The sequence below is a fragment of the Streptomyces sp. NPDC046303 genome, from assembly GCF_055588085.1.
Genome location: NZ_JBVJFA010000008.1, coordinates 1 through 56,406 on the forward strand (window position 1 = coordinate 1; position 56,406 = coordinate 56,406).

General features: G+C 72.8%; 50 protein-coding genes, 2 tRNA genes and 1 riboswitch (1 of these 53 only partly in view). Of the genes, 19 read left to right on the forward strand and 33 right to left on the reverse strand.

All coding sequences use genetic code 11. The annotated features are described in order from the left end of the window. Positions 1–12: 12 nt before the first annotated feature. The 8 genes from ACZ6I1_RS10325 (at position 13) to ACZ6I1_RS10360 (ending at position 8,804) form a co-directional block, all read left to right on the forward strand. Positions 13–804 (forward strand): ABC transporter ATP-binding protein, encoded by a 792-nt coding sequence (locus ACZ6I1_RS10325; protein WP_469285852.1) that lies wholly within the window; start codon positions 13–15, stop codon positions 802–804. Then, on the forward strand, positions 791–1,675 hold the full coding sequence (locus ACZ6I1_RS10330; RefSeq protein WP_469285322.1) for an ABC transporter permease: 885 nt from the start codon (positions 791–793) through the stop codon (positions 1,673–1,675). Before ACZ6I1_RS10325 ends, ACZ6I1_RS10330 begins: the two co-directional genes overlap by 14 nt. 297 nt (positions 1,676–1,972) lie before the next feature. Further along, entirely contained in the window at positions 1,973–2,740 is a 768-nt protein-coding gene (locus ACZ6I1_RS10335; protein ID WP_469285324.1) for a GntR family transcriptional regulator, read from the forward strand. A 65-nt stretch (positions 2,741–2,805) separates the two neighbouring features. Continuing rightward, a complete protein-coding gene (locus tag ACZ6I1_RS10340; protein WP_125741086.1) occupies positions 2,806–3,033 on the forward strand; it encodes a 4Fe-4S dicluster domain-containing protein in 228 nt (75 codons plus the stop codon). Positions 3,034–3,047: 14 nt separating this feature from the next. Further along, the gene (locus tag ACZ6I1_RS10345) at positions 3,048–4,400 is read left to right on the forward strand and encodes an ABC transporter substrate-binding protein (protein ID WP_469285326.1); all 1,353 of its coding nucleotides are present in this window, start codon (positions 3,048–3,050) and stop codon (positions 4,398–4,400) included. Further along, the gene (locus ACZ6I1_RS10350) at positions 4,397–5,302 is read left to right on the forward strand and encodes an ABC transporter permease (protein ID WP_469285328.1); all 906 of its coding nucleotides are present in this window, start codon (positions 4,397–4,399) and stop codon (positions 5,300–5,302) included. The genes ACZ6I1_RS10345 and ACZ6I1_RS10350 overlap by 4 nt, the downstream gene beginning before the upstream one ends. Beyond that, positions 5,299–6,054 (forward strand): ABC transporter ATP-binding protein, encoded by a 756-nt coding sequence (locus ACZ6I1_RS10355; protein ID WP_469285330.1) that lies wholly within the window; start codon positions 5,299–5,301, stop codon positions 6,052–6,054. The genes ACZ6I1_RS10350 and ACZ6I1_RS10355 overlap by 4 nt, the downstream gene beginning before the upstream one ends. Positions 6,055–6,065: 11 nt before the next feature. Then, complete coding sequence (locus ACZ6I1_RS10360; RefSeq protein ID WP_469285332.1) at positions 6,066–8,804, forward strand: fumarate reductase/succinate dehydrogenase flavoprotein subunit; 2,739 nt, start codon at positions 6,066–6,068, stop codon at positions 8,802–8,804. A gap of 75 nt (positions 8,805–8,879) precedes the next feature. Here the strand turns inward: ACZ6I1_RS10360 and ACZ6I1_RS10365 are convergent, their stop codons facing one another. Both ACZ6I1_RS10365 and ACZ6I1_RS10370 read right to left on the reverse strand, forming a co-directional pair. After that, complete coding sequence (locus tag ACZ6I1_RS10365; protein WP_469285334.1) at positions 8,880–11,216, reverse strand: arylsulfatase; 2,337 nt, start codon at positions 11,214–11,216, stop codon at positions 8,880–8,882. Further along, a complete protein-coding gene (locus ACZ6I1_RS10370) occupies positions 11,213–11,761 on the reverse strand; it encodes a rhodanese-like domain-containing protein (protein WP_469285336.1) in 549 nt (182 codons plus the stop codon). The genes ACZ6I1_RS10365 and ACZ6I1_RS10370 overlap by 4 nt, the downstream gene beginning before the upstream one ends. Before the next feature lie 387 nt (positions 11,762–12,148). Here ACZ6I1_RS10370 and ACZ6I1_RS10375 point away from each other — a divergent pair, with 387 nt between their 5' ends. Beyond that, a complete protein-coding gene (locus ACZ6I1_RS10375; RefSeq protein ID WP_469285338.1) occupies positions 12,149–14,389 on the forward strand; it encodes a sulfatase-like hydrolase/transferase in 2,241 nt (746 codons plus the stop codon). Between the two features lie 41 nt (positions 14,390–14,430). On the opposite strand, the gene ACZ6I1_RS10380 is transcribed toward ACZ6I1_RS10375, so the two are convergent. Together ACZ6I1_RS10380 and ACZ6I1_RS10385 are read right to left on the reverse strand one after the other, a co-directional pair. Then, a complete protein-coding gene (locus ACZ6I1_RS10380; protein WP_469285340.1) occupies positions 14,431–15,336 on the reverse strand; it encodes a formylglycine-generating enzyme family protein in 906 nt (301 codons plus the stop codon). Between the two features lie 81 nt (positions 15,337–15,417). Then, the gene (locus ACZ6I1_RS10385) at positions 15,418–16,857 is read right to left on the reverse strand and encodes a sulfatase family protein (protein WP_469285342.1); all 1,440 of its coding nucleotides are present in this window, start codon (positions 16,855–16,857) and stop codon (positions 15,418–15,420) included. 571 nt (positions 16,858–17,428) lie between these two features. Here ACZ6I1_RS10385 and ACZ6I1_RS10390 point away from each other — a divergent pair. Beyond that, on the forward strand, positions 17,429–17,749 hold the full coding sequence (locus tag ACZ6I1_RS10390) for a hypothetical protein (RefSeq protein WP_469285343.1): 321 nt from the start codon (positions 17,429–17,431) through the stop codon (positions 17,747–17,749). A 28-nt stretch (positions 17,750–17,777) separates the two neighbouring features. Here ACZ6I1_RS10390 and ACZ6I1_RS10395 read toward each other — a convergent pair. Further along, positions 17,778–17,854: transfer RNA gene (locus tag ACZ6I1_RS10395), tRNA-Pro, on the reverse strand. Between the two features lie 147 nt (positions 17,855–18,001). Here ACZ6I1_RS10395 and ACZ6I1_RS10400 point away from each other — a divergent pair. The 4 genes from ACZ6I1_RS10400 (at position 18,002) to ACZ6I1_RS10415 (ending at position 21,173) form a co-directional block, all read left to right on the forward strand. Then, a complete protein-coding gene (locus ACZ6I1_RS10400; RefSeq protein ID WP_469285344.1) occupies positions 18,002–18,703 on the forward strand; it encodes a transketolase in 702 nt (233 codons plus the stop codon). A gap of 28 nt (positions 18,704–18,731) precedes the next feature. Further along, entirely contained in the window at positions 18,732–19,643 is a 912-nt protein-coding gene (locus ACZ6I1_RS10405; protein ID WP_469285346.1) for a transketolase family protein, read from the forward strand. 40 nt (positions 19,644–19,683) lie between these two features. Beyond that, entirely contained in the window at positions 19,684–21,066 is a 1,383-nt protein-coding gene (locus ACZ6I1_RS10410; protein WP_469285348.1) for a hypothetical protein, read from the forward strand. A gap of 33 nt (positions 21,067–21,099) precedes the next feature. Continuing rightward, positions 21,100–21,173: transfer RNA gene (locus ACZ6I1_RS10415), tRNA-OTHER, on the forward strand. 42 nt (positions 21,174–21,215) lie between these two features. Here the strand turns inward: ACZ6I1_RS10415 and ACZ6I1_RS10420 are convergent. From ACZ6I1_RS10420 to ACZ6I1_RS10460, 9 genes are all read right to left on the reverse strand, one after another. Further along, the gene (locus ACZ6I1_RS10420; RefSeq protein WP_469285351.1) at positions 21,216–21,587 is read right to left on the reverse strand and encodes an MmcQ/YjbR family DNA-binding protein; all 372 of its coding nucleotides are present in this window, start codon (positions 21,585–21,587) and stop codon (positions 21,216–21,218) included. Positions 21,588–21,715: 128 nt separating this feature from the next. After that, positions 21,716–22,267: a GAF domain-containing protein gene (locus ACZ6I1_RS10425; protein ID WP_469285353.1), complete on the reverse strand. Its 552-nt coding sequence runs from the start codon at positions 22,265–22,267 to the stop codon at positions 21,716–21,718. Then, positions 22,264–22,893 carry a GTP-binding protein gene (locus ACZ6I1_RS10430; protein WP_469285356.1) on the reverse strand — a complete coding sequence of 210 codons (630 nt, stop codon included), beginning with the start codon at positions 22,891–22,893 and terminating at the stop codon, positions 22,264–22,266. The genes ACZ6I1_RS10425 and ACZ6I1_RS10430 overlap by 4 nt, the downstream gene beginning before the upstream one ends. Then, complete coding sequence (locus tag ACZ6I1_RS10435; RefSeq protein WP_469285359.1) at positions 22,871–23,299, reverse strand: DUF742 domain-containing protein; 429 nt, start codon at positions 23,297–23,299, stop codon at positions 22,871–22,873. The genes ACZ6I1_RS10430 and ACZ6I1_RS10435 overlap by 23 nt, the downstream gene beginning before the upstream one ends. Beyond that, positions 23,296–23,730: a roadblock/LC7 domain-containing protein gene (locus ACZ6I1_RS10440; protein WP_469285854.1), complete on the reverse strand. Its 435-nt coding sequence runs from the start codon at positions 23,728–23,730 to the stop codon at positions 23,296–23,298. Before ACZ6I1_RS10440 ends, ACZ6I1_RS10435 begins: the two co-directional genes overlap by 4 nt. Before the next feature lie 35 nt (positions 23,731–23,765). Continuing rightward, a complete protein-coding gene (locus ACZ6I1_RS10445) occupies positions 23,766–26,081 on the reverse strand; it encodes a sensor histidine kinase (protein ID WP_469285361.1) in 2,316 nt (771 codons plus the stop codon). 300 nt (positions 26,082–26,381) lie between these two features. Continuing rightward, positions 26,382–27,590 (reverse strand): MBL fold metallo-hydrolase, encoded by a 1,209-nt coding sequence (locus ACZ6I1_RS10450; protein ID WP_469285363.1) that lies wholly within the window; start codon positions 27,588–27,590, stop codon positions 26,382–26,384. A 110-nt stretch (positions 27,591–27,700) separates the two neighbouring features. Next, a complete protein-coding gene (locus tag ACZ6I1_RS10455; RefSeq protein WP_469285365.1) occupies positions 27,701–28,486 on the reverse strand; it encodes an SGNH/GDSL hydrolase family protein in 786 nt (261 codons plus the stop codon). A 163-nt stretch (positions 28,487–28,649) separates the two neighbouring features. After that, the gene (locus ACZ6I1_RS10460) at positions 28,650–29,624 is read right to left on the reverse strand and encodes a M23 family metallopeptidase (protein ID WP_469285367.1); all 975 of its coding nucleotides are present in this window, start codon (positions 29,622–29,624) and stop codon (positions 28,650–28,652) included. 2 nt (positions 29,625–29,626) lie between these two features. Continuing rightward, a riboswitch (cyclic di-AMP (ydaO/yuaA leader) is annotated at positions 29,627–29,802 on the reverse strand. Between the two features lie 315 nt (positions 29,803–30,117). Here ACZ6I1_RS10460 and ACZ6I1_RS10465 point away from each other — a divergent pair. Then, the gene (locus tag ACZ6I1_RS10465) at positions 30,118–30,909 is read left to right on the forward strand and encodes a tyrosine-protein phosphatase (RefSeq protein ID WP_469285368.1); all 792 of its coding nucleotides are present in this window, start codon (positions 30,118–30,120) and stop codon (positions 30,907–30,909) included. A 91-nt stretch (positions 30,910–31,000) separates the two neighbouring features. Here ACZ6I1_RS10465 and ACZ6I1_RS10470 read toward each other — a convergent pair whose 3' ends face one another. The 15 genes from ACZ6I1_RS10470 to ACZ6I1_RS10540 all read right to left on the reverse strand — a co-directional run bounded on the left by ACZ6I1_RS10470 (position 31,001) and on the right by ACZ6I1_RS10540 (position 48,634). Continuing rightward, positions 31,001–32,419, reverse strand: coding sequence for an aspartate aminotransferase family protein (locus ACZ6I1_RS10470; protein WP_469285370.1), 1,419 nt, complete (start codon positions 32,417–32,419; stop codon positions 31,001–31,003). After that, complete coding sequence (gene hpnH, locus ACZ6I1_RS10475) at positions 32,416–33,456, reverse strand: adenosyl-hopene transferase HpnH (protein WP_469285373.1); 1,041 nt, start codon at positions 33,454–33,456, stop codon at positions 32,416–32,418. The genes ACZ6I1_RS10470 and hpnH overlap by 4 nt, the downstream gene beginning before the upstream one ends. A 5-nt stretch (positions 33,457–33,461) precedes the next feature. Further along, complete coding sequence (locus tag ACZ6I1_RS10480; protein WP_469285375.1) at positions 33,462–34,124, reverse strand: phosphorylase family protein; 663 nt, start codon at positions 34,122–34,124, stop codon at positions 33,462–33,464. Further along, positions 34,124–36,103, reverse strand: coding sequence for a squalene--hopene cyclase (gene shc / locus ACZ6I1_RS10485; protein WP_469285857.1), 1,980 nt, complete (start codon positions 36,101–36,103; stop codon positions 34,124–34,126). Before shc ends, ACZ6I1_RS10480 begins: the two co-directional genes overlap by 1 nt. 301 nt (positions 36,104–36,404) lie before the next feature. Then, positions 36,405–37,505, reverse strand: coding sequence for a polyprenyl synthetase family protein (locus tag ACZ6I1_RS10490; RefSeq protein WP_469285377.1), 1,101 nt, complete (start codon positions 37,503–37,505; stop codon positions 36,405–36,407). Positions 37,506–37,552: 47 nt separating this feature from the next. Next, positions 37,553–38,932, reverse strand: a complete 1,380-nt coding sequence (gene hpnE / locus ACZ6I1_RS10495; RefSeq protein ID WP_469285379.1) for a hydroxysqualene dehydroxylase HpnE — start codon at positions 38,930–38,932, stop codon at positions 37,553–37,555. A 358-nt stretch (positions 38,933–39,290) separates the two neighbouring features. Beyond that, on the reverse strand, positions 39,291–40,241 hold the full coding sequence (hpnD, locus tag ACZ6I1_RS10500) for a presqualene diphosphate synthase HpnD (RefSeq protein ID WP_469285381.1): 951 nt from the start codon (positions 40,239–40,241) through the stop codon (positions 39,291–39,293). Beyond that, positions 40,238–41,167, reverse strand: coding sequence for a squalene synthase HpnC (gene hpnC, locus ACZ6I1_RS10505; protein WP_469285383.1), 930 nt, complete (start codon positions 41,165–41,167; stop codon positions 40,238–40,240). The genes hpnD and hpnC overlap by 4 nt, the downstream gene beginning before the upstream one ends. Positions 41,168–41,605: 438 nt before the next feature. Beyond that, complete coding sequence (locus ACZ6I1_RS10510; protein WP_469285385.1) at positions 41,606–42,388, reverse strand: ABC transporter ATP-binding protein; 783 nt, start codon at positions 42,386–42,388, stop codon at positions 41,606–41,608. Beyond that, a complete protein-coding gene (locus ACZ6I1_RS10515; RefSeq protein WP_469285387.1) occupies positions 42,381–43,310 on the reverse strand; it encodes an ABC transporter permease in 930 nt (309 codons plus the stop codon). Before ACZ6I1_RS10515 ends, ACZ6I1_RS10510 begins: the two co-directional genes overlap by 8 nt. 94 nt (positions 43,311–43,404) lie before the next feature. Next, positions 43,405–44,286 carry a glycosyltransferase family 2 protein gene (locus ACZ6I1_RS10520; protein ID WP_469285858.1) on the reverse strand — a complete coding sequence of 294 codons (882 nt, stop codon included), beginning with the start codon at positions 44,284–44,286 and terminating at the stop codon, positions 43,405–43,407. Positions 44,287–44,294: 8 nt separating this feature from the next. Continuing rightward, positions 44,295–45,074, reverse strand: coding sequence for a CDP-alcohol phosphatidyltransferase family protein (locus ACZ6I1_RS10525; protein ID WP_469285391.1), 780 nt, complete (start codon positions 45,072–45,074; stop codon positions 44,295–44,297). Next, the gene (locus ACZ6I1_RS10530) at positions 45,052–46,113 is read right to left on the reverse strand and encodes an iron-containing alcohol dehydrogenase family protein (RefSeq protein WP_469285393.1); all 1,062 of its coding nucleotides are present in this window, start codon (positions 46,111–46,113) and stop codon (positions 45,052–45,054) included. Before ACZ6I1_RS10530 ends, ACZ6I1_RS10525 begins: the two co-directional genes overlap by 23 nt. Further along, positions 46,101–46,853 (reverse strand): phosphocholine cytidylyltransferase family protein, encoded by a 753-nt coding sequence (locus ACZ6I1_RS10535; protein WP_469285395.1) that lies wholly within the window; start codon positions 46,851–46,853, stop codon positions 46,101–46,103. Before ACZ6I1_RS10535 ends, ACZ6I1_RS10530 begins: the two co-directional genes overlap by 13 nt. Continuing rightward, on the reverse strand, positions 46,850–48,634 hold the full coding sequence (locus ACZ6I1_RS10540; protein WP_469285860.1) for a DUF5941 domain-containing protein: 1,785 nt from the start codon (positions 48,632–48,634) through the stop codon (positions 46,850–46,852). The genes ACZ6I1_RS10535 and ACZ6I1_RS10540 overlap by 4 nt, the downstream gene beginning before the upstream one ends. Before the next feature lie 385 nt (positions 48,635–49,019). Between ACZ6I1_RS10540 and ACZ6I1_RS10545 the strand changes: the two genes are divergently transcribed. Continuing rightward, positions 49,020–50,297 carry a GNAT family N-acetyltransferase gene (locus ACZ6I1_RS10545; protein WP_469285397.1) on the forward strand — a complete coding sequence of 426 codons (1,278 nt, stop codon included), beginning with the start codon at positions 49,020–49,022 and terminating at the stop codon, positions 50,295–50,297. 142 nt (positions 50,298–50,439) lie between these two features. Next, positions 50,440–51,039, forward strand: coding sequence for an isopentenyl-diphosphate Delta-isomerase (gene idi, locus ACZ6I1_RS10550; RefSeq protein ID WP_469285399.1), 600 nt, complete (start codon positions 50,440–50,442; stop codon positions 51,037–51,039). A gap of 39 nt (positions 51,040–51,078) precedes the next feature. On the opposite strand, the gene ACZ6I1_RS10555 is transcribed toward idi, so the two are convergent. Then, positions 51,079–51,585, reverse strand: a complete 507-nt coding sequence (locus ACZ6I1_RS10555; RefSeq protein ID WP_469285401.1) for an ATP-binding protein — start codon at positions 51,583–51,585, stop codon at positions 51,079–51,081. Positions 51,586–51,718: 133 nt separating this feature from the next. Next, entirely contained in the window at positions 51,719–52,426 is a 708-nt protein-coding gene (locus ACZ6I1_RS10560) for an HdeD family acid-resistance protein (RefSeq protein WP_469285403.1), read from the reverse strand. 78 nt (positions 52,427–52,504) lie between these two features. Between ACZ6I1_RS10560 and ACZ6I1_RS10565 the strand changes: the two genes are divergently transcribed. Next, a complete protein-coding gene (locus ACZ6I1_RS10565) occupies positions 52,505–53,269 on the forward strand; it encodes an enoyl-CoA hydratase/isomerase family protein (RefSeq protein WP_469285405.1) in 765 nt (254 codons plus the stop codon). Here the strand turns inward: ACZ6I1_RS10565 and ACZ6I1_RS10570 are convergent. Beyond that, positions 53,256–53,882 carry a DJ-1/PfpI family protein gene (locus ACZ6I1_RS10570; RefSeq protein ID WP_469285407.1) on the reverse strand — a complete coding sequence of 209 codons (627 nt, stop codon included), beginning with the start codon at positions 53,880–53,882 and terminating at the stop codon, positions 53,256–53,258. The two genes, ACZ6I1_RS10565 and ACZ6I1_RS10570, sit on opposite strands and share 14 nt — an antisense overlap. Positions 53,883–53,995: 113 nt before the next feature. Next, positions 53,996–54,952, reverse strand: a complete 957-nt coding sequence (locus ACZ6I1_RS10575) for a GlxA family transcriptional regulator (RefSeq protein ID WP_469285409.1) — start codon at positions 54,950–54,952, stop codon at positions 53,996–53,998. A gap of 103 nt (positions 54,953–55,055) precedes the next feature. On the opposite strand from ACZ6I1_RS10575, the gene ACZ6I1_RS10580 reads away from it, so the two are divergent. Beyond that, positions 55,056–56,406, forward strand: the 5' portion of a protein-coding gene (locus tag ACZ6I1_RS10580; RefSeq protein WP_469285411.1) for an ABC-F family ATP-binding cassette domain-containing protein. It continues 287 nt past the right edge of the window; only the first 1,351 of its 1,638 coding nucleotides appear in the window; it begins with the start codon at positions 55,056–55,058; its stop codon lies beyond the right edge, outside the window.

A 56,406-nucleotide genomic window follows, 5' to 3' on the forward strand; every position in this document is an offset into this window, starting at 1 on the left:
GAGGTGACGACCATGGCCACCACGCTTGCCAAGGCTGCCGAGGGCACCGTAGCGGAGCACACGCACGCCGCCCGCATCGAGCACGTCTCGAAGTCCTTCTCCGGCCCGGCCGGATCGCAGCTCGTCCTGGACGACATCAGCCTCGATGTCGCTCACGGAGAGTTCGTCACCATCCTGGGGGCCTCGGGGTGCGGCAAGTCCACCCTGCTCAACCTGGTCGCGGGCCTGGACAAGCCGTCCGCCGGGTCGATCGAGACCCCCGGCCGGCCGGCGCTCATGTTCCAGGAGCACGCCCTCTTCCCGTGGCTGACCGCGGGCAAGAACATCGAACTCGCCCTGCGGCTGCGCGGGGTACCCAAGGCCGACCGCCGCACGGAGGCCGAGAGGCTGCTGGAGCTGGTCCGGCTGGGAGGCGCGTACGGCAAGCGCGTCCACGAACTGTCCGGCGGCATGCGCCAGCGCGTCGCCCTGGCCCGGGCACTCGCCCAGGACAGCCAACTCCTGCTGATGGACGAACCGTTCGCCGCGCTCGACGCCATCACCCGGGACGTACTGCACGGCGAACTCGCCCGCATCTGGACGGAGACCAGCCTGTCGGTCCTGTTCGTCACACACAACGTGCGCGAGGCCGTGCGCCTCGCACAACGCGTGGTCCTGCTCTCCTCCCGCCCCGGCCGGGTCGCCAGGGAATGGACCGTGGACATCCCCCAGCCGCGCCGCATCGAGGACGCGGACGTGGCGGAACTGTCCCTCGAGATCACTGAACACCTGCGTGGGGAGATCCGCCGCCATGGCCAGCACTGACACCAAGGCGAAGCGGGACGACCTCGCGGGCCTGGAGGCCGGGCTCGACGCCCTCGACGCGGTCGAGATCCGCCGCACCCCGGTCCGGGAAGTCCTCGTCAAGAAGGTCCTTCCGCCGGTCCTGGCCGTCACCCTGGTGCTGGCCGTCTGGCAGGTCCTCGTCTCTGCTCGAATCACCGACGAGACCAAGCTCCCGTCTCTGTCCGCGGTGTGGGAGAGCCTGTCCGGCATGTGGGTGAATGGCACCTTGCTGGAGGTCATCTGGACCAGCGTGTCGCGCGGCCTGCTCGGCTTCCTCCTCGCCCTGGCCATCGGCACCCCGCTCGGACTGCTCGTCGCCCGGGTGAAGTTCGTCCGCGCCGCGATCGGCCCGATCCTCCAGGGCCTGCAGTCCCTGCCCTCGGTGGCCTGGGTGCCGCCGGCCGTCCTGTGGTTCGGCCTGAACGACGCGATGATGTACACGGTCATCCTGCTGGGCGCCGTCCCCTCCATCGCCAACGGCCTCGTCTCCGGCATCGACCAGATCCCGCCGCTGTACCTGCGGGCCGGGCGCACTCTGGGCGCCACCGGACTGGTGGGGGCCCGCCACATCGTCATGCCGGCCGCGCTGCCGGGCTACCTGGCCGGTCTGAAGCAGGGCTGGGCCTTCTCCTGGCGCTCGCTGATGGCCGCCGAGATCATCGCCAGCTCCCCCGACCTGGGCCTCGGGCTCGGCCAGTTGCTGGAGAACGGCCGCAACAACATCGACCTGCCGGGCGTGTTCCTCGCGATCATCCTGATCCTGGCGGTCGGCATCGCCATCGACCTGCTCATCTTCAGCCCGGTCGAGCGGTGGGTCCTGCGCAGCCGCGGCCTGCTGGTCAAGGACTGAACCAACGGATCGCTTTCCATACAGGATGCCGCGCCGCATCCCACCCCACGCCGGCACGCCCGGCACACAGCACCGCCGGCTCCGCAGAGGCTTCGCCCCCTGCGGGGCCGTTGCCGTTGAAGGGGATGGGCGTGCCGTTCGCATCGTGGTCACCGACTGGTCCACGTGGTGGTCGCCCGGTGGCGGATCTCGCCGACCGCCCCATGAAACCGCAGGTCAGAGCGGTGCCCACGGTCCATCAGGTGGCGCAATACTGCGGCAACACCATCGGTGCCGTGGGCCCAGTACGTTCCTTCCATGCCAGCCGAACCCGCCCCCGCCGCCCGACCGGTCGCCGCCGCGCGCCGCCGGCGGCTGCGTGCGGACCAGGCCCGGCAGCTCGCCGACCTGCTGCGCCACCAGATCCTGGCAGGCAACTTCCCGGGCGGTCTCCTGCCCCTCGAGGACGCCATCGCCGCCGACTACCGGGCCAGCCGCAACACCGTCCGGCAGGCACTGGACCTGCTGCGCGGCGAGCAGCTCGTCGAGCGGCAGCCGGGCGTCGGCACCGTCGTGGTGTGCGAGAAGTACCGGCACGGCCTGGACCGCCTCCAGGGGCTGGCCGAGACGCTGCACGAGCACGGCAGGGTCACCAACGAGGTCCGCACCGTGGGGCCGGTGACGGCCCCCGGTCCGGTGGCCCACCGGCTGGGCCTGCCCGAACACACCGAGGTGCTCTGTATCGAGCGGCTGCGCCGCCTGGGCGGACTGCCGCTGTCCCTCGACCTGTCCTACCTGCCCATGGACGTGGGCAGCGCACTGCTCGGCTGCGACCTGGAGAACACGGACGTGTTCCGGCTCCTGGAGTCACTGACCGGCGGACCGCTGGGCCATGCCGAGATCACCCTGGAGGCCGTCAACGCCGACGCGCACTCCGCCGCGGTGCTCGAGGCCCCACGCGGGGCCGCCGTACTGATGCTGGAACGGCTGACCCACCTGTCCGACGGGCGGCCGGTGGACCTGGAGTTCATCCGGTTCCGCGGCGACCGCATCACCATGAGCGGTGTGCTGCGCCGCTCCCTCTGAGCACCTGAGCACCTCCCTCCTTCCGTTCCTCCGTTCCCCGCCTTTCCGGGCCCTTGGAGCCAGCCATGCCTCTTGTTCCTCAGCGCGCCGACGTGCCCGTGACCATCGACGAATCCAAGTGCATCGACGGCTGCACGCTCTGTGTCGACATGTGTCCGCTCGACTCGCTCGCGATCCGCGAGGACAACGGCAAGGCGTACATGCACGTGGACGAGTGCTGGTACTGCGGCCCGTGCGCGGCCCGCTGCCCCACCGGTGCGGTCACCGTCAACATGCCCTACCTGCTCCGGTGAAAGGCCGAACTCCCATGAACAGCGCGAGACTCCACATGCGCCCCCTCCTCTCGCTCGCCGTGCTGCTCCCGCTGACCGCTGCCTGCGGCGCCTCGACCGGCGCCGACGGCGAGGCCGCCTCGAAGACGGTCACGGTGACGGTCGGCTACCAGTCGAAGACCATCAACACCGTGACCGCCGGCACCTTGCTGCGTTCCCTCGGCTACTTCGAGGAAGAGCTCAAGGCCCGGGGGAAGAAGGACGGCACCACCTACAAGGTCGAGTGGCAGGACTACGCGACCGGTGCCCCGATCACCGCTCAGATGACCGCCGGGAAGATCGACATCGGTTCGATGGGCGATTTCCCCCTGCTGATCAACGCGGCCCGCGGCAAGGAACTCAAGCAGCCGACCCGGCTGGTCGCGGTCACCGGCTACAACCTGCGGGGCGGGCTGAACACCGTGGTCACCGCTCCCGGCTCGCCCGTCCGGTCGCTGGCCGACCTGCGCGGCAAGCGGGTGTCCACCAGCGTGGGCTCGGCCGCCGACGGCACCCTGGTCCGGGCCCTCCAGCGAGCGGGAATCGACGCCGACAAGGACATCCAGAAGCTCAACCAGCAGCCCAGCGTGGGCGCGTCGGCCCTGGCCGCGGGCAGCGCCGACGCGCTCTCCCAGTTCGTCGCCTGGCCGGGCCAGCTGGCGTTCGAGGGGCGCGCCACGGCCCTCTACGACGGGGCGGAACTGAACCTGCCGACCTTCCACGGGGTCACGGTCCGGGAGAAGTTCGCCAAGGAACGGGCCGGGGTCCTCGACGACTTCCTCACGGCGCAGCGGCGGGCCACCGACCACCTGCGCGAGCAGCCGGTCGCGGCCGCCGAGTCGGTGGCCAAGGAGACCGGACTGCCGGCCGAAGTGGTCTACCTCTACAACGGCGCGAACGGCATCGCCACCTTCGACCCGGAGCTCCGTCCGGAGCTGATCGCCGCGCTGAAGGAGGACGTGCCGGTGCTCAAGTCGGCCGCACTGGTGGGCGACGTCGACGTGGATGCCTTCGTCGACCCGGCGCCTCTGAAGCGGGCCGTGCAGGCCCCGGCCTACCCGACGGCGGGCGCGGTCAAGCCCGAGCTGTGGCTGAAGGGCCAGTCCACCACCCGCACCTTCGACAGCCCCAAGGAGCTGCTGAAGGCGGCCAAGGACGCCGACGTACGCGCCGCGTACGTGCCGGACGCGCTGACCGGCACCCTTTGGTTCGCCGACAAGGCGGTGTGGGTGGCGGACGGCGCCGAGCTGAGCGCCTTCGTCACGCCGGCCAGTGCACAGCGGTACGTCGACGCTCATGCCGGGGCACGGATCATCCGCTACACGGACGCTGTGGGCCTCGCGTCATGACCGCGGGTCGCCGGCTGATCCGCGCCGCCTCGCTGGCCGCGGCCCTCGGGCTGTGGCAGCTGCTGACTTCCCTGGACGTCAACCTGTGGCTGCGGTTCGAGCAGTTCCCGACGGTCGGCGAGGTGGCCTCCGCCTTCACCGACCGCATCGGCACCGGCCCGTACTGGCAGGACCTGGGCCACAGCCTGCGCCGGATCGTGGTGGGCTTCCTGCTCGCCGCAGTGCTGGGGGTGGTGGCCGGCACGGCGATCGCCCGGTCCCGGTGGGCCGCCGACCTGCTGGGCCCCTTGGTGGAGGTGGTGCGGCCGGTGCCGGCCATCGCCCTGGTACCCGTCGCCATCCTGCTCCTGCCCACCAACGAGCAGGGCATCGTGTTCATCACCTTCGCCGCCGCCTTCTTCCCGGTGGTGGTGTCGACCCGGCACGCGGTCCGGGCGCTCACCCCCATCTGGGAGGAGGCCGTGCTCACCATGGGAGGCGGCCGGCTGCGGATGCTGTTCTCCGTGGTGCTGCCCGGCGCCCTGCCGGGCATCTTCGGCGGCCTCTCGGTGGGCATCGGCGTCTCGTGGATCTGCGTGATCTCCGCCGAAATGATCTCCGGCGAGTACGGAGTGGGCTACCGCACCTGGCAGGACTACACGGTCGTCGACTACCCGGGGGTCTTCGTCGGCATGGCCACCATCGGAGCCCTGGGATGGCTCACCTCGACCGCGGTGGAACTGCTGGGCCGCCGCGCCACCGCCTGGCTGCCCCGTCCGGCCGGGCGGGGAGCCGTCGGAGGAAGGCGTCATCCGGTGGCGTTCCGCAGCAGCGCTCGCGCCTCCGCTCACACCGGCGCCGAACCCGCCGCCACGGGCTCTGCGCCCCTCTCCCCCATCCCCCGGAAGGAGCCGGTCCCATGAGCACCGCGACCCTGCCCGCCGCGCCCCCGACGACCGGGGCCGCACTCGCCTTGCAGGACGTACGGCTCGGCCACACGGACGGCGCCGCCCTGCCGGGCACCGTCACCCTGCATATCGCACCGGGGGAACTGCTGGCCGTGGTCGGTCCGTCCGGCTGCGGGAAGTCCACCCTGCTGCGCACCCTCGCCGGGCTGCTGTCCCCCCTGGACGGACAGGTCACCCAGGACGGCGAAACGATCGCCCGGCCCGACGCCGACCGGGCGCTGGTCTTCCAGCACGACGCCCTGCTGCCCTGGCGCACCGTCCGCGCCAACGTGGAACTTCCCCTGGCGATCCGCCGGGTCCCCCGAGCCGAGCGGCGGCGGTCCGCGGCCGAATGGCTGGACCGCGTCGGTCTGGCCGAGCACGCCCACAAGCTGCCGCACCAGCTGTCCGGCGGCCAGCGCCAGCGCGTCCAGCTGGCCCGGGCCCTGGCCGGCCGGCCCCGCGTCGTCTTGATGGACGAGCCCTTCGGCGCGCTCGACGCGCACACCCGCGCCGGGATGCAGGACCTGCTGGTGGACATCCTGGCCGGCACGGGCGCGACCGTCGTCTTCGTCACCCACGAGGTGGACGAGGCCCTCCACCTCGGCGACCGGGTCGTGCTGCTGGGCACCGGCGAGGTGCTGGACGTACCGCACCCGCGCAAGCGCGGCGCGCAGCACGACCCCGACACCGCCGAACTGCGCCGCCACGTTCTCGAATCCCTCTGAAAGGCACCCCCGTGGACACCCTGGTGGACGCCCCCCTGGCCATCCCCGCCCTCGCCGACGCGGCAGAACTCTCCTGCGACGTCCTCGTCATCGGCGGCGGAACCGCCGGCACCATGGCCGCGCTGACCGCGGCCGAGCGCGGTGCGCAGGTGCTGCTGCTGGAGAAGGCGCACGTACGGCATTCCGGCGCGCTGGCGATGGGCATGGACGGCGTCAACAACGCGATCATCCCGGGCCGGGCCGACCCTGACGACTACGTCGCCGAGATCACGCGCGCCAACGACGGCATCGTGGACCAGTCCACGGTCCGGCAGACCGCGACCCGGGGCTTCGCGATGGTCCAGCGGCTGGAGTCGTACGGGGTGAAGTTCGAGAAGGACGAGCACGGCGAGTACGCGGTCCGCCAGGTCCACCGGTCGGGCTCGTACGTGCTGCCGATGCCGGAGGGGAAGGACGTCAAGAAGGTCCTCTACCGGCAGCTGCGACGACGCGAGATGCGCGAGCGGATCCGCATCGAGAACCGGGTCATGCCGGTCCGGGTGCTCACCCACCCGGACGACGGCCGGGCGATCGGCGCGGCCGGCTTCCACACCCGCACCGGCGAGTTCGTCACCGTCCGGGCGGGCGCGGTGATCCTGGCCACCGGGCCGTGCGGCCGGCTCGGACTGCCCGCCTCCGGCTACCTGTACGGGACGTACGAGAACCCCACCAACGCGGGCGACGGATACGCCATGGCCTACCACGCCGGAGCCGCGCTCACCGGCATCGAGTGCTTCCAGATCAACCCGCTGATCAAGGACTACAACGGGCCCGCCTGCGCGTATGTCGCCAACCCGTTCGGCGGGTACCAGGTGAACCGGCACGGCGAGCGGTTCGTGGAGTCGGACTACTGGTCGGGGCAGATGATGGCCGAGTTCGCCGCCGAGCTCGCCTCGGACCGCGCCCCGGTCTACCTCAAGCTCAGCCACCTGCCCGAGGAGACCATCGCCTCCGTCGAATCGATCCTGCACACGACGGAGCGGCCCACCCGCGGCACCTTCCACGAGGGTCGGGGCCACGACTACCGCACCCACGACATCGAGATGCACATCTCGGAGATCGGGTTGTGCGGCGGGCATTCCGCCTCCGGCGTGCGGGTGGACGCGCACGCCCGCACCACGGTGCCCCGCCTGTACGCGGCCGGTGACCTGGCCTGCGTGCCGCACAACTACATGATCGGCGCGTTCGTCTTCGGCGACCTGGCCGGCGAGGACGCCGCACAGTACCGGGCGTACGAGGGGGAGCTGCCGCAGCCCCAGCTGGCCGCCGCCCACGAGCTCGTCTACCGGCCGCTGCGCCATCCCGACGGGCCGCCGCAGCCGCAGGTGGAGTACAAGCTGCGTCGGTTCGTCAACGACTACGTGGCACCGCCGAAGACGGGCGCGAAGCTGTCCCTGGCGGTGGAGGCGTTCACCCGGATGTCCGAGGAGATCACCGGGATGGGGGCGCGCACTGCACACGAATTGATGCGGTGCGCCGAGGTGAGCTTCATCCGGGACTGCGCGGAGATGGCCGCCCGGTCCTCGCTGGCCCGCACCGAGTCCCGTTGGGGCCTCTACCACGAGCGGCTGGATCACACCGCGCGTGACGACGCCCGCTGGCTGCACCACCTCGACCTGCGCAAGTCGCCCACCGGCGCGATGGAGTTCACCGCGCGGCCCGTCGAACCGTACGCGGTCCCGGTGCCGGAGTTCACCCCGGAAGCGGGGCCGGAGCGCAGACTGGGCGAGGTCGCGCTGGTGCCGGTGGCCACGGCCGGACCGCGGGACGCCGCGCCTGCCGCCCGCCCGGCGGTACCCGCGGTGACGCCCGCCGAGGCTCCGGAGGTGTCCGCGCCCAGCCCTGCCCTTCTCCGCCTGCTCTCCCTCGCCGAGGAGTCCCCCGACCTGGACGCGCTCCGTCCCTACCTGGCGGACGCCGATCCCGCGGTGCGGGCAGCGGCCATCGCCGCCCTCGGCGAGACGCTTCCGGCCGACGCCGGCCCCGCGCTCGCCGCGCGCCTGCGGGACACCGCACCCCGGGTCCGGGCCGCTGCCGCGGCCACGCTGCGCGAGCTCGTCGAGGTCCTGCCCGCCGAACCGGAGCTGGGGGACGGACTGCGGGCGGCCCTGGGAGTCGATGACCCAGGCGTACGGGCCGCCGCTCTCGACGTGCTGCGGACGCTGCGGCTGGGCGACGCCGGGGTGTACGCCGCCGCGCTCTCCGACGTCGACATCGAGGTCCGCGCCACCGCCGTCCGCGCCCTGGTCTCGGTGGACGCGGTGCCGGAACTGGCGGTGGCCGCCACCGACCCGGCCCGTGAGGTCCGGGTCGCGGTGGCCCGCGGCCTCGCTGCCGTGCACGCTCCGGCGCCGGCTCCCCTCGACCCACTACTGGACGACCCCGACCCACTGGTCCGGGCCGCCGCGCTGGGCGCCCTGGCCGCAACCGGATGCCCGCCCGCGTACGCCGCTCGGGCCGCGGCGGCACTCGCCGACCCCGCCTGGCAGGTCCGGGCCGGCGCCGCAACCGCCCTGCGCTCGGCCCTGTCCGCCGAGGCGGTCCCCGCCCTCGCCAAGACCTTGGCCGATCCGAACGCGGATGTCCGCAAGGCCGCCGTCCTCTCGCTCCTCTCCCACCGCGCTGTCCCCGAAGCCCGCACTGCCCTCGCCGTGGCCACCACCGACCCCGACGCCGACATCCGCGCCTACGCGTCCCGAGCGGCCTCCTGACCATCCTGGGAACGCGGGCGGGCCGTCGCGCCCTTGCCGGCGCTGCCGAGGGCCAGCAGGATGCCGCCCAGCAGTTCATTCGAATGCGGCGGCCGCTTCGCGCAGCGCGCGGGCCACCAGCTCCGGGGCGTACGGTGCCTGCGCGCCGGGCGTGTACGTCACGGATCGCAGGCCGCCGGTGTAGCGGAAGCCCCGGTGGCGCTCGTACACCGGCCAGGAGACCGGCGACTTGCGGTCCACTCCCACGCTGATGCCCTGGAGCGGGGCCATCCCGATGAGCTGGTGCACGCTGCCGGCCAGTCGCCCCGTCTGCACTCCGTCGACCAGCAGCCGGAACTCCCAGCGCAGGCCCTCCGACGCGGTGGCCGACAGGGTGACGGTCCGTCGTCCGACGGGCAGCGGACCTGCGTCGGCCTCGTGCAGCCTGCCGTACTCGTTGTAGGCGAAGCGCAGCCGCCCGTCTTCGACGTACAGGCTGTAGCCGCCGCCCTGGTCGCCGTGCGACACCAGCACGCCCTGGTCGCCGGCGCCGTGCTCGTCGAGCGCGACCGAGATGTCGAAGGAGCGGAAGGAGATCAGCCGGGAGGACCGGTAGCGCTCCAGCTCGGGGGTGCCCGGCAGGAGCGTGAGGGGGCGGTGGAACCGCTCCTCGGCGGGGTGGCGCCGGGCGAGCGCCCCGCTGCCGTCGGAGAGGGGGAAGACGCCGTTGCGCCAGGCCGCCGCTTCCCAGGCCGCGGCCAGCTCCTTCACCACCTCCGGGTGGTCGGCGGCGACGTCGGTGGTCTCGGTCGGGTCGGTCGTCAGGTCGTACAGCGCCCATTCGCCGTCGTCGTACGGGGCGCCCGGCCGGTGCAGGGTGACCAGCTTCCAGCCGTCCCGGTAGTAGCTGCGGTTCCCGGACATCTCGCAGTACTGCTCGGTGTGCGCGCCCGGGGTCCTGGCGTCCCGCAGGACCGGGGTGAAGCTGACCCCGTCCAGCTCTTGCGCGGGGCGCGAACGCCACTGGTCGGGCCGCCGTACGCCTGCCAGGTCCAGGAGGGTGGGGGTGACGTCGGTGACGTACTGGTACTGGTGGCGGATGCCGGGGTCGTCAGGGCCGCGCCGCAGTCCGTCCGGCCAGGAGATGACGAACGGGACGCGCACCCCGCCCGCGTAGGTCTGGCCCTTGTACAGCCGGAACGGGGTGTTGGAGGCCATTCCCCAGCCGCGCGGGTAGTGCACCAGGCTCCGCGGGCCGCCGATGAGCTCGGTGTCCCGTGGGACGTCCGGGTCCCAGTCGTCGGGGACGGGCTGGTGGATGAAGCGGCTGAAGTAGCTGCGGGTGCCCTCGGCCCCGCCCTCGCCGGTGCCGCCGTTGTCGGAGGTGAAGACGATGACGGTGTTGTCGAGTTCTCCGAGGGCACGCAGGGTGTCGGTGAGCCGCCCGAGGTTCTGGTCGATGTTGTCGACCATCGCCGCGTACACCTCCATGTAGCGGGCGTAGCGTTGCCGCTGACCGGGCGTGAGCTCCTCCCAGGGGCCGACGTCGAAACCGGCCTCGGGGTTGCGGTCCGGGAGGGCGGTGCCTTCGGGGAACAGGCCGTCGGCGATCTGGCGGGCGAAGCGGGTGCCGCGCAGCGCGTCCCAGCCGCCGTCGTAGCGGCCGCGCTGCCGCTCGACGTCCTCGGGCTTGGCCTGGAGCGGACCGTGGACGGCGTTGTGCGCGAGGTAGAGGAAGAACGGCTTGTCGGGGTCGTGCGCGCGCAGCGACTTCACCATGGCGATGGCCTCGTCGGTGATGTCGTCGGTGTAGTAGTAGCCGTCGGGCAGTTCGTCGATGTCGAGTGGGCTGTTGTCGCGGACCAGTTGGTGGGGGTGGAACAGGCTGGTCAGGCCCTCCAGCACGCCGTAGTACCGGTCGAAGCCCTTCTGCAGCGGCCAGTTGCGCCGGTCGTCGGCGGCGTGGGAGGCGGAGTCTCGGGTCAGGTGCCATTTGCCGACCGCGTAGGTGGCGTATCCCGCGTCGTGCAGCACCTCGGCGAGGGTGGGGACGTCCTGGCCGATCTCCATGCCGTAACCGGGGAATCCGGGGTCGGAGTTGGCGACCGTCGAGTACCCGACGCGGTGCGGGTTGAGGCCCGTGAGCAGGGCCGCCCGGGCGGGGGAGCACAGCGGCATGGTGTGGTAGTTGGCCAGCCGCAGGCCGTTCGCGGCCAGCCCGTCGAGTACGGGGGTGGCGATCTCGGCGCCGAAGGGGCCGATGTCGCTGTAGCCCATGTCGTCGACGAGGACGACGACGATGTTCGGGGCGCCGCCGCCGGGCGTGCGCCGCGGCGGCCAGGCGGGTTCGGACTCGGCGAAGGTGCGGCCCACGTGGCCCGCGAACCCCTCGTAGGGGTCGCGGCGGTTCGGGGTACCGGCCGGCTCGGTCACGGGCGGGCCTCGCTGCCGCGGCGGTTGAACGGCAGTCGGCCGAGGACCACCGCCATACCGCAGGTGTCGGTGAGCGCGGAGAACACCAAGCCCGCGGCGATCGCCGCGGACAGCAGTTGGAAGGCCGGGTGCACGAACAGCCCGAGGAGCAGGCCGAGCAGCACGATGGCACCGGCGGTGAAGCGGACCTGGCGTTCCATGCCCCACACGGCCCGGGCCGGGCCGTCCGGGGCATGGAGGCCGTGGCCGGCGGCCGTCCAGGCGCTGATGCCGCCGGTGAGGCCGGCAGCGGGGACGCCGTGCGCGGCGAGGGCCGCCGCGGCCTTCCCTGAGCGGGCTCCGGAGGCGCACACCAGCAACAGGGCGCCCCGCTCGGCGGCCTGCCGGAGCTCGGGCAGGCTCCGCTCGATCCGGTCGAGGGGGACGTTGACGGAGTCCGGCAGATGACCGGAGGCGAATTCGCCGGGGGTCCGGACGTCAACGACGGTCAGCTGGGGCAGGCGGGCCTTCGCTTCGCCGACGCTGAGGGTGGGGGAAACGCTCATGGCGGAACCGGTCCTTGGCTGAGTCGGAACGGGCACGGCCCACGCGGTCCATGGGGCCCAGGCCGTGCCGGGGATGTTAGACACTTCCGGGCCGCCCGGACGGGAGGCCGCACGAGTGCCACGAGGTCGCCATGCAGCGGCAACAACCGGGGCTCGCCCGGACGTCTCCATGGGGCGTTCATCGTCGATGCGTGGGACACCAGCGGGGCACGGGGACGGTGGCGGGCGTCCGCCTCGACGACGGGTGCGCCGGCGGCGAGCGAAGTGAACGGCTCCGCGGCGCAGGGCGCCGACACATGTTCTTCATGCCCTGTGCATGGAACAGGTTCGCTTCGCCGACCCATGATCGGCTGGACACCCGCAGCCGCCATCGAGGAGCAGTCACCCATGCCCAGCCGCCGTACCTTCCTGGCCGGTTCCTCCGCCGTGCTCGGTTTGACCACCGTCACTTCCACCGTCGCCGGGTCGGAGCGGGCAGCGGCCTCGGTGGCGGTCCCGGAGGCGGAGGACGGCCAGGTCAGCAGGCCTCCGAACTTCGTCGTCGTCCTTGCGGACGACCTCGGCTACGGAGAACTCGGCGCCTACGGCCAGAAGCTGATCACCACTCCCCGCCTGGACCGGCTCGCCGCCGAGGGACTGCGCTTCACCGACGCATACTCCACCGCCGCCGTGTGCGCACCCTCCCGCTGCTCCCTGCTGACCGGACTGCACACCGGCCACGCCACGGTGCGCGCCAATCCCTCGTCCGGTGGCCAGGGGTCGCTCACCGCCGCCGACACCACCTTCGCCCAGGTGCTCCGGGCCCGCGGCTACCGGACGGCCCTGGTCGGCAAGTGGGGCTTCGGACCGGAGACGGCCGGCCAGGAGAGCCATCCGGCCGCCCGCGGCTTCGAGGAGTTCTACGGCTACATCACCCACGGCCACGCCCACGAGTACTACCCCGAGTACCTGTGGCACAACGACGCCAAGGAGCCCATCCCAGCCAACGCCGACGGCGCGAAGGCCTTGTACGCCCCCGACCTGCTGGAGCAGCACGCCCTGGAGTTCATCGACGCCCATGCCGACGAGCCGTTCCTGCTGCTGCTCACCCCGAACGTGCCGCACGCACCCAGCGACGCACCCGACACCAGCGCGTACGCCGACCGCGGCTGGACGGCCGCGAACGCGGGGCACGCGGCCCAGGTCAGCTCCTTCGACGCGCTCGTCGGCAAGGTGGTCGACCGGCTGCGCGCCCGCGGGCTGGAGCAGGACACCGTCGTCCTCGTCACCAGCGACAACGGTCCCCACGAGGAGGGCGGTGTCAACCCCGACCTGTTCGACGCCAACGGCCCGCTGCGCGGCTACAAGCGCAACCTCTACGAGGGCGGCGTACGGATCCCGCTCATCGCCTGGGGCCCCGGCCGCGTCAGGCAGGGCACCAGCGACCGTCCGACCCCGCTGACCGACGTGCTCCCCACCCTGGCCGAGCTCGGCGGCGCCCCCTCCCCCACCGACGTGGACGGCCTGTCCGCCGCTCCCCTGCTGGCCGGCAGCGCCGACTCGGCCCGCCACGGACACCTGTACTGGTTCCGCGACGAGTGGGGCGTCACCAGCCGGGCCAACGCGCAGGACAACAAACGCGCCACGTGGCTGGCCGAGGCGGTCCGCCGGGACCACTGGAAGGCCGTCCGCTTCGCCCCCGAGCGGGACCACAACCTCCCCGACGCCAAGTGGCAGGTGGAGCTGTACGACCTGGCCACCGATCCCGCCGAGACCCGTAACGTCATCGACAAGCACGCGGCGAAGGCCGGCGAACTCGTGGCGCTGATGCGCTCCTCCTGGAAGGACACCTATCCCCGCACACCGTTCGGCACCAGGCTGACCCTGCCCAGGCTGGCCGTCCCCGGTGAGGCGTTCACCGTGACCGCCACACTGGACAACGGGTCCGCACGGCCCTGGACCAACGCCGCGCTCGCCCTGAGCGCCCCCACCGGCTGGACCGTGACCCCCGCCTCCCCGACCACGGCGGACCAGCTCGCCGCCGGCGGTCGCCTCACCACCTCCTGGCAGGTGACCCCGCCCGCGAATGCCACCGCCGCGACCGCGTGGGCGTTCACCGCGGAAGGCACCGCCGCCACTGCGTCCGGGCCGGTCCACTACCCGGCTACGGGCACCGTCCCCACCCCGCCGGCCGCTCCCGTCCGCGACTCGTACCTCTCCGACCTCACCTGGATCAGCGCCACCAACGGCTGGGGGCCGGTGGAGCGCGACACCTCCAACGGCAAGAACGCCGCCGGCGACGGCCCGCTGATCTCCTTCGGCGGTACGACGTACCCCAAGGGCCTGGGCGTCCACGCGCCCAGCGACATCGCCTACCACCTCGGCGCCGCCGCCGTCCGGTTCACCTCTCTGGTCGGCATCGACGACTTCTCCGCCAAGCAGAGCAGCGCCGGTGCCACCCGGGCCAAGGTCTACGGCGACGACCGCCTGCTGCTGACCACCCCCACGCTCACCGCGGCCACCGGCCCGGTCCGCGTCGACCTGGACGTCCGCGGGGTGCGTGTGCTGCGCCTCGTGGTCGAGGACGCCGACAACCGCACGTCCTTCGACCACACCTCCTGGGCCCTGGCCCACGTCACAGTGGAGTGAACCCTCCAGCATGCGTCGGACGGTCGGACCGTCGGACCGGATCAGGCGGGGTCGGCGGCCACCCGGAACCCGATGTTGCCGGTCGAACTGTCGGGCGTATTGGAGCTGCGCGCGGCCACCCGGTAACGGTTGCAGTAGGAGTCGTGGCACAAGTACGAACCGCCGCGCATCGCCCGTGCGGTCTCCTCACCCGGTGTGAACCAGTCCGCGCACCACTCCCAGACGTTGCCGACGGTGTTGTAGAGCCCGAAGCCGTTGGGCCGGAACGACTTCACCGGCGCGGTGCCCGCGTACCCGTCGGCGGCGGTGTTGAGCACCGGGAAGTCGCCCTGCCAGATGTTGCACATGTGGCGGCCGTCGGGCATGAGCTCGTCTCCCCACGGGTAGCGGCGCTGCTCCAGGCCACCGCGTGCCGCGTACTCCCACTCGGTCTCGGTGGGCAGGCGGGTCCCGGACCAGTCGCAGTATGCCTGCGCGTCGTGCCAGGACACGTGGACGACGGGGTGGTTCTGCCGGTCGGTGACGTGCGAGCCGGGCCCTTCGGGGTGGCGCCAGCTGGCCCCTTCCACCGCCCGCCACCACGGGACGGCCGCCACGGGCGGGGAGACCGCGGCGACCTCCTCGGCGAGGAACGCCCCGAAGGTGAAGGAGAAGCCGAAGCGCTCGGCCTCGGTGGTGTGGCCGGTGGCCTTGACGAAGGTGGCGAACTGGGCGTTGGTCACGGCCGTGGCCGCGATACGGAAGGACTCCACGGCCACCTCGCGGACCGGCCCCTCGGCGTCCGCGGGGAAGCCCTCCGGGTCGTCCGTGCCCATGAGGAAGCTGCCGCCGGGCAGGCTGAGCAGCTGCCGGGCCACGCGGGAGGACAGGGGTGTGGGGGGCGGTGGGGCCAGGGTGAGCGTGGGGGCGTGGGCGTGGGCGTGGCCGGGGGTGCAGCATGCGGGCATGACGGCTCCGTCGGGACGGTGGGCGGCCGGGCGCCCCCGCCTCGCGGTACGGGCGCCCGGCCGGCGGTGCGGGTGTACGGGTCAGGCCACGCGGTCGGCGGCGAGCCGGGCGGCCAAGGCGGGGATGCCGAGGGCCTGCTCCTCGGCAGGGGTGGCCTGGTAGAGCTTGTTGGCCAGCTGGTACGGGTCGCCCGCCAGGTCGTAGTACTCGCGGAACTTCACCTGGCCGGTACCGGACACGGTGCCGTTCGCGTCGGTGGTCAGGTCGTAGTACTCGGTGTACTGCTTGTCCTTGGCCACGTACGAGGACCAGGTCGGTGCCCCGCCGGTGCCGGTGCCCTGCTTCCACCACTCCACCAGCAAGTGGTCGCGGCTGTAGGAGGAGAGCAGGGAGCGGCCGTCCTGGGGTGCGGCGGGGGTGATGCCCGCCGCGTCGAGGATGGTCGGCGCGATGTCGATGTTGGCGACGATCCGGTTGTCCTGGGTGCCGGCGCCGCGGCCGCCGGCCGGCCAGGAGAGGTAGAACGGCACCTCGTGCGCGGGGCGGTACGGCACCGACTTGGCGGTCCAGCCGTGGTCGCCCCAGCTGAAGCCGTTGTCGCCGATGTAGATGACGAGGGTGTTGTCGAGCTGGCCCAGGGCCTGGAGCTTGTCCTTGAAGGCCTGCACCGCGTCGTCGACGGAGAGCAGCGTGCGCAGTTGCTCGGCGCGGATGGCCTGGCCGTCGGCGAGGGTGCCGGTGGCGTTCCGGATGTACGCCGGTTTGTCGCTGCGGTCGTTCTCGGGGACCGACGGCCGGCCGTTCCAGTCCGGTACGGGGGTGCCCGCGTATGTCGCCTCGGGGGTTCGCGGGCCGTGGGAGGCGTAGGGGGTGACGTACGCGAACCAGGGCCTGGTGTCGGTGGCGGTCTTGTCGAGGAAGTTCAGGGTGCGGTTCTTGATGATGTTCGTGGTGTAGCCGTTGATCGTCTGGACGGTGCCGTTGACGTTCCACTGGGCGTCGACGTAGCCGGGCTGGAGGAGGGCGAACTCCTCGAAGTGCGGCGGGTTGTCCGCGAGGGTCCAGGAGTTGAGGTACTTCCCGAACAGGCCGGTGCGGTAGCCCGCCTGCTTGAGGTACTTCTGCACGGTGGTGCTCTGGTCGAGGGCGTGGGAGGCGCCGTTGTTGCGGACGCCGTGGTTGTGGGCGTGGCGACCGGAGAAGACGCTGGACCGGGACGGCGCGCACAGCGGGGTGGTGACGTGGCCGTTGGTGAACTTCACGCCCTGGTCGGCGAGCCAGGCGACGGTCTTGGGCAGGGCCCATTCCGTGTGCTTGGGCTGGTCGTCGGTGACGATCAGCAGGATGTTCGGGCGGCCGGCGGCAGCGGCGGGACCGGCTCCGGCGACCTGCGCGAGGGCGGGCACGGCGGTGGCGGCCGCCACGGCGGCGGCGCCGCCGAGAAAGCCGCGGCGGCTCACCGGGGATCGTCTGTTCTCGCTCTTCTCGCTGTGCTCGCTGTTCTCGCTCACGATGTCCATTCCTCCTGGGTGCGTCGGCGCAGGGAGGCACAGCAGGGCGGGCGGCCGGAAGCCGCCGACTGCGGTGCGGAAGGGGAAGAGACGGGAGTCAGGTTGGGGCGCCAGGTGGGGATCCCGTGGGGGGAAAGGCGCGTTCAGCGCGCCGGGGCGACCGTACACAGGGCGCTCGCCAGGCGCCCTTGGTCGACGTGGCGGCGCGCAGTGAGGATTCCTGCTGCCATGGCGATGAGACTAGGTGAACCGGAACCGCGGTTCCATGTACAGCAGATGAAATGGGAAGCGGGCCGTGGGGCGCCGGCACAGCCACGGTACCCACCCCTCCTTGCTCCACCGATAAACCAGTGCACCGATGCGCGTGGGCGAGCTGCTGGAAGCGATCTCGCGGCCGGCCGTCGGAGAGCAGGGGAAGCGACGACGGTCCACTTCAGCCTGCTCATCGCCGCCGTGCTCTACCTCCGCTGACCACGCCGCAAGACCATCAAGATCCGAACCATTCGTGGACCGGCACTGGGGAGGTGGTCCGGCATCCTGGTCACTGACAGCGAGCACGGCACCTGGATGTTCGTCGTCGATGTCCCCGCCCCGGGCCACCCCGTACCACGGTGCGCCGCGGCGGCCCCGGCAGGACGCGGCCGGGCAGGCCCCGAGCCGCTTCCTCGAGGGCGAGGCCGGCGGATACGAAGCGGACCCGAACCAGACCGTCGCCGCCCACCAGAACGCCTGGCTGGACGCCACCAGCCACCTCACCCCACAGGCAGCCCGCGAAGCCGTCGACACCATCGACCCCACGCTCACCGGAGCCGAGAAGGCAGCCATCCATCAACCGGACCACATGGCGTGGCTGCGCCCACCCCGGCTCCGGACGCACGAAAGGCCGCCTTCCCATTGCTGAGAAGACGGCCTCCGACCTGCATAAAGCATGGTCGGGACGACAGGATTTGAACCTGCGACCCCTTGACCCCCAGTCAAGTGCGCTACCAAGCTGCGCCACGTCCCGATGCGCGCTGACCTGGGGTTTCCCCTGGCTGGACGCGCACGAGAACAATACCGCACTTCGCCGGGTGGTCGCGCGCACCTTTCCGGTCCCCGATCCGGACCGGGATCTTCTTGACCTCGATCGCGCTTGAGGTTGCACGATCGATGCATGACGCAGGCAACCGCGGACGCTGAGTTCCGCTACGAGGATCTGGGCCGGCTGATCGGCCTCATGACCGGGGCCGAGAAGCACGGGCCCGCCGCCACCTCCACGCTCGACGTGCTGTGGGTGCTCTACGACCGGGTGCTGCGGGTGGCGCCCGCGACCGCCGGGGATGCCGGCCGGGACCGGTTCCTGCTGTCCAAGGGGCACGGGCCGATGGCGTACTACGCCGTGCTCGCCGCGAAGGGGTTCTTCCCCGTCGAGTGGCTGCCCGGTTTCGGGTCGTACGCGTCGCCGCTCGGGCACCACCCGGACCGCACCCTGATACCCGGCGTGGAGATCGGCAGCGGGTCGCTCGGGCACGGGCTGCCGCTCGCCGTGGGCAGCGCGCTGGGGCTGCGCGCCCAGGGGCTGGCCGAGCCGGCGGTGTGGGTGCTGATCGGGGATGCCGAGCTGGACGAGGGCAGCAACCACGAGGCGCTCGCGTACGCGGGCTCCGCCGGGCTGGAGAGGCTCCACACCGTGGTGATCGACAACGATTCCGCGACGCACGGCTGGCCCGGCGGGATCGCGGCCCGCTTCGAGGCCGCGGGCTGGTCCGCGGCCACCGTGGACGGCCGGGACCACGCCGCGCTGCACGCCGCCTTCACCGCGCCGCACCCCGGCCGGCCGCACGTCGTGGTCGCCCGTGTCGAGAAGAAGCAGTAGCAGAGGGACAAGGGGAGCCGAGATTCACATGGACACCATGAGGGAACGTTTCATCTCCGTCACGTCACGCCTGCTCGACGAGGACCCCCGGCTGGCCCTGGTGCTCGCCGAGATCAGCATGGACGGGTTCCTGCCCGCCCAGCGGCGCCACCCGGACCGGGTGATCAACGTCGGGATCCGGGAGCAGCTGCTCGTCGGCGTCGGCGGCGGCCTCGCGCTCACCGGCCTGCGGCCGGTCGTGCACACCTTCGCGAGTTTCCTCGTGGAGCGGCCGTTCGAGCAGGTCAAGCTGGACTTCGGGCACCAGGGCACGGGCGGCGTACTGGTCAGCGCGAGCGCCAGTTACGACTGGCCGTCCGGCGGGTTCACGCACATGGCGCCGGGTGACGTGGCGCTGCTGGACACCCTCGACGGCTGGACCGTCCACGTCCCCGGCCACCCCGACGAGGCGGAGGCGCTGCTGCGGCACGCCTACGCCGCCGGGGACGACAAGGTCTACGTCCGGCTCTCCCAGCAGTCGAACGCAGCCCCGCGCGCGGTCGAGGGCCTGCGGTTCCAGACCGTACGGGAGGGACGCGCGGGCGTGGTCCTCGCCGTGGGCCCGCTGCTCGACAACGCCCTGGCGGCGACCGAGGGCCTGGACCTGACCGTGCTGTACGCCCCCACCGTGCGCCCTTTCGACGACGCGAGCCTGCGCGAGGCCGCCCGGAGCGCTTCCACCGGGGACGTCGTCCTCGTCGAGCCCTACCTCGCCGGCACCTCCACGGCCGCCGCGAACGACGCCCTGGCCGACACCCCCCACCGGGTGCTGGGCCTGGGCGTGGGCCGCGCCGAGCTGCGCCGCTACGGCACGATCGACGAGCACACCGCGGCCCACGGCCTGGACCCGCGCTCCCTGCGCGAGCGCATCACCGGCTTCCTGCGGCCTCCGGTGCGATAACCGGTGGAACGCGGGCCGCCGCGGTGGCAGGCTCGCCCGCATGCCGCACGCCCAAGACCCCCGGGTCGGACAGATCCTGCGGGAGCTGCACGCCTCGCTCGGCCGGCGCAAGCGCCCCGAGGACATCGCGCACCTGGTCCAGGACCTGTTCGCCGCCCAGGGCACCGACCTGGACACCGCCACGCGGACAGCACTCGCCAAGGCGACCGCGACCTCCCTGCGCACGCTGTGGCACGGATACACCTCCATGCGGGAGGAGTTCGCCGCGCCCCGCGGGGCCCAGCGCCAACTGGCGCGCGCGAGCGCGCTGTTCCCGGCGGTACCCGCACTGCCGGACGAGGCGGGCGACGATCCGGAACGGATCGAGGCCGTGATCCGACTCGCCGGCGAGGAGATCCAACGCGCCTACGGGCAGAACGACTTCGGCCAGGACCGGCTCGACCGGGCCGAGCGGGCGGAGGCGGGGCTGGGTGAGATGTCCAAGCGCCAGTACAACAAGCGGTTCCGGCTGCTGGTGCGGATGGAGGCCAAGCTGGCCCGGCTGATGGCGGAGCAGCGCCGGCGCGAGGTCGTGCTCACCGGCAAGGGGGCCCTGGCCCACCGCATGCCGTACGAGGTCTTCGCCGCGGACCCCGGCACTGCCGCCTTCGTCGCCTACATGACCGCACGGGCACGGATGCGCAGCAGGTTCACCTTCGACGTGCAGCGCAGGCCGTACGACGAGGTGGCCGCGGCCCTGTTCGAGCGGTTGCGCGCGGCCCCCGAGTCCACCGCCTGGTACGCGATCGCCCATGTCCATCCGGTCGCGGAGGTGCTCGGCCACCTCGACGACCGGAGCCTCGGCCGGCTGCTGGTCCATTGGAACGGGGTGCTGCGCGAGGTGGCGGCCGTATTGGAAGACGCCTGGAACCGCTCGCCGCTGGAGCGCGGCACGATGATCGTGCGGCGCGGTAACGACTCCTCCACCTGGAACCAGGCCGCGCAGGCCTGGACCACGGCCCGCAACCACTGGTTCGCGCTGCTCACCGAGCTGGGCGAGGACGGCATCCTCGACCGCTACTGCCCCGGGAAGGTGCCGCGGCTGATGGCGGCGGACGTCGCCTACGGGCACCTTCGGCGGGGCCGCGGGCTGCACCCGGACACCTTCGTGTGGTCCGAGCTGCCGCTGCCCTGGGAGGTGCTCCGGGGCGAGGCCGAGTGCCCGCGGTCGCTGGTGGCGGCCGCGTGCGCCCGCCACCGGGTGGATCCGGTGGCCACCGGCTGGACGGCGGCCCGTCCGGCGGCTCGCGCCGTCGCCTTCAGCGCCACGCCGGAGCTGGTGCACGGGGTGGCCGTGGGCGACCCGCTGATGGCGAGCGCCCTGCGGTCGGCCGGGGTCTTCTCGGGCCGCGGCAAACGGGCCGTCGCCGAAGAATGGAGTTGACCGACCGGACCGGCTCCCGCGAGGATCGGACCCGGCGAGGAAGCTCTGTGGAGGAGCGCCCGGCTCGATTCTCCGGGTGGACGCAGGTTCGAATCCTGCCCTCGTCGTCACGTCTGCGGCGGCACGGTTTCCGTGCCGCCGCATCGCGCTCAGCCCCCGCCGCCGTCGCCCCCGAAGAGCTCTGGATGGGCCGCCGCCAGCCGTTTCGGGGCCGCCTGGAGCCAGGAGTCGATCAGGATCGAGCGCAGTTCCGCCTCGTCCTCCACCGCCTCCAGCCGGACCCGGAGCCAGGCGTAGTTGTCGTCGTGGCCCTCGCGCACGAAGAACTTCTCCGGCTCCGCCGCCATCAGCTCGGCCCGGTCCTCCTTGGGGCACTTGATCCCGATCGAGGCGTCGTCATCGGCCAGCGCGGCGAAGATCTTTCCGCCCACCCGGAAGGTCGGCATGCCCCAGGCCGGCTTCTCGCTGCTGTCCGGGAGCGAGAGAGCGATCGTACGGACGTCCTGCGCGCTGGTACCCATACCCCGACCGTAGACCCCGCCGCTGACATCCGCCCCGCCGCCGAGCCGTGCCCCGGGCTGAGCGCCCCACCGTGCCCCGCGCCGTACCCCGCGCCGCGCGTCGCGCCCGCGCCGAGCGCCGCGCCGCGCTACGCCGTCTGCCGCCGGTCCTCGCGCGCGTGGAGCAGCTCCACCAGCTCCGCCGCCAGCGACTTCACCGTGGCGAGGCCCTCCGTGCCCCACCGGCGCGGCACCACGTCCACCGCGCACACGGTGCCCAGGACGATTCCCCGCCGGTCCGTCAGCGGGGCGCCCACGTACGAGCGCACCCCGCTCTCGTCCACCACCGCGTTGCCCGCGAAGCGCGCGAAGTCCCGTACGTCCTCCAGCACCAGCGCCCGGCGCCGCACCACCACGTGCGGGCAGTAGCCGTGGTCGCGGGCCAGCACCCGCGCCGGGTAGTCGCTCGCCGGCGCCTCGGCGGCGTGGTGCAGCCCGGCGAAGAACTGCCGTTCCTCGCCGATGAAGTTGACCCCCGCGTACGGCGCGGCCAGCACGTCCGCGACCCGCCGGGCGAAGGCGTCCAGTTCGGCGTCGACCCGCTCGCCCAGGCCCAGCTCCCGCAGCCGTACGACGCGCGCGGGCGCGTCCCGGTCCACGGGCGTGAGCAGCAGGTGTCCGGTCGATTCGTAGTACGTCATGACGGTTCCCCCGACTCCGAAGACGAAGATCTGACGGTGGTTCCTGCGGCCGTGCACAGGAGATGGCGGACGAGGGCGGCCAGCGTCCCCGTCCCGGAGCTGGTCAGGCGCGCGTCGCACCGTACGACGGGCACCTCGGGCCCCAGCCCCACCGCTTCGCGGACCTCGTCGGGCCGGTAGCGGTGACCGCCGTCGAACTCGTTGACGGCGACGATGAAGCCGATCCCGCGCCGCTCGAAGAAGTCCACGGCGGGGAAGCAGTCGGCGAGGCGGCGGGTGTCGGCGAGCACCACCGCCCCGAGCGCGCCGGCGCACAACTCCTCCCACAGGAACCAGAAGCGGTGCTGTCCGGGCGTCCCGAAGAGGTAGAGCACGTGCCGCTGGTCGAGCGTGATGCGGCCGAAGTCCAGTGCGACGGTCGTCGTGTTCTTGGTCTCGACCCCGTCCAGCGGGTCCGCGGTCTCGCCGAGTCCGCTCAGCAGCTCCTCCGTGCTCAGCGGTTCGATCTCGCTCACCGCGCTCACGAAGGTGGTCTTGCCCGCCCCGAAACCGCCCGCGACGAGGATCTTCAGCGTCGCGGGCGCGGCCCCGGGGGCGGGCGCGTCACAAGCGTTTGTGGAGGCCATCGAGCACCGCCCGCAGCAGGGACTGGTCGTCGGCGGCGAAGGATCCGCCGCCCGGGAAGCGCGGGGCCTGCGCCATGACGGCCCCGTATTCCATCAGATCGGACAGGAGCACCTTCACCACCACCGCGGGCAGCCGCAGTTGCCCCGCGACCTCGGCGACCGTGACGGCCGCGGCGCCCGCGCACAGCCGGAGGGCGAGCGTGTGCTCCGCCCCCAGCGGTACGCGCGGCCGCACCCCGGTCGCGGTCATCAGCGAGAGCAGGTCGAGCGCGACACCGGGCCGGGTCCGCCCGCCGCTGGCGGTGTACGGGCGCATCACCCGGCCCGCCGAGTCGTCGAGCCACGGGGTGTCCCGCCCGGTGGCGCACGCCCCCTTCGCGGGTGCCCCCGTCGTGCGGGTCCTCATCGCTCCGGGTCGGCGACGGGCCGCCGCGGCGGGGCGGCCAGGTACGGTCGTACGCTCTTCACCAGCATCGCCATCTCGTAGCCGAGCACGCCGGCGTCGGCCTCCCGGTCGGCGAGGACGGCCAGGCAGGTGCCGGAGCCGGCGGCCGACACAAAGACGAGTGCGGTGTCGAGTTCGACGACGACCTGGCGGACCTCGGCGCCGTCGCCGAAGCGGGATCCGGCGCTGCGTCCCAGCGAATACAGCCCGGAGGCCAGCGCCGCCATGTGGTCGGCGCTGTCCGCGTCCAGGCCATGCACGCAGGTCACAAGGCCGTCGGCGGTGAGCAGTACGGCGCTGCGGGTGTACGGAACGCGCTGCACCAGGCCGCTGAGCAGCCAGTCGAGGTCCGAGAGCCGGCTGCCGGTCTTCGTCGCCACTTCGCCGCCCATGGGGGTGTGCTCCTTGCTGAGGTGAGGGGTCGGGGTCATACCTGGTTCTCCGACTGGGCGAGGCCGTAGCCCCGTTGGAAGGCGGCCATCAGGCCGGGGTCGTGTACGGGCGGCTCGGGATCCGCGGCCCGCCGCGGGGCGGGTGCCTCCCGCAGCTGGGGCGCGAGATGCTGCTGAGCCCGCCGCCGGGGCAGCGGTGGCCGCCGTTCCGCTGCCGCGGGCCCCTCGGGTACGGCCTGGGGGCTGCCGGTCCCGGCCGGGGCCGGGGCTGCCGATACGGGCGCCTGCCCGGGCTCGGCCCACGGCCCGGGCAGGGCTACGGCCCCGGCCTGAGCCCCGGTCCCGGCCGGGGCCGGGGCTGCCGGTACGGGCACCTGCCCGGGCTCGGCCCACCGCCCGGGCCGGGCTTCGGCCCCGGCCGAAGTGCCGGTCCCGGCGGGGGCCGGGGCGGGCGGTACGGGCGCCTGCCCGGGCTCGGCCCACGGCCCGGGCAGGGCTACGGCCCCGGCCGAAGTGCCGGTCCCGGCGGGGGCCGGGGCGGGCGGTACGGGCGGGTGCCACGGTTCCGGCACGGCCTGCCCGGGCTGCACTCCGCCCCCGGCCGGGGCTCCGGGGACCGGCTCGGGCCCTGACCCGGGCCATGGCCCGGGCTCGTCCCCGGACCGGGGCACGGGCACGTGCACGGCCGTACTCGCCGACCGTTGTCGGGGCCCGGCGACGGCTTCGGCGCCCGGCACGTGACCGGGCTCCGACCCACGCTCCGACGCATACTCGGCGAGACCCGACGCAGCAGCCCCGGGACCGGGCCCGGTCGCAGGCCCGTTCCCGGAGTCGAGCCCGAGACCCGACGCAGCGCCGGGACCCGGCCCGGCCAGGACCACCGGCCCGTCCCCCGGAACGGCCCCCGGCCCGCTCGCAGGCCCACCGCCGGGCCCAAGCCCCTGCCCGGGCGCGGGCCCCGCCGGCGGCGTCGGTTCGCCCCCCGGCCACGGCTCCGCCGCACGCGCCCGCTCCGCCTCCGGCAGCAGGTCGCGCGGTTGCGGGCGCGGCGGGGTCACGCGGACCGGCTCCAGCGGCGGCGGCATCGGGGCCGCGCGCCCGGTGCCCCAGGAGGTGGCCCGGGAGCCGCCCGCCGCATCCGCGGCGCCCGGCGCCTCCGCGCCCAGCAGCTCCTGCGGCAGGACCAGTACGGCGAGCATCCCGCCGTAGATGTTGGACTTGAGTTCCACCGCGATCCCGTGCCGCCGCGCCAGCGCCGAGACGACGAACAGCCCGATCCGCCCGTCCGCGAGCAGGTTCCGGACGCTGATCTGGTCGGGGTCGCCGAGCAGGGCGTTCATCCGGTGCTGTTCCTCCGCCGGCATGCCCAGACCGCGGTCCTCCACTTCGACCGCGATCCCTGCGGTGACCCGTTCGGCGCGCAGCACCACGTCCGTGTCGGGGGCGGAGAACACCGTGGCGTTCTCGACCAGCTCGGCCAGCAGGTGCACCACGTCGGCGACGGCATGGCCGCGCACGCTGCCGCCCGCCGGCGGGACGACCTTGACCCGCGTGTACTGCTCGACCTCCGCGACGGAGGAGCGGAGCACCTCGCTCAGGTCGATGGGCCGCGTCCACTGGCGCCGCGAGGCCGCGCCGCCGAGGACGGCGAGGTTCTCCGCGTGGCGGCGGATGCGCGTGGCGAGGTGGTCGACGTGGAAGAGCTCCTTGAGCAGGTCCGGGTCCTCGACCGTGTCCTCCAGCTCGTCCAGCAGCGAGATCTCGCGGTGGACGAGGGACTGCAGGCGCCGCGCGAGGTTGACGAAAACCTCGACCTTCCGCTCGCTGTCGGACGGGGTGGCCGGTCCCGCCAGCCGTACCAGCGTCGCGTGGGCCTGTTCCCGTGCCCCGCGCAGCTCCTGGGACAGCAGCCAGAACTCGTCCACCCCCGCCGGGTCGACGCCGGCCGGCGGCCCGGTCGGGCCGCCCCGCACCGGGCGGGGCGGGACCTCGCCGCGCTCCAGCCGCTCGGCGGCGCCCCGCAGTTCCTGGCGCCCGCGCACGCTGGAGCGGCGCAGCGCCTCGCACCGGTCCCGTACGGCCTTGGCGGCGCGCTGCGCGCCGAGCAGCGCCGCGGCGAGGGCTCCGACGACGAGGAGGGCGCAGCCGGTGAGCACGGGCCAGAGCCGGCCGTCCCGGTCCCCGGCTCCCCCGCCGAGCTGGAGCGTGAAGATGACCGCGGCGGCGCCGCTGAGCCCGGCTGCGAGCGTGGGCAGGACGGCGGCGCGGACCAGCTGGGGGCGTATCTGCCGGCCCGGCCCCGTGACGGCGTGTCTCGACGGGGCGTGGCGGGCGGCGCGGAGTCCGGACATCGGCGTCCTCGGTACGTGGGGCCCGGCCCCCAGCGATCCCGGGGCCCGGTGTTGATCACCGGATACCCACGCTAGACCGCACCCTCCCGCCCCGGACGCCCAGTTGGGGAAGTTCGCCGGGGTGCTTCCCGCTCCCGGTGGAGCGCTCGTACAGCCGCCCGAATCCCCCGGGTCGCCTTCCGGCGGGGAGCACGCCGAGCGCGCGCCCGCCGAGTGCCGGGGCGCCGCCCCCGTCGCCCCGCACCGGTCGGGCCTTCGGTCGGGCTTTCGGTCCGTCCGCCGGTGGGGGGTGTCCCTCCGTCAGGACCCGACGGCCTCCGGCTTCTCGCGGATCACGCCCGCCGCCCGGCCCGCGGTCACCGCCGCGACGGACACTTCGGGCGCGCCGTGGCCGCCCGCCACGAACGGCCGCCACCAGGGCTGGTCCGGAACACCCTCGGCGCCCGGCTCGAACGGCTGGCCCGGGATCGGCAGCGCGATCGCGGCTCCGGCCCCCTCCGCCGCGGTGAGGGTTCCCTCGCCCGGCTCGTTCCACGAGTGGGGGGCCAGGTTGAAGGTGCCCCAGTGGATCGGCAGCATCGTGCCGTGCGGCGTGCCGCCCTGGAGGTCGAGGTGGGCGCGCATGCCCTCTTCGGGCGTCATGTGGATGTCGGGCCAGTACTCCGAGTACGCGCCGATCTGGATCATCGTGGCGTCGAAGGGCCCGTGCTCTGCGCCGATCTCCGTGAAGCCGGGAAAGTAGCCGGTGTCCCCGCTGTGGTAGATCCGGTGCTCGTCCCCGGCGACCACCCAGGAGGCCCACAGCGTGTGCTGCTGGTTGCGCAGGCCCCGGCCGCAGAAGTGCCGGGCGGGCGTCGCGGTGAGCGTGAGCCCGGCGATCTTGGTGCTCTCGTTCCAGTCCAGCTCGCGCAGCCGGTCGGCCGGCACGCCCCAGCGCTCCAGGTGGGCGCCGACGCCCAGCGGGACGGCGAACACCGTGTCCGTACCGGCCAGCTCCTTGATCGTCGGCAGGTCGAGGTGGTCGTAGTGGTCGTGCGAGATCACCACGACGTCGACCGGGCCCAGCGAGGCCAGCGGCACGGGCACGGGGTGCAGCCGCTTGGGCCCGACGAAGGGGAAGGGCGAGCACCGCTCGCCCCACACCGGGTCGAACAGCACGCGTCGCCCGTCGATCTCCGCGAGCACGCTGGAGTGGCCCATCCAGGTGATCCGCAGTCCGGTGGCGGGTGGCTTGGCCAGCTCCGCGAGGGTCGTCGGGTACACGGGTACCGGCGCGCCGGGGGTGCGCCGTGCCCGCTGCTCCCGGTTGAAGTAGATCTTGGCGAACTCCGTCATCGACCCCGAGGGCCTGGTCCGGGCTCCGAGCGGGTTCTGGAAGACGCCGTCGGCGAAGTTCGGCGAGCGGTGGATCCGGGCCAGCCGCTCGCCGGACGGGTCCGCGCCGAAGGCTTCGGGCCGCAGGGCACGCAGCCGGGGACGCAGGGGACGCGGGGGACGGGAGCCGGTCAAGGCGCCTCCTGGGAGGATGGGGTCGGGACGGTCGTCGGTCTACGACCTTCCAACGCACGGACACCCCCGAGGATTCCGCTTACGGCCCCCGTCCCCGTCTGCGGCTCGCCCTACAGCGGGAGGAGGTCCGGCCGCTTCGCCTCGACGTGGTCCCCGGAGGACTGGCCGCGCAGCCGCCGTCCGATCCAGGGCACCAGGTGCTCGCGGGCCCACTGGATGTTGTCCCGGGTCACGTCCACCGAGCCGCGCGGCCGCTGCGGCGGCCACGGCTGGTCGGGGTCGGCGGGCACCTCCAGGCCGAGCACCTGCGCCGCGCGCAGCGCCACCCGCGTGTGCCCCTCGGGCGACAGGTGCAGCCGGTCGGCGTCCCAGGCCCGCCGGTCCTGCACGGACTTCAGCGACCAGAGGTCGAGCACCGGGCACTCGTAGCGGTCGGCGATGGCGCGCACGTGGGCGCTGTACGTCGCCACCTTGCCCCGGAGGTGCTTGAGGACCGGCACGCCCCGGGTGTCGAAGCCGGTGGTGATCATGACCAGGCCGACGGCCCCGGTGAGGTCGGCGACGGCGGCCTCGAACCGCTCCGCCACGTCGTCGGGGTCGGTGCCGGGCCGGATGATGTCGTTGCCCCCGGCGCAGAAGGTCACGAGGTCCGGCGCGAGCTCCTTGGCCCGCGGGACCTGCTCGGCCACGATCTGGTCGAGGAGCCGGCCGCGCACGGCCAGGTTCGCGTACCGGAAGTCGTGTTCGTCACGCTGGTCGGCCAGGAGCACGGCGAGCCGGTCCGCCCAGCCGAGATAAGAATCCCCGGGTCCCGGGTCCCCCACGCCCTCGGTGAAGCTGTCCCCGATCGCCGCGTACGAGCCGATGGTCTTGAGTGTCGTCGTCGTCGCTGCCACAAAGCGACATCCTTCACCCGCGCACACGACCTACGCCAACGTAAGCAGGGGTTGACGGACCGTGATCTATACCACGCGAGGGATAAGGAATAAGTACACGCCAGGCCGGGACCCCCCTCGGGCCCCGGCCTGACGTGTGTTCGTGCTCCGACGGCCGCTGCCGTCAGATGGTGACGCCCTTCGAGCGGAGGTAGTTCACCGGGCTGATGTCCGAGCCGTAGGACTGGGTCGTGCGGATCTCGAAGTGGAGGTGCGGGCCGGTCGAGTTGCCGGTCGAGCCGGAGAGGCCGACGCGCTGGCCGGCGGTGACGCTCTGGCCCACCGAGACGGACAGCGAGGAGAGGTGGGCGTACTGGGAGTAGTTGCCGTCCGCGTGCCTGATGATGACCTCGTTGCCGTACGCGCCGGCCCAGCCGGCCGAGACCACGGTGCCCGCGCCGATGGCCTTGACGGTGGTGCCGGAGCTGGCGATGAAGTCGACGCCGGTGTGGTAGCCCGAGGACCACATGGCGCCCGCGACCTTGTACTGGGTGGATATCCCGCCGCTCACCGGGGCGACGAATCCGGCGCCGGAGGGGGCCTGCGCCGCGGTGGACGAGCCGCTGCCGCTGCCACTGCCACTCGGCTTCTGCTTCGGCTGCGGGGCGGGGGCCGGGGCGTCCTGCTCGCCGGAGGAGCCCTCGCCGGCGGAGGCAGAACCGGTCGAGGACCGCTCGGCCGGAGCCGGAGCCGGGGCCGGGGCCTGGGCCGTCTTGGCCTTCGCGCCGAGGGTCAGCTTCAGACCCGGGTGGATCAGGGAGGGGTCGCTGCCGACGGCCTCGCGGTTGTCGGCGTAGAGCCGCTGCCAGCCGCCGTCGAGGTGGCGCTCCGCGGCGATCTTGGAGAGGTAGTCGCCGGGCACGACCGTGTAGACGGTCGGCGCGGCCTCCACGGCGGCGGGCGCGGCCTGGAGCGCGAGCGGGAGCTGCGGGGCGACGGCGGGGGCCAGGGCCGGGGCGGCGGCCGGAGCGGTGGCCGCGTTGGCGCCGGCAGCACCCATCAGGGGCAGCGCGAGAGCCGCACCACCGGTGCCGGCGACGGCGAGACCGCGGGAAAGCGAACGGGACTTCGGACGGCGGTGCTTACCCTTTGCAGGCATGGCGAATTCCTCTCCGTCGCCTGCGAGGTGAGCTGTCGGGTTCGGACTGGAGATGTCCGGCCGCACATGAACGGAACATGTACGGCTTCACCCCTAGCCGTTCCGGAGAAAGATCCGGAACAGCGGCTTACCTGGTTCCCCCGCTCCTGCCGCGCGCGTGAATAGTCGGGTGCGGTTTCCGGGAGGCGGCAGGATTAGGCGGTCCACCCGGATCGATCGCGAAGGTAATCGAGTCCGGGCGTACGGAACAAGCCATGAATTCCCCAAAGGAATCACCGGGATGAGGGACCGACGGAATTCCGGTCACCCTCCGTCTATTCCACACCGTCAACAACCGCCCCGGCCGGGCCATTCGACTTTCGCGATCAGGCACTCACGGTCACCGTATGATCTGGCTCACGGGGCCGCGTCCGATCTCGCCGCCGGATATGGCAAGTTGGAGCCAACCAGCTCAATTCGGACAGATGTCCCACCATGAACCGGAGGAGTTCCTTTGACCCAGCGGATACAGGAGCCGGAACTGTCCGGAGTGCGCAATTTCCGCGATGTGGGCGGATTGCCGACTTCTGACGGGCGACAGGTCAGGCCGGGACGACTGTTCCGAAGCGGACATCTGGCACATGCCACCGAAACCGATGCAGAGTTCCTCGCATCGCTCGGGCTCCACACCATCTTCGACTTCCGCAACGTCGCCGACCACGCCCTGGAGGGGCCGGACGTCGAGCTGCCCGGCGTACGGAACGTCAACATCCCGCTCTCGGACCCGGCCGACGGCCGGGAGTTCTGGAAGATGGTCCGCGACGGCGGGCTGGACCAGCTCCGCTCGGTGCTGGGCGAGGGCAAGGGCGCGGCCCGGATGGCGCAGTCGTACCGCACGATCATCCGGCACCGCACCGCCGAGCACGGGCGGGTGGTGCGCGCCCTCGCCGAGGACAGCGTCCCCGCCCTGCTGCACTGCGCGGCCGGCAAGGACCGGGCAGGCCTGTCGATCGCCGTCGTCCTGCTGGCGCTGGGCGTGGAGCGCGAGGCGATCGTGGCGGACTACCTGGAGTCGAACGCTCCGCACCGCCGCTACCGGGTCCACCGCAGCAGCCAGGCGCAGGAGGCGCGGTCGCCCGAGGTGATGGAGCTCCTCGCCCCGCTCTTCGACGCCCGTGCCGAGTACCTGACCGCGGCCTTCGACACCATCGACGAGACCTGGGGCGGAGCGGACCGCTACCTGGCGCAGGGCCTCGGGCTCACCCCCCAGGCCCTCGACCGCCTCCGCGGGCAGCTGCTCGACTGAGGGCCCGTGCCGGAGGGGTGCGTCCGAAGCACCCCTCCGGCCCGCCGGCACGCACGCCCCGGCAGGGCAGCGGCAGGGCTCCGGCAGGCCGTCACCGGTTGCCGACGGCCTGCTTCACCAGGGTCCTGCCGAACTCCCACATGAGCCCCGAGCCGCCGTGCGCCTCGTCCATGACCTCGCGGAAGGCGCCGACGAACCGGTCGACGTCCCGCTCGTCCACGACCAGCGGCGGAATGAGCTTGATCACTTCCAGGTGGTCTCCGGACACCTGGGTGAGGATCCGGTGCTTCTGCAGCAGCGGCACCACGACCATCTGCGCGAACAGCCCCTTGCGGGCCGCCTGGAGCATGGCCCACCGGCTGCGCAGCCCGAGCGAGGACGGCCGGCCGAACTCGATGCCGATCATCAGCCCGCGCCCCCGCACCTCGTGCAGCAGCTCGTACTCGTCCACCAGGGCCGCGAGCCGCCCGCGCAGCAGATCGCCCATGGCCCGGGCGCGCGCGACGAGCCGCTCGTCCTCCATGACCGACAGCACGGCCAGCCCGGCCGCCATCGCCTGGGCGTTGGAGCCGAAGCTCGCGGAGTGCACGAGGACCCGGTCCATGGACGAGTAGACCTTCTTGAAGATCCAGTCCTTGCCGAGGGTCGCACCGACCGGCACGTAGCCGCCCGAGAGCGCCTTGGCCACGCACACCAGGTCGGGCTCCACGCCCGGCTCGTGCTGGTACGCGTAGAAGTCCCCGGTGCGCCCCAGGCCGGTCTGCACCTCGTCCGCGATCAGCAGCGCCTTGTGGCGGCGCAGCAGGTCCTGCGCGGCGAGCAGGAAACCGGGCGGGGCGGCGAGCACCCCCTTGCCCTGGATCGGCTCGACGACGAAGCCGGCCACGTCCCCCTTGCGGAGCTCGCGCTCCAGGGCGCCCAGGTCCCCCAGCGCGATCTTCGTGTCGGGGAGCAGCGGCGCGAAGCCGTCCCGGAAGCCGCCCTCCCCGTTCACCGAGAGCGATCCGGCCGTGAGCCCGTGGAAGGCGTGGTCGCAGTAGAGGACCCTGGGCCGCCCGGTGGCGTACCGGGCGAACTTCAGGGCCGTCTCCACCGCCTCGGTGCCGCTGTTGCCGAAGTAGACCCGGTCGAGGTGCGGGCTGTACGAGAGCAGCTTCTCGGCCAGCAGCCCGGGCAGCGGCTGGCAGTCGAAGCGGGTGAGGTCGGCGAGCTGGGCGTCCAGGACGTCGTGCAGGGCGCGGCGGACCACCGGGTGGTGCCGGCCCAGGCCCATCACGCCGAACCCGGCGAGCATGTCGAGGTAGTCGTTGCCGTCGGCGTCCCAGAAGTGGGCGCCCTCGGCCCGCTGGTAGACCTTGTCGAAGCCGATGGTGTGCAGCATCCGGGGCAGTTGGTGGTTGAGGTGCCTGGAGTGCAGCTCGTACCGCTCCCCGCCGCGCTCGGCCAGCAGGGCGCCGAGGTCGAAGCCCTTGCCCCGGCCGCCCTCCTCCCGCGGCTGCGTCGCGGTCACGCCGGTCCTCGTGAGGCTTCCCGGTTCCCGCCGATCGTCTCCCGGGCCGCCCGCAGGGACTCCTTGAGGGAGCCCATGGTGGCGAGGACGGCGGTGGGCTCGTACCCGCAGTGCGCCATGCAGTTCGCGCAGCGCGGGTCCTTGCCGCGGCCGTACTTGCTCCAGTCGGTGTCGTTGATGAGCTCCCGGTACGTCGGCACGTAGCCGTCGCTCATCAGGTAGCAGGGGCGCTGCCAGCCGAAGAGGGAGTAATTCGGAATGGCCCAGGCCGTGCAGGGGAAATCGGCCTTTCCTTCCAGGAAGTCCAGGAAGAGCGGCGAGTGGTTGAGCCGCCAGCGCCTGCGGTTGCCGCCCGCGAATGCCTTCCTGAAGAGTTCGCGGGTCTGTTCGACGCCCAGGAAGTGCTCCTGGTCGGGGGCCTTTTCATAGGCGTAGGCGGGCGAGATCATCATCTCGTCCACCCGGAGGTCGTCATTGAGGTAGTTGAGCACCTCGATGATCGTCTGCGGGGTGTCGGTGTTGAAGAAGGTGGAGTTCGTGGTCACCCGGAACCCGCGCCTCTTCGCCTCCTTGATGGCCGCGACGGCCTCGTCGAAGACGCCTTCCTTGGCCACCGACTCGTCGTGCCGTTCGCGCAGTCCGTCGATGTGCACGGCGAAGGCGAAATACGGGGACGGGGTGAACTTCTCGATCTTCTTGCGCAGCAGCATCGCGTTGGTGCAGAGGAATACATACTTCCGCTTCGCCACCAACTGGCGCACGATCTCGTGAATCTGCGGGTGCATCAAGGGCTCTCCGCCCGCGATGGACACCATGGGCGCGCCCGACTCCAGCACGGCGCCGACCGCCTGGGCGACGGGCATGCGCTGCTTGAGCACCCCGGCCGGGTGCTGGATCTTCCCGCACCCCTCACAGGCCAGGTTGCAGGCGTACAGCGGTTCCAGCTCGACGATCAGCGGGAACTTCTCACGCTTGCGGAGCTTCTGTTCGAGCAGATACGTCCCGACCCTGATGGTCTGGCGCAGCGGCATGGCCATCTGGCTCACCTCCTGGGGAGCAGCAAAGAACGGTGCCAGTCATAAAACGCGGGCAGTACGGCACGCAGTACGCGGAAGGCCGATATTCCACCGCGGACGGTGCCGATACGGACGAGCTCATGCTCCGGAGCGTCCACGATCACCCGGACGGCCGCAACCGGGCGTCCGCCCGCCGAGGAGCGGCGGTCGCCGCGGGTGGCGGCCCACAGGGTGGCCGCGGACTCCATGTCGACCGCGATGGCGCCGGCGGCGCGCAGCTGCGCGCGCTCCTGGCCGCGGACGACGTGGTCGGATCCGGTCAGTGCGCCGGTGTGCACGGTCCGGCCGGGGGCGGCCCGGGCCAGTGCCTCGGCGAGCAGGGCGGTCCCGGTGCACGCCACCACCCCGTGCGGGTCCCTGGTCTCCTCGGCGACGACCAGGTCGCCGGGGTGCATGCCGGGAACCAGTCCCGCGCAGAATCCGGTGGCGAGGACGGCGGCCCGCTCCATGCCGGGCCGCTCCAGCGCCCGGCCGACGGACCGCTCGGCGGCGCGCGGGCCCATGCCGGTCCGGAGCAGGGCGTGGTCCCCGCGGCCCGCGCTGCGCAGGGCCGTCTGCTCGATGCGCAGCGCGCAGGCCACCAGCAGCGGGCCGGGAGGCGCGGCCCTGTCCCCCGGGGCGGCGGACATCAGGATCCCCCGGCGGGCGCGAACGGTTCCCCGTGCAGGTAGCGGCCGAGCGCGGTGAGCGGGAACACCTGCCGGTACAGGTGGTAGTTGATGGAGAAGTCCCAGGGGAAGCCGGTTCCCGTGAAGTAGGGCTCGTCCCAGGAGCCGTCCTCCTGCTGGGTCCGCACCAGGTAGGCGATGCCCCGCGCGACGGCCTTGCCGTCGCGCTCGCCCGCGGACAGCAGCGCCATCAGCGCCCACGCCGTCTGCGAGGGGGTCGAGGCGCCCTTGCCCGCCCACGACCGGTCCTTGTAGGAGCGCTGGTCCTCGCCCCACCCGCCGTCCTCGTTCTGTACGGATTCCAGCCAGCGCACGGCCCGCCGGATGGCGGGATGCGCCGGGGCGATGCCGGCGGCGGTCAGGGCCGGGACCACCGAGCCGGTGCCGTAGACGTAGTTGGTGCCCCAGCGGCCGAACCAGGCTCCGTCCGGCTCCTGTTCCGCGAGCAGCCAGGCGATGCCGCGCCGGGTCCGCGCGTCACCGGCCTTGCCCTCGAAGGCGAGCATCTCCACCACGTGGGCGGTGACGTCGGCCGAGGGCGGGTCGATGACCTCGCCGAAGTCGCAGAAGGGCAGCCGGTTCGGGAAGGGGCTGGTGTTGTCGGCGTCGAAGGCGCCCCAGGCGCCGTTCTTCGACTGCATGCCGAGGTTCCAGGACACCCCGCGGGCGATGGCCGCCTCGACCCGGGCCGGGTCGGGGTGCTTGATGCGGCGCAGCGCGAGGACGACCTCGGCGGTGTCGTCGATGTCGGGGTAGGTGTCGTTGTGGAACTCGAACGCCCAGCCCCCGGGGGCGAGTCCGGGCCGCCGCACCGCCCAGTCCCCGGTGCGCGTGATCTCCTCGCCGAGCATCCAGTCGGCGGCCTTGACCAGCGCCGGGTGGTCGGGGCGCAGGCCCGCGTCGGCCAGGGCGATCGCGGCGAGGCAGGTGTCCCAGACCGGGGACTGGCAGGCCTCGATCATCCGGGCGCCGTCCTCGCGCCACACCGCGAACCGGTCGAGGGATTCCAGTCCGGCGCGCATCACCGGGTGCCCGAGGTCGTAGCCGAGCAGGTGGAGGGCGATGACCGAGTACACGGCGGGCGGCTGGATGCCGCCCCAGCAGCCGTCGTTCTCCTGGCGTTCGACGATCCAGCGGGCGGCGGAGGCCATGGCCGCCTTGCGCAGCCGGCGCGGGGCGAACCGCCGGTAGACGTGCAGGGCCTTGTCCATCCGCTGGAAGGCTCCGTCCCAACTGGCCAGCGGGGCGAGTCGCTTGGCGGGGTGGGGCACCCGGGCGTCGGTGTGCAGCTCGTCGAGGGCGAAGGGGGCCGGGCGGACGGGGCGCAGCGCGGAGACGATCGTGAGGGGGACGATGGTCTGGCGGGCCCAGCAGCCGAAGTCGTAGATGTTCAGCGGCACCCAGGGCGGCAGGAACACCAGCTCGGGCGGGAGTTCGGGGAGGTGGTCCCACTTCCACCAGCCGAAGAGGGCCAGCCAGATGCGGGTGAAGACGCGGGCGGCGGCGATCCCGCCGTGGGCCCGGATCCAGGCCGACGCGCGGGCCATGTGCGGGGCGTCGGGCGCGTCACCGGCCAGGCGCAGGGCCACGTACGCCTCGATGGTGGCGGAGAGTTCGGGGGGACCGCCGTGGAAGGTGGCCCAGGTGCCGTCGTCCCGCTGCTCGCCGCGGATGAAGAGGGCCGCGGCGCGGGTGGTGGCCTCGTCCCGGATCCCGAGGAACTGCCGCAGCAGCAAGTCCTCGGCGTCCATGGTGACGTTGGTCTCCAGGTCGCCCTTCCACCACCCCTCGGCGTCCTGCCGCGCGAGCAGGTGCCGGGTCGCCCGCGCGGCGGCCTCGTACACCTCCCGCCGGGCGCCGTCCGGCGGTGCGGGAAGGTCCGCGGTGGCGGTACGGGCCCCGCCCGGGCCGCCGTCCGGCGCGTCCGGCGGGGCCGTCAGGGCGGATGCCCTGGGCGGGCCCGGTTCGGCCGCCGGGCGGACGGCGAGCGCGCCCCCCGCTCCGGGCGGGCCCGGTGGTCCGTACTCGGCCGCCGGGCCGGGCAGCGCAGTGCCCGGGGTGGTGTCGCTGTCAGCGCCAGCGCTCTCCGCGCTGCCGTCGGTCGTCGCTGTCATGGCTTCCCCTTCGTGCAGTCGGTCCTCTGCTGTGCTGGGGTCTGCCGTCGGCCGACGCGCGCCCCCTCAGTGGGGGGTGGCGGCGTCGGCCGGCGACTCGCGAGTCATATCAGCTTCCGTGCGGCGTTCACCTCTTGCGCACGACGACGAAGTCGGCCAGGGCCACCAGCTGGTCGCGCACCCGCCGGGGCATGTCCACGCCGTCCAGGGCCTTGATCGCCACCGCGTGCTGGCGGCGCGCCTCGTCGGCGGTCCACTGGCGTCCGCCGGCCGCCTCGATGAGCGCCGCGCGGGCCGCGAACTCCTCCTCCGAGAAGTTCTCGAAGTCGTTGCTCTTGGCGTCGGCGGCGAGCAGCTGGGCGAGTTCCTCGGCGGCGGGCCCCTCGGCGGCGAGGGCGGCGACCACCGGCAGGGACTTCTTGCGCTGGCGCAGGTCGCTCCAGGTCTGCTTGCCGGTGGAGTCCGGGTCGCCCCAGATGCCGAGCAGGTCGTCCACGGCCTGGAAGGCGAGGCCCAAGTGGTAGCCGTACTCCTCGAGCTTGTCGGCCGTGCGGTCGTCGGCGCCGCCGAGCACCGCGCCGATGGAGACCGCGCAGGCGAGCAGCGCGCCCGTCTTGTTGCCCTCCATTTCCAGGCACTCCTCGACGCTGACGCGCTCGCGGTGCTCGTAGGAGATGTCCTGGGCCTGGCCGTCGATGAGCTTGCGGCTGGCGGTGGTCAGCCGGCGCGCCGCGCGGCCCGCCTCGACGGTGCCCAGCTCCAGCAGCACCTCGTTGGCGAGGGCGAAGAGCGCGTCGCCGACCAGGATCGCCAGGGCCGGTCCGTGCACCTTCCACACCGTGTCGCGGTGGCGGCGCTGCTCGTCGCCGTCCATCAGGTCGTCGTGCAGCAGCGAGAAGTTGTGCACGAGCTCGACGGCGACGGCGCCCGGGATGCCGACCTCGGCGGCGACTCCCGCGGCCTCGGCGGAGAGCAGCGCGAGGGCGGGCCGGACGGCCTTGCCGCCGTCGCCGTCCGCGGGGTTGCCCTGGGCGTCGATCCAGCCGAAGTGGTAGGCGGCGACGGTGTCCATGGGCGAGGCGAGGCGGTCCACGGCGGCCCGGAGCGCGGGGGTAGACAGCGTACGGCCGCGCTCCAGCAGGGCGACGGTGTCCGCCTTCTCCCTACCCGCTCCGGCGGTGCCCGCACCGGCATCCGTGTTCTCGACAGCCGGATTCCCCGGGTTCACTGGCTCTCCTCTTGTTCCTGTGGGTGCTGCGGTCGTGCTGATGGTCGTCATGCCGCCTCCTGCAGAGGGTGTTCGCGGGGGCGGCCGAGCGCGGCGAGCGCGGCGTGTGCCGCGCTCAGGCCGCTCCGGACGGCGCTCTCCATGGTCGCGGGCCAGCCGGTGGCAGTCCACGCACCGGCCAGATACAGCCCCGGCGTGTCGGTCCGCGCCCCGGGGCGCAGCCGGCCCACGCCGGGTGTGGGGGCGAAGGTGGCCGTCCGCTCCCGGGTGACGAAGAAGTCCCGTACCTTGGCGCCGCGCGCGGCGGGCAGCAGCCGCTCCAGCTCGGGCAGGTACTTGGCGCGCAGGACGGAGACGGGCTCGTCGATGTCGTCCTGCGCGACGGACTGGGACAGGGCCAGGTACTGGCCGCCGTCGGGGAGCCCGGAGGAGTCGGTGCGGTCGAAGACCCACTGCACGGGGGAGCCGAGCGCCGCGAAGAAGGGCTGCTTGAGCACCTTGCGGTCGTACACGACGTGCACGTTGAGGATCGGCGCGGTGCCGATGTCGAGCAGCTTGTCGCGGTCGGCGAGTGCCCCCGCCGGGAGCAGTCCGTGCGCCTCGCGCTGCGGGACGGCGAGGACGACGGTGGCGGCGTCGAACGACTCCTCGTCGGTGTCGACCCGCCAGTTCCCCTCGGGGGTACGGGTGACCGCGGTGACCCGGGTGCGCAGTTCGGTCCGTACGCCGGCCGCGTCGAGCGCCTTGCGGGCGAGCGTGTCGTGCAGGTCGCCGAGGGGTACCCGGGCCCAGCCGATGTCGGCGGCGCCGTTCTCGGAGAGCAGGCCGGTCTTGAAGACCATGGCGGCCAGGCCGAGCGAGGAGTGTGCGGCGGTGGCGTTGAGGGTCGCGATGCCGACGAGGTCCCACAGGGCCTCGATGGCCCGGGGGGACTGGCCGTAGCGGCCGAGCCAGGTCGCGAAGTCCAGGCCGTCCAGTGCCGGGTCGGCGGGGTCGAGCCGGCGCAGCGCGAGGGCGGCGCGGCCGACGCTCACGCGCTCGGCGAGGGACAGGTGCGGGTAGCGGGCCAGCGATCCGGCCAGGTGCAGGGGCACGGGCAGGGCGCTGCGGCGCAGCCGGCCGAGGCGCGGGCCCTTGGCGTGCGCGACGTCGAGCACGGGTACGTCGAGCCGGTCCTGGAGGGGCGCGAGGGCGGCGCCGTCGACGCGGTCGAGGAACCACCGGTAGGCGGTGCAGCAGCGCAGGTAGACGTGCTGCCCGTTGTCCACGGTGAGTTCGCCGCGCTTGAACGAGAACGCGAGGCCGCCGAGCCGCGGCCGGCCTTCCAGCAGGGTCACGCGGAGCCCGGCGTCGGCGAGTTCGAGCGCGGTGGTGACGCCGGCCAGTCCCCCGCCGATGACGACCGCGCGGTTGCCGTTGTCGCTCATGCGTCCTCCCCGGTGGTGGTGCGGTGGCCTTCAGGGCCGGTCGGCCGGTGCCGCTGGGGCGGGACCGGCCCGTGCCCGGCGCGGCCGGAGCCCGCCGGAAGAGACGCGCCCGTCCGCGCGCGGGTTGCCCGGGGGGCGGGGCCCCGCTCCGGACGGCCCGCCGGGCGCGGGTGCGGGGCGGCGGCTGCGCACGCCGCGAGCGCGCGCGGGCGTGTCCCCGGAGCACCGGACGCGCCTGCGCCCGCGCCGGCCCGGCGGGGGGCCACGGCGAGGGCACCGGCCGGGGCCGCGGCGAGCAGACCGACCGAGGCCGCGGCGAGGGCACCGGGCGGGGCCGCGGGCCGGGTGGCCGGGGGCATCAGGGCCGCCTCCGGGTGGTCTGGCGGGAGATGGTCCGCGCGTCGAGCCCGGACAGGCCGCGCACGGCGACGTACGCCTTCTCGTGCGGCGGCAGCGAGACGCGGCCGCGCAGGACCGCCTCCGGCTCCCGCTCGATGCGGTCGAGGAGGCGCCGGTAGATGCCGGCCATGGCGGCCACGCAGGCGCCGCTGCGCCGGTCGAGCATCGGCAGCAGCCGGTAGCCCTCGGCGAACAGCGCCCGGGCGCGCCGCACTTCGTGGTGGATCAGCCCGGCGAAGTCGGAGCCCTCGGGGGCCCGGTCGCCGTGGAAGCCTTCGGAGCAGCCGAATTTGGCGAGGTCCTCGGCGGGCAGGTAGGTGCGCCCGTTGGCCGCGTCCTCGCGAACGTCCCGCAGGATGTTGGTGAGTTGCAGGGCGAGGCCGAGCGTGTCGGCGTACTCGGCGGCGCGCGCAGAGTCGGGGACTCCGGGGGCGGTGCCGAACACGCCCAGCGAGAGCCGGCCGATGGCCCCGGCCACGCACCGGCAGTAGGCCTTGAGGTCTTCCCAGGTCTCGTACGTCTCGCCGCGCACGTCCATCAGGACGCCGTCGATGAGTTCGTCGAGGCCGCCGAGCGGGATCGGGAAGCGGCGCGCGGCGTGCGCGAGGGCGACGGCGACGGGGTCGGTGTCGTCCTCGTCGACCTCCTCGGCGCGGATCCGCCCGAGCAGGGCGCGGGTCTCCTCGAGCCGGGCCAGCTTCGCCCCGGGCGCCAGCGCGCCGTCGCCGATGTCGTCGACCCGCCGGGAGAAGGCGTAGAGCGCGGACATCGCCTGCCGCTTGTCGGTGGGCAGCAGCCGGATGCCGTACGCGAAGTTGCGCGCCTGCGATCCGGTGACGGCCTCGCAGTAGCCGTACGCCGCCAGGACCGGCGCGGACACGTGTGTGGGGCCCTCCACGGTGGGGCTCACCCCTTTCTCGGCGCAGAGCGCAGGACGGCGGCCACCTCGCGGATCAGGCCGCTCTTGGTGGGCTTGGGAGGGCCGGGCAGTACGTCGAAGCCGGCGGCGGTGACGGCTCTCAGGGCGGCACGTCCCCCTCCCACGAAGCCCGCGAGCAGCAGCCGGAGCCTGCCGTGCACGCTACCCACGAGGGGGGTGCCTTCATTCAGCAGCTCCCGCGCGCGTTCGGTTTCGTATGCGATCAGGGCGCGTACGGACGCGCCGGCGGACGGGGCCTTGAGGTCGGTCTCGGCGACGTGGAAGCGCCGCATGTCCTCGGTGGGCAGGTAGATCCGGTCCCGGCCGAGGTCCTCGGCCACGTCCTGGATGTGCTCGACGATCTGCAGGGCCGTGCACACCGCGTCCGAGCGGCGGATCCGCTCGGGGGTGGCGGTGCCGGTGAGGGCGAGCACGAGGCGGCCGACCGGGTTGGCGGAGAGCTCGCAGTAGCCGAGGAGCTTCCCGTACGTCTCGTAGCGCGCGACCCGCTGGTCCTGGCGGTTGGCCTCGATGAGTCCGAGGAACGGCTCGGGGGTGAGCCGGTGGGCGCGCACGACGGGCTGGAGGGCCTGCATCAGCGGGTGGCGCGGCGGACCGTCGCTGCCGCCGAACACGCGCCGCAGGTCGGCCTCGAAGGCGTCGAGCATGGCGAGCCGGTCGTCCACCGCGGCGGGTTCGAGGCCGAGGAGCACGGCGTCGCGTCCGCCGGGGGCCAGGTCTCCGTCGCCGATGTCGTCGACGAGGCGGGCGTACCCGTAGACCGCCATCAGGCCGTCCCGCCAGGCGCGGGGAAGGAACGCGGGGGCCACGGGGAAGTTCTCCGCGGCGGCCTTGCCGAGGGTGGCGCGTGCGTGGACCGTGTCGGACCGGGGGCGGATGCCGTCCCCCGCGGTCACCGCCCGCCGCCCGGGGCGGGGACGGCCGTCGCGCCTGGGGGCCGGAGAATTCCCGTAGCCATTGCCGTCACATCTCCCGTTCTACACTGCCGACCCAATACATCCTATTTCGGACACGCCGCCTGGGATTCCCCGGGCCTGCGCCAGGCCGTTCACCTGCGGGGAATCGTCCCCTCTTGCCGCGATTCAGGACTGCTTCAGCTTACGCTGTACAACGTCGCCGGGACCGCTCGGGTATGCGCCGCGCCCCCGAATGTCGCCGCCCCGCTGCCGCCCCGCGCCACCCCGCGCCGCCGCGCGTGCCGACCCGCTTGCCGCCGCCGCAGGTGACGGTCCGACAGCGGCCCGCACGCCGGGACACGCCGAGGCCCCCGCCGCTCATCGCGGCGGGGGCCTCGGCGTGTCGACCGGCGGGCCGGCCCGGCGGCCGTCCCGCGGTCAGCCGTTGGAGGCCTTCTCGTAGGCCGAGACGACTTCCTCCGTGGGCCCGTCCATCAGGAGCTCGCCCTTTTCCAGCCACAGCACCCGGTCGCAGGTGTCGCGGATGGACTTGTTGTTGTGGCTCACCAGGAAGACCGTGCCGGCCTTCTCCCGCAGTTCGCGGATGCGGTTCTCGGAACGCACCTGGAAGCTGCGGTCACCGGTGGCCAGGGCCTCGTCGATCATCAGGACGTCGTGGTCCTTGGCCGCCGCGATGGAGAAGCGCAGGCGCGCCGCCATGCCGGAGGAGTAGGTGCGCATCGGCAGGGAGATGAAGTCGCCCTTCTCGTTGATCCCCGAGAAGTCGACGATGCTCTGGTAGCGCTCCTTGATCTGCTCGCGGCTCATGCCCATCGCCAGACCGCCGAGGACGACGTTGCGCTCGCCGGTGAGGTCGTTCATCAGGGCCGCGTTGACGCCCAGCAGCGAGGGCTGGCCGTCGGTGTAGACCTTGCCGGCCTCGCAGGGCAGCAGGCCCGCGATGGCCCGCAGCAGCGTGGACTTGCCGGAGCCGTTCGAACCGATGAGGCCGATCGCCTCGCCCCGGTACGCGGTGAAGGAGACCCCGCGCACGGCGTGGACCCGGCGCACGCCCGGCGCGTCGCCCTTGCCCCGGCGGATTATCTTGCTGAGCGCGGCGGTGGCCGCGCCCTTGCCGGCGCTGCCGGTGTTGACCCGGTAGACGATGTGCACGTCGTCCGCGATCACGGTGGGGACACGCCCCTGGGTGTGGTCAGCCACGGCCGTAACGCTCCTCAGACTTCCAGAAGTACACGAAGCCGCCGAGGCCGATCACGGCGGCCCAGCCCACTGCGAAGAGCCAGACGTGCGGGGGCAGGTTGCTGCTGCCGTAGTCGTCGATCAGCGCGAACCGGATGAGGTCCATGTAGATCGCCACCGGGTTCCACAGCAGCACGTCGCTGATCCACTGCGGCTGGTCCTTGAGGTAGATCCCGATCGGGAACATGACCCCGGAGGCGTACATCCACGTGCGCATCACGAACGGCATCAGCTGCGCCAGGTCGGGGGTCTTGGAGCCCATCCGCGCGAAGATCATGGCGAGGCCGGTGTTGAAGACGAACTGCAGCGCCAGCGTCGGGATCACCAGCAGCCAGGACAGGCGCGGGTAGTTGCCGAAGCTGACGGCGATCACGAAGACGACGACCATCGAGTACATCAGCTGCTGGAGCTGCTGCAGCGAGAACGACACCGGCAGGGAGGCCCGCGGGAAGTGCAGCGCCCGCACCAGCCCGAGGTTCCCGGAGATCGCCCGGACACCCGCCATCACCGAGCTCTGGGTGAAGGTGAAGATGAAGATGCCCATCATCAGGAACGGGACGTAGACGCCCGAGGGCATCTCCCGGCCCGCGCCGAGGATCACGCCGAAGATCAGCCAGTACACGGCCGCGTTCAGCAGCGGGGTCGCCACCTGCCACACCTGGCCGAGCTTCGCCTGGCTGTACTGCGCGAGCAGCTTGGCCCGCGAGAAGGCCATGATGAACTGGCGCCGGCCCCAGAGCTGCCGCACGTACTCGACCAGACCGGGCCGGGCGCCGCTCACGGAGAGGCCGTACTTCCTGGCGAGCTCCGCGGGACTCAGCCCCGCGTCTACGGACGGCGGCCTGCTCGTGGCGAGGGCGCCGTCGTGGGTTGTGTCACTCACAAGTTGAAACTTTCGTCTTCAAGATGCGACAGGAAGGGCATCAGGCTGGTGGCGCGAAGCCCGTGATCGCGCCATGTTCCCAGACGCGGGCTGGTCAGATGACAGGAGGTCGGCCCAGGCGGGTCAACCGCCAGACCGTCCGCCATCTCATGGGACGGCGGGGACCGCAGGGAGTGGTCCACCCCTCCCGGAATCCGCCGAACCAGGCCTTGAGCGCCGGCACCGAAGGCCTGCGCAGGAGCGTCAGCAGGAGCCAGACGCCCAGGTAGGCCGGGACCAGCACGGCGGGCAGGTTGCGGCGGGCGAGCCACACCCGGTTACGGGCCACCATACGGTGGTAGACCGCGTGCCGGGAGGGGGCCGTCGTCGGATGCAGCAGCACCATGTCCGCGCGGTAGTCGATCAGCCACCCGGCGTCGAGCGCCCGCCAGGCCAGATCGGTCTCCTCGTGCGCGTAGAAGAACTCGCCCGGCAGCGGCCCGACCTGCTCGAACACCTTCGTACGGACCGCGTTGGCGCCGCCCAGGAAGGTGGTCACCCGCGAGGAGCGCATCGGGTCGGAGGCGCGCAGCCGCGGCACGTGCCGGCGCTGCGTGATACCGGTCTCAGGGTCGGCGATCCGGAAGCTGACGATCCCGAGCTCCGGGTCCTCCGCGAAGGCCTGCCGGCACAGCTCGGCGGTGTCCGTCCGCTCCAGCAGGCCGTCGTCGTCCAGGAAGAGCAGGGCGTCGACCTCGCTGCCGCCGGGACCGAAGGCCTCGATGCCGACGTTGCGCCCGCCGGGAATGCCCAGGTTCTCGGGAAGGTCGACGGTACGGACACCGGGCGGCAGGTCCGTCACGCCCGAGACCTTGACGCCCTGGCCCACCACGACCACCTCGACGGGGTCGCCGTCCTGGCGGGCGACCGAGTCGAGGAGCGCCTTGAGCTCGTCGGGCCGGTTGCCCATGGTGATGATCACGGCGCCCAGCCGCATCGGCGCACTCACTTGAGCCTGCTCGAGGCCAGGATCGACACCAGGTGCAGCACGGTCTGCAGCAGCGCGATGGCGGCGAGGACGGCGACACCGATCCGGGAGAAGAACAGGTCGCCGCGGAGCTGGTCCACGACGGCCAGCACCAGGATGAGCAGGGACGCCTCGATGCCGAGGACGAGGCGGTGGAACTTGAGCGCGGCGGCGGCCCGGCGGGCGAGCGCCATGCCGGACGAGCGCGGCTCGGCCGCGGCGTCCTTGACCACGGGCTTGCCGGCCTGGTGGCGGGCGACACCGACCAGGTCGGTCTCGGCCTTGATCAGGATCGCGCCGAGCGCCGCGAGGGTGCCCAGGAAGGCCCACAGCCAGTCGATCCGGCCGCCGCCCCACAGGTCGGCGGCGCGCAGGCCGAAGCCGACCAGCACCGCCGCGTCGCACAGGTAGGCGCCGACCCGGTCCAGGTACACGCCGGACAGCGAGAACTGCTTCTTCCAGCGGGCGACCTCGCCGTCGACGCAGTCGAGCAGCAGGTACAGCTGGACCGCGACCACGCCGAGGACGGCGCCCCAGACGCCCGGCACCAGCAGGGCGGGTGCCGCGAGCACGCCGGCGAGCGTCATCAGGTAGGTCAGCTGGTTCGGCGTGACCTTGGTGGTGACCAGGTAGCGGGTGATGCGCAGGGAGATCTCGCGCATGTAGAGGCGACCGCCCCAGTGCTCGCCGCTGACCCGGTCCTTCACGCCCGCCGGGTGAACGACGGGCCGGAGTTCAGCTACGGATGGTCTTGGCATAGTCGGCGTAAGCGTCCCTGATCTCGGCGGCGGACAGGTTGAGGTGCTCCAGGATCGTGAAGCGTCCCGGGCGGGTCTGCGGGGCGTACTCGACGGCCGTGACGAACTCGTCGATGCTGAAGCCGATCTCCTCCGGGGTCACCGGCAGGCCGTGCCGGCGCAGTACCTCGATGAAGAGCCCGGACTGCTCGTCGGCTCCGCGCAGGTGCATCGCGAAGGCGGCGCCGATGCCGACCTGCTCGCCGTGGAGCGCGGAGCGCCCCGGGTAGAGCAGGTCGAAGGCGTGGCTGATCTCGTGGCAGGCGCCGGACGACGGGCGGGAGTCCCCGCTGATCGACATGGCGATGCCGGAAAGGACCAGCGCCTCGGAGAGCACGGTGAGGAACTCGTCGTCACCGCATCCGCCGGGGTGGCGCAGTACGGACTCGCCCGCGGTACGGGCCATGGCGGCGGCCAGGCCGTCGACGGGCTCGCCGGTGACCTTGTGCGAGAGCTCCCAGTCGGCGATCGCCGAGATGTTGGAGATCGCGTCGCCGATGCCGGCGCGGATGAACCGCACCGGGGCTTCCTTGATCACGTCGAGGTCGATCACCATGGCGATCGGCGTGGGCACGCCGTAGGAGCCGCGGCCGTTGTCGTTGTCCAGGATGGACACCGGCGAGCAGATGCCGTCGTGCGAGAGGTTGGTGGCGACGGCCACCATGGGCAGCCCGACCCGCGCCGCGGCGTACTTCGCCACGTCGATGATCTTGCCGCCGCCCAGGCCCACGACGGCGTCGTAGCGGCGGCCCTTTATGTCGTCGGCCAGCTTGACGGCGGAGTCGATGGTGCCGTCGACCACGGCGTACCAGTCGGCGTGCGGCAGCACGGGCTCGAGCTTGGCGCGCAGCGCGACGCCCGAGCCCCCGCTGATCGCGATCGCCAGCTTGCCGGACGCGGAGATCCGCTGGTCGGCCAGGAGGCCGGCCAGGTCGTCCATCGCTCCGCTGGCGATGTCGACGACGACGGGCGAGGGGATGAGCCTCGTCAGTACTGGCATGCGATCGTCCGGCCCTTGGCGAGGTCGTCGTGGTTGTCGATCTCCACCCACTTGACGTCGCCGATGGGCGCCACGTCGATGGTGAAGCCGTCGTTGACGAGCTGCTGGTAGCCGTCCTCGTAGTAGAGGTCGGGGTCGCGCTCGAAGGTGGTCTTCAGCGCGTCGGCCAGCTGCTCGGCGGCCTCGGCCTCGATGAGGGTGACACCGATGTACTCGCCGGTCGCGTCGGCCGGGTCCATCAGCTTGGTGATCTTCCGGACGCCCTGGCCGTCGGCGGTGACGACCTTCATCTCCTCGTCGGCCAGGTTCTTGACCGTGTCGAGGGCGAGGATGATCTTCTGCCCGTTGCCGCGGGCGGCGAGCAGGGTCTTCTCGACGGACACCGGGTGGACGGTGTCGCCGTTGGCGAGGATCACGCCCTGCTTGAGGACGTCACGCGCGCACCACAGGGAGTAGGCGTTGTTCCACTCCTCGGCCTTGTCGTTGTCGATCAGCGTGATCTTGACGCCGTACTTGGCCTCCAGGGCCTCGCGGCGCTCGTAGACCGCTTCCTTGCGGTAGCCGACGACGATGGCGACCTCGGTGAGGCCGACCTCGGCGAAGTTGCCGAGCGTCAGGTCGAGGACCGTCAGGCTCTCCTCCTGGCCCTCGGGACCGACGGGCACGAGGGCCTTGGGCAGGGTGTCGGTGTAGGGACGCAGACGGCGTCCGGCACCGGCAGCGAGTACAAGGCCGATCATGCTGGTTCTCCTTCGTCATGTACGGCGGGTGCTCCGGAGGAGACCCAGAAGCGGATGCTCTCCACGAGCACCACGAGTGCCACGGTCACGGCCATGGCCGTGAGCGCGACGGGGAAGTCCGATGCGCGCGTCGCGAGGACGGCGGCCAGCACCGTGGTCACCAGGACCCGGCCCTCGTGGCCGCCGCTCGTCCGCACCAGCCAGTGCGGGGGCGCGCCGGTGCCGCCGCGAATGCGGTACACCGTGTCGTAGTGATGGTAGGCGACCGCCGCGATCAGGCCGAATGCCGCCGGAAGGGCCCCGGGGACGTCCGCCTTGGCGGCGAGCACGAGGACCGTGACGTACTCGGCGGCCCGGAACAGCGGCGGGATCAGCCAGTCCAGCGCGCCCTTGAGGGGTCGCGAGACGGCCTCGCCGGCGGCCACGGCGTAGAGCGCGGCGGCCGCGATCAGCGTCGGGTCCCCGTACGGGCGGCTCAGGGCGAACCCGACGAGGCCGACGGCGGCGAAGGCCGCGATCCACACGGAGCTCGCGGCGGGCCCGCGGCCCCCCAGCAGGCGGCGCGGGAGCTCGGCGAGGGGACCGGAGTCGGTGAGGTCGTACAGGGCCTGGGCGGCCCGGTCGGTACGGGTCGCCTTGCGGGTCAGGGAGCGCAGGACCCGCCCGGCGGTGGTGTAGAGCGCGCCGAAGGCGCAGCCGATGAGCAGGGCGTAGAACACGGTCCGGGGGGTGGTGACGGCGGTCAGGACCGCGATCATCGCCCAGCGCTCACCGATCGGAAGGATGATCATGCGGCGGACCCAGACCGTCCAGCCGACGCTGTCGAGCTTGTCGGACAGGGCGGCCGTGGGGCTGGTGTTTGCCGTCGCGTCGTGGTTGGCCTCGTTGAAGGAGAAGTCCACGACGTGCCGGCAGGTCATGAGGATCATCGCGCCGAGCGCCAGCGCCCATACGTCGTCGCCGCCGCGGGCGGCGCCGAGCGCGAGGCCCGCGTAGAAGGCGTACTCCTTGGCCCGGTCGAAGGTCGCGTCGAGCCAGGCGCCCATCGTCGAGTACTGGAGCGAGTAGCGGGCCAGCTGGCCGTCGGTGCAGTCCAGGACGAAGGAGAAGAGGAGCAGCACACCGGCCGCGGCGTAGCCCCGGCGGTCGCCGGTGGCGGCGCAGCCGGCCGCGATCAGCGCGGTGATCAGCGAGGCGGTGGTGACCTGGTTGGGGGTCAGGCCGCGGCGCGCGCACCAGCGGGCGATGTAGCGCGAGTACGGGCTGATGAAGAAGGTGGTGAAGAACCCGTCGCGGGACTTCACGGCGGTCCGCAGGCGTACGGCCTCCTCGTCGACGGCGGCGACGGCGGCGACGGCCGCGTCCCGGTCCGCCGGGGTGGCGGGGACGGTGGCGACGAGGGTGCCGAGCTCGGGGCGCTGGACGGCGGTCCCGGAGGACTCCACCGCGGCGGCGAGCCGGTCGGCGTAGGGGACAGCGCCGTCACCCGGTGTGGCGGCGGCCTCCTCGAGTGCCTCGCGGGCGCCGGACTGGACGGCGAGGGCGCCGGGGACGGCGCAGGCGTCGAAGCGCGGGTCGGTCAGCGCGAGGCGCAGCGCGTGCACGTGCCCGACGAAGGCGCTGTCCACGACGGCCACCCGCTGGTCGGCGGGTACGGCGGCGAGGGCGGCGGCGGCCTCCTGGGGACCGGCGGCGGGGCGGACCTCGAAGCCGAGTGAGCGCAGCTCGTCAGCGAGCGGTGATCCGGGGACCGGCAGGCCGGTGAGGATGACGGTCGGCAGACGAACTCACTCCTTGTAACGAAGTCCGGACTGACTCCGGACGGGACGCCTCGTGGGGCGGCGGCACGTCGGCAGAGGCTATCGGATGAATGGAAGCTGGGGTTCACCGCCCGTTTACGCCCTGACGAGCCGAATATCCCGGCCCCGGGCCGGGGCGTGATCATCATTGACGATCACGGCGCGATACCACAAACGGCGCGGATGTTACGGTGGACACGCCCCTGATCGTGTCGAGTGGGAAGAGGTGGGTTGATGACCGTCGCAGTGGTCGCGGCCATGCGCAGCGAACTCCGGTGCATCCCCTCCTTTCCTCCGGGCATCCGGCCGGGCCTGACCGTCCTCTGACGGTCCCCCGTCGGCCGGAGCCCCCGTTCAAGGGTTCACGTTGACCGACATCTCCTTCATCGAGGCCTTCTTCACCCTGCACCGCGGCCTGCCGCGGCAGGGGCCCGGTTCCGACGCGAGCACCCGGCACCTGCTGTCCCTGTGCGGACCGCTGCCCGGGCGGCCGCGCGTACTCGACCTGGGCTGCGGTCCGGGCCGCAGCGCCCTGCTGCTCGCCGCGGAGGCCGGCGGACACGGCGCCGAGGTGACCGCCGTCGACCTCCACGCACCGTTCCTCGAAGAGCTCCGCACGGCCGCCGCCGGCCGCGGGCTCGGCGACCGGGTCCGCACCGTCATGGCGGACATGGGCGCACTTCCCGCCGAGCGGTTCGAGGACGGTTCCTTCGACCTCGTCTGGGCGGAGGGCTCCGCCTACTCCATCGGCTTCGACACCGCGCTCGCGCGGTGGAAGCGGCTGCTCGCACCCGGCGGCACGCTGGTGCTGACCGAGTGCGAGTGGACCGTCGAGGAGCCGTCCGCGGGCGCCCGCGCCTTCTGGGACGGGCAGTGCCCGCTGCGCTCCACCGCCGGAAACCTCGCGGCCGCCCAGGCCGCCGGCTACCAGGTCCTCGGCGTGTACCACCTGCCCGACTCGGACTGGGCCGAGTACTACGGCCCGCTCGCCGAACGGGTCGGGGACCACTCCGGCGCCGGGGACCCGGCGACGGCGGCCGCGCTCGCCGCCGCCCGCGAGGAGCTCGGCGTGCGGGCCCGGCACGGCCACGAGTACGGGTACACCGGCTACGTCCTGCGCCCGGTGACCGCCGGGGACGGCGGCGCCTGGCCGGCCCGGCCGGAGACGCGGGCCGACGCCGCCGCCGTGCGGGCCGTCAACCTGGCGGCGTTCGACACGCCGCTGGAGGCGGATCTCGTGGACGCGCTGCGCGCGGACGACGCCTGGGTGCCCGGCCTGTCGTACGTGGCCGAGGGCCCGGACGGGTCGGTGGCGGCGTACGCCCTGCTCACCGCGTGCGAGGTGGACGGGGTACGGGCGCTCGCGCTCGCCCCGGTGGCCACCGATCCGGCGCGGCAGCGCTCGGGCGCCGGCAGCTCGGTGGTGCGGGCCGTGCTCGCGGCGGCCAGGGAGGGCGGGGAGTCCCTGGTCCTGGTGCTGGGCCACCCGGAGTACTACCGGCGCTTCGGTTTCGTCCCGGCCTCCCGGTTCGGGATCCGGGCGCCCTTCGAGGTGCCGGACGAGGCCATGATGGCGCTGGTGCTGGACGATTCCGTTCCGGTTCCTGCGGGCACGATCGGTTATCCGGGGCCGTTCGGGGTCTGACGCCGCGGGCGCAGGACGTGAGGTGATCTGCCCCTCGTCGCTTATCACGCGACGGGGGGCAGACATGCGCGGATCTCCGAAGTGCGGACAAGCCCCTTTTGTACGGCAGACTGAAGGCCGGAGTCCGAAGCGAAGGATGGGTATGCCGACACCACCAGCCACCGCCGCGAGCAGCGCGACCAACGGCACCGGAACTCAAGAACCGATCATGCTCGAACTGGTCGACGAGTCCGGCAACACCATCGGCACGGCGGAGAAGCTCTCCGCTCATCAGGCACCCGGGCAGTTGCACCGGGCGTTCTCCGTGTTCCTCTTCGACGAGCAGGGCCGGCTGCTGCTGCAGCAGCGGGCCCTCGGGAAGTACCACTCCCCCGGCGTCTGGTCGAACACCTGCTGCGGCCACCCCTATCCCGGGGAGTCGCCGTTCGCGGCGGCGGCCCGGCGGACCCACGAGGAGCTGGGGCTGTCGCCCTCGCTGCTCGCGGAGGCGGGAACGGTCCGCTACAACCACCCGGACCCGGCGTCGGGTCTGGTGGAGCAGGAGTTCAACCACCTTTTCGTGGGACTGGCGCAGTCGGCCGTGCGGCCGGATCCGGAGGAGGTCGGGGGCACCGCCTTCGTCACCGCCGAGGAGCTGGCGAAGCGGCACGCCGAGGCGCCGTTCTCGGCGTGGTTCATGACCGTGCTGGACGCCGCGCGGCCCGCGATCCGCGAGCTGACCGGTGATGCCGCGGGCTGGTAGCCCGCCCGGCACCCGGTTCGCACCCGGTTCGCACCCGGTTCACACGACGGAGGTCGCGGGTGCGGCCGGCGCGGTGAGCGGCAGGGCCGCCCAGATGACCTTGCCGCCCGTCGAGGTGTGCTCGACGTCGCAGACCCCGCCGGCCTCCAGCGTGATCTCGCGCACCAGGAGCAGGCCCCGGCCGCCGGTCTGGCCGAAATCGGCCTCCAGCGCCTTGGGGCGGTACGGGTGGTCGTCCTCGACGGCCACCCGTACCCACTCGCGGCCGATCGCGACCTCGACGGCGACCTCCGGGGAGAGCAGGGCGGCGTGCCGGACGGAGTTCGTCACGAGCTCGGAGACGATCAGCAGCAGGGAGTACACGAGGTCCTGCCGGGTCGCCACCCCCTGGCGTCCGAGCAGGTCCCGGACCGCGCGGCGCGCCTGGGGAACGGATTCTTCTACTGCGGGAGCCGTGAACCTCCATACTCCCTCGTACACGAGGGGGTCGGCCGGAGCCGCCGGCTCCGCCTCCCGGGCTGGCGGGACATTCCCGCTGACATCCATCTTCCGTCCCCCGTCTTCGCGGCGCTCGATCGTCTCCACACGTCAAGAGTGGGGAACAGCCCGATCCGCCCCGCGCCGCTGACCACAAGTCAGCGCCATTCGGACACTTTCTGACCAAGGGCGTATGACAGAGTCAGTTGTTCGACTGTTCCTGATCTTCTGTGGGACGCTTCTCGGCCGCCTCGCCGGCCCGCTCGGCGCCGACGGCCTCCGGTTCCGCCGCGTCCTCGCTGACCAAGCCCAGGATGCGCCGGGCGCCCATGCCCACGGCCACCAGGCTCAGTCCGTCGAACAGGAGGGCGAGCGAGAAGAAGGTTCCGATCACGTAGCGGCTGCTGCCGGGCCAGCTGAACAGGATCAGGACGCCGAGCAGGACGCCGAAGGCACCCTGGACGAGCGACAGCCCGAAGTTCGCCCCGCGCACCACGAGGGCGCCGGCGAGCCGGAACACCCCGCCGGTGAGGAAGAGCAGCGCGGCGAACATGGTCAGCGCCTCGGCGCTCGCCTCGGGCCGGCGCAGGACGACGAAGCCGGCCGCCAGGTTCATGGCGGCGACGATGACCGCGAGCCAGAAGTAGTTGCTCTTGCGGGACTGGACCGCGTGCAGCAGTCCCACCAGACCGCCGATCAGCAGCAGCCAGCCGAAGAGGAACATCGAGGTCAGGGTGGCGACGCCGGTGTAGACCAGACCGACCAGGCCGGCCAGCACGAGGATCGCCCCGAGCGCGGCCAGCAGCCCGAAGCTGCGGCTGAGCTGCTTCTTCTCCTGCTGCGGTTCCCGGCTCCTGCTCCTGCTCCTGCTCCTGGCCCTGCCCCTGTCCTCGGTACGGTCTGCGTCCATGGACGTGCCACCTCCTCGCACCCCCCGGACGGACTCCCCTTGATCATAGGATCGACACCCCGGGATAGCATCCGGCGCATGGACGCAGCCCGGGACGCAGCCCTCCACCACACCGTCGCCGACGGGGTCGCCACCGTCGTCATCTCGCACCCCGCCAAGCGCAACGCCATGACGGCCGCGATGTGGCGGGCCCTGCCGGAACTGCTGCCGGGACTGGCGGCCGATCCCGCCGTACGGGTGCTCGTGCTGACCGGGGCGGGAGCGACGTTCTGCGCGGGCGCGGACATCTCCTCCCTGACCGGCGACGAGGAGGAGGACCCGCAGGCACTGGCCGTGGTGGCCGAGGAGGCCCTGGCCGCCTTCCCGAAGCCGACGCTGGCGGCGATCCGCGGGTACTGCGTGGGCGGCGGGAGCCAGCTCGCGGCCGCCTGCGATCTGCGGTTCGCGGAGGAGGGGGCCTCGTTCGGGGTGACCCCGGCGAAGCTGGGCATCGTCTACCCGGCCTCCTCGACCAGGCGGCTGGCCCGGCTGGTCGGCCCGGCCGCCGCCAAGTACCTCCTCTTCTCGGCGGAGTTGATGGACGCGGACCGGGCCCTGCGGACCGGCTTCCTGGACGAGCTGCTGCCGGTGGGCCAACTGGACAAGCGGGTCGGCGAGTTCACGCGCGTGCTGGCCTCGCGGTCGCAACTGACGCAGGCGGCGGCCAAGGAGTTCGCGGACGGGCGGGAGGACCGGGACGCCCACTGGGCGGCGCAGGCGGCCGCGAGCGGCGACACCGCGGAGGGCGTCACCGCGTTCCTGGAGCGCCGGGCGCCCGTCTTCCGCTGGCCTACAGCGGATTGACCGCCCGGAGCCGCGCGACGAGCTCGGCCGGGGCCTTGGCCGGGGAACCGGCGTCGTAGGGCGGCTGGGGATCGTACTCGGTCATCAGCTGCACGGTCTGGGCGAACTCGTCACCGGCGATCCTGCCGAGCAGGGTGAGACCCATGTCGATCCCGGCGGACACCCCCGCCGCCGTGACGTACTTCCCGTCGAAGACCACCCGCTCGCCGGTGGGCTCGGCTCCGAACCGCGGCAGCTGGTCCAGGAACAGCCAGTGCCCGGCGGCCCGCCGCCCGTCGAGCAGCCCGGCGGCGGCGAGCAGCAGGGAGCCGGTGCAGACGGAGGCCGTCCAGGTGGTGGTGGCGTCGGCGTCCCGCAGCCACTGGAGGACGGCGGGGTTCTTCATCTCCAGTTCCGGGTGCGGTCCGCCGGGCACGAGGACGATGTCGGGCCGGGTCACCTCGTGGAGCGCCTTGTCGGCGACGAGCGCGAGCGACCCGTTGTCGGTCCGTACGGGTCCGGGGTGCTCGGACACGAACACCGTCTCGGCCCCCTGGAGCCGGCCGAGGGTGTCGAAGGGCCCGATGGCGTCGAGTGCGGTGAAGCGGTCGTAGAGCAGTACGGCGATCTGCATGGCTCCTCCGGAGCGGTCGTGGCGTGCCGGTCCCCCGGCCGGGGGCGGCAGGTCTGTGGTTGCGGGGCTTCGCGGCAGTGCGGTGGCGGCGAGCAGGGCACGGACGGCGGCGGTCAGGGGCCGAAGCGGCGGCGGTATTCGGCCGGGGGCTGGCCCAGGGTCCTGAGGAAGGCCCGGCGCAGGGCCTCCGGCGTGCCGTAGCCGCAGGCGCGGGATATCTGGGCGATGCCCTCCCGGCTGTCCTCCAGCAGCCGCCGCGCGTGCTCCACCCGCACGCGCTCGACGTACCGGCCGGGCGTGACGCCCGTCTCGGCCCGGAAGGCACGGGCGAAGTGGCGGGGCGAGAGCCGGGCCCGGGCGGCGAGCGCCTCGACGCCGAGGTCGGCGTCCGGGTGCTCGGTGATCCACTGCTGCACGTCCCGCAGCGGTTCCCGCCGCGCCGTCTGGGCGGCCAGCTGCGCGCTGAACTGCGCCTGGTTGCCGGGCCTGCGCAGGAACACCACCAGGTGCCGGGCGATGGTCAGCGCCACGTCGCGCCCGTGGTCCTCCTCCACCAGCGCGAGCGCCAGGTCGATCCCGGCCGTGACCCCGGCCGAGGTGGCGACCGGCCCGTCCCGTACGTAGATCGGATCCGACTCCACCGCCACGTCCGGGTAGTCCCGCGCCATCTGCTCGCACGCGTTCCAGTGCGTCGTCGCCCGCCGCCCGTCGAGCAGTCCCGCCTCGGCCAGCAGCAGCCCGCCCGTGCACACGGACACCAGCCGCCCCGCGCCTCCCCCGTGGGCGCGGAGCCAGTCGGTGAGCCGCGGCTCGAAGTCCGCCGTGTACCGGCCGCCCGGCACCAGCAGCGTGGTCCCGGGGCCCGGGCGGGCACTGCTCAGGTCCCCGTCGGGGACCAGGGTCAGGCCGCTGCTCGTACGGACCGGCGTTCCGCCCGGGGACACCGTCCGGATCCCGTACGCCGGGTGGCCCGGGAACCGGGCCGCGGCGGCGAACACCTCGACCGGCCCGGTCACGTCCAGGCTCTGCACCCCGTCGTAGAGCAGGACGAGCACGTTTCGCGACGACATGGCCTCATGGTGTGATGCCGCACCGCACGGCCGCAATGCCGGGCTCCCCACCTATCCGGCCATCGCCGGTGGCCCGCGCCTGCCCGGATAGGATCGGTGCATCATGACTGCAACCCTCGTCGCCAAGAAGCTCACCGCCGCCCACGGTGAGCGCACGCTGTTCGCCGATCTCGACCTCGTCGTCGCGCCCGGCGACGTCATCGGCCTCGTCGGCGTGAACGGCGCCGGGAAGTCCACCCTGCTGCGCCTGCTCGCCGGGCTGGACACCCCCGAGAGCGGTGAGCTGCGGCTCTCCCCGCCCGCCGCCGCCGTGGGCCACCTCCCGCAGGAGCCGGAGCGCCGGCCCGCCGAGTCGGTGCGGGAGTTCCTGGCGCGGCGCACGGGGGTGGCCGCCGCGCAGGCGGAGCTCGACGAGGCCACGCAGGGCCTGGTGGACGGGACGCCGGGCGCGGACGACGCGTACGCGACGGCGCTGGACCAGTGGCTGAACCTCGGCGGGGCCGATCTCGACGAGCGGGCCGAGGAGGTCGCCGCCGAGCTCGGTCTCACCGTGGGCCTGGACCTGCCCATGACGGCACTGTCGGGCGGGCAGGCGGCCCGCGCGGGCCTCGCCTCGCTGCTGCTCTCCCGTTACGACGTCTTCCTGCTGGACGAGCCCACCAACGACCTCGACCTGGACGGTCTGGAGCGGCTGGAGCAGTTCGTCAAGGGGTTGCGCGCGGGCACGGTCGTGATCAGCCACGACCGCGAGTTCCTGACCCGGACCGTCACCAAGGTCCTCGAACTCGACCTGGCACAGCAGCAGATCAACCTCTACGGCGGCGGGTACGAGTCCTACCTGGAGGAGCGGGAACGCGCCCGCGGCCATGCCCGTGAGGAGTACGAGGAGTACGCGGGCAAGAAGTCCGCCCTCGAGGGCCGGGCGCAGATGCAGCGCAACTGGATGGACAAGGGCGTGCGCAACGCGCGCCGCAAGGCGAGCGACAACGACAAGATCGGCAAGAACCTGCGCGGCGAGTCCAGCGAGAAGCAGGCCGCCAAGGCCCGCCAGACCCAGCGGGCGATCGAGCGGCTGGAGGTCGTGGACGAGCCGCGCAAGGAGTGGGAGCTGCGCATGGAGATCGCGGCGGCGCCGCGCTCCGGCTCGGTGGTCGCCACCCTGCGCGAAGCGGCGGTCAAGCGCGGGGACTTCGTCTTCGGGCCGGCCAGCCTGCAGATCGACTGGGCGGACCGGGTGGCGATCACCGGGGCCAACGGCGCGGGCAAGTCGACGCTGCTGGCCGTCCTGCTCGGCCGGGTGGCTCCGGACTCCGGCTCCGCCACCCTCGGCTCCGGGGTGCTGGTCGGCGAAGTGGACCAGGCGCGGGGCCTGTTCCTCGGCGGCGAACCGCTGCTGGAGGCGTTCTGCGCGGCCGTCCCGGACACCGAGCCGGCCGAAGTCCGCACCCTGCTGG

Excerpts from the sequence above, each read along its gene's own strand:
- ACZ6I1_RS10325 (WP_469285852.1), top strand. The coding sequence starts at position 13 with ATGGCCACCACGCTTGCCAAGGCTGCCGAGGGCACCGTAGCGGAGCAC.
- ACZ6I1_RS10330 (WP_469285322.1), top strand. The coding sequence starts at position 791 with ATGGCCAGCACTGACACCAAGGCGAAGCGGGACGACCTCGCGGGCCTG.
- ACZ6I1_RS10335 (WP_469285324.1), top strand. The coding sequence starts at position 1,973 with ATGCCAGCCGAACCCGCCCCCGCCGCCCGACCGGTCGCCGCCGCGCGC.
- ACZ6I1_RS10340 (WP_125741086.1), top strand. The coding sequence starts at position 2,806 with ATGCCTCTTGTTCCTCAGCGCGCCGACGTGCCCGTGACCATCGACGAA.
- ACZ6I1_RS10345 (WP_469285326.1), top strand. The coding sequence starts at position 3,048 with ATGAACAGCGCGAGACTCCACATGCGCCCCCTCCTCTCGCTCGCCGTG.
- ACZ6I1_RS10350 (WP_469285328.1), top strand. The coding sequence starts at position 4,397 with ATGACCGCGGGTCGCCGGCTGATCCGCGCCGCCTCGCTGGCCGCGGCC.
- ACZ6I1_RS10355 (WP_469285330.1), top strand. The coding sequence starts at position 5,299 with ATGAGCACCGCGACCCTGCCCGCCGCGCCCCCGACGACCGGGGCCGCA.
- ACZ6I1_RS10370 (WP_469285336.1), bottom strand. The coding sequence starts at position 11,761 with ATGAGCGTTTCCCCCACCCTCAGCGTCGGCGAAGCGAAGGCCCGCCTG.
- ACZ6I1_RS10375 (WP_469285338.1), top strand. The coding sequence starts at position 12,149 with ATGCCCAGCCGCCGTACCTTCCTGGCCGGTTCCTCCGCCGTGCTCGGT.
- ACZ6I1_RS10380 (WP_469285340.1), bottom strand. The coding sequence starts at position 15,336 with ATGCCCGCATGCTGCACCCCCGGCCACGCCCACGCCCACGCCCCCACG.
- ACZ6I1_RS10385 (WP_469285342.1), bottom strand. The coding sequence starts at position 16,857 with ATGGACATCGTGAGCGAGAACAGCGAGCACAGCGAGAAGAGCGAGAAC.
- ACZ6I1_RS10390 (WP_469285343.1), top strand. The coding sequence starts at position 17,429 with ATGTCCCCGCCCCGGGCCACCCCGTACCACGGTGCGCCGCGGCGGCCC.
- ACZ6I1_RS10400 (WP_469285344.1), top strand. The coding sequence starts at position 18,002 with ATGACGCAGGCAACCGCGGACGCTGAGTTCCGCTACGAGGATCTGGGC.
- ACZ6I1_RS10405 (WP_469285346.1), top strand. The coding sequence starts at position 18,732 with ATGGACACCATGAGGGAACGTTTCATCTCCGTCACGTCACGCCTGCTC.
- ACZ6I1_RS10410 (WP_469285348.1), top strand. The coding sequence starts at position 19,684 with ATGCCGCACGCCCAAGACCCCCGGGTCGGACAGATCCTGCGGGAGCTG.
- ACZ6I1_RS10420 (WP_469285351.1), bottom strand. The coding sequence starts at position 21,587 with ATGGGTACCAGCGCGCAGGACGTCCGTACGATCGCTCTCTCGCTCCCG.
- ACZ6I1_RS10425 (WP_469285353.1), bottom strand. The coding sequence starts at position 22,267 with ATGACGTACTACGAATCGACCGGACACCTGCTGCTCACGCCCGTGGAC.
- ACZ6I1_RS10430 (WP_469285356.1), bottom strand. The coding sequence starts at position 22,893 with ATGGCCTCCACAAACGCTTGTGACGCGCCCGCCCCCGGGGCCGCGCCC.
- ACZ6I1_RS10435 (WP_469285359.1), bottom strand. The coding sequence starts at position 23,299 with ATGAGGACCCGCACGACGGGGGCACCCGCGAAGGGGGCGTGCGCCACC.
- ACZ6I1_RS10440 (WP_469285854.1), bottom strand. The coding sequence starts at position 23,730 with ATGGGCGGCGAAGTGGCGACGAAGACCGGCAGCCGGCTCTCGGACCTC.
- ACZ6I1_RS10445 (WP_469285361.1), bottom strand. The coding sequence starts at position 26,081 with ATGTCCGGACTCCGCGCCGCCCGCCACGCCCCGTCGAGACACGCCGTC.
- ACZ6I1_RS10460 (WP_469285367.1), bottom strand. The coding sequence starts at position 29,624 with ATGCCTGCAAAGGGTAAGCACCGCCGTCCGAAGTCCCGTTCGCTTTCC.
- hpnH (WP_469285373.1), bottom strand. The coding sequence starts at position 33,456 with ATGGCCATGCCGCTGCGCCAGACCATCAGGGTCGGGACGTATCTGCTC.
- ACZ6I1_RS10480 (WP_469285375.1), bottom strand. The coding sequence starts at position 34,124 with ATGTCCGCCGCCCCGGGGGACAGGGCCGCGCCTCCCGGCCCGCTGCTG.
- hpnE (WP_469285379.1), bottom strand. The coding sequence starts at position 38,932 with ATGAGCGACAACGGCAACCGCGCGGTCGTCATCGGCGGGGGACTGGCC.
- ACZ6I1_RS10520 (WP_469285858.1), bottom strand. The coding sequence starts at position 44,286 with ATGCGGCTGGGCGCCGTGATCATCACCATGGGCAACCGGCCCGACGAG.
- ACZ6I1_RS10525 (WP_469285391.1), bottom strand. The coding sequence starts at position 45,074 with ATGCCAAGACCATCCGTAGCTGAACTCCGGCCCGTCGTTCACCCGGCG.
- ACZ6I1_RS10530 (WP_469285393.1), bottom strand. The coding sequence starts at position 46,113 with ATGCCAGTACTGACGAGGCTCATCCCCTCGCCCGTCGTCGTCGACATC.
- ACZ6I1_RS10535 (WP_469285395.1), bottom strand. The coding sequence starts at position 46,853 with ATGATCGGCCTTGTACTCGCTGCCGGTGCCGGACGCCGTCTGCGTCCC.
- idi (WP_469285399.1), top strand. The coding sequence starts at position 50,440 with ATGCCGACACCACCAGCCACCGCCGCGAGCAGCGCGACCAACGGCACC.
- ACZ6I1_RS10555 (WP_469285401.1), bottom strand. The coding sequence starts at position 51,585 with ATGGATGTCAGCGGGAATGTCCCGCCAGCCCGGGAGGCGGAGCCGGCG.
- ACZ6I1_RS10560 (WP_469285403.1), bottom strand. The coding sequence starts at position 52,426 with ATGGACGCAGACCGTACCGAGGACAGGGGCAGGGCCAGGAGCAGGAGC.
- ACZ6I1_RS10565 (WP_469285405.1), top strand. The coding sequence starts at position 52,505 with ATGGACGCAGCCCGGGACGCAGCCCTCCACCACACCGTCGCCGACGGG.
- ACZ6I1_RS10570 (WP_469285407.1), bottom strand. The coding sequence starts at position 53,882 with ATGCAGATCGCCGTACTGCTCTACGACCGCTTCACCGCACTCGACGCC.
- ACZ6I1_RS10575 (WP_469285409.1), bottom strand. The coding sequence starts at position 54,952 with ATGTCGTCGCGAAACGTGCTCGTCCTGCTCTACGACGGGGTGCAGAGC.